The 56,453-nt window shown below is 68.5% G+C and carries 49 protein-coding genes and 3 pseudogenes (1 of these 52 only partly in view); 20 read left to right on the forward strand and 32 right to left on the reverse strand.

Annotated elements, in window-relative coordinates:
- Positions 1-554: the 5' portion of an MgtC/SapB family protein gene (locus tag WJ35_RS28725; protein WP_011881016.1), read on the reverse strand. 142 nt of this gene lie to the left of the window's left edge; the window shows 554 of its 696 coding nt (coding positions 1-554); it begins with the start codon at positions 552-554; the stop codon falls past the left edge of the window.
- A 115-nt stretch (positions 555-669) separates the two neighbouring features.
- Here WJ35_RS28725 and WJ35_RS28730 point away from each other — a divergent pair, with 115 nt between their 5' ends.
- Complete coding sequence (locus WJ35_RS28730; RefSeq protein ID WP_060237032.1) at positions 670-1,779, forward strand: AGE family epimerase/isomerase; 1,110 nt, start codon at positions 670-672, stop codon at positions 1,777-1,779.
- Here the strand turns inward: WJ35_RS28730 and WJ35_RS28735 are convergent.
- A complete protein-coding gene (locus WJ35_RS28735) occupies positions 1,752-3,368 on the reverse strand; it encodes a methyl-accepting chemotaxis protein (RefSeq protein WP_060237029.1) in 1,617 nt (538 codons plus the stop codon). The genes WJ35_RS28730 and WJ35_RS28735 overlap by 28 nt on opposite strands.
- A gap of 233 nt (positions 3,369-3,601) precedes the next feature.
- On the opposite strand from WJ35_RS28735, the gene WJ35_RS28740 reads away from it, so the two are divergent.
- Complete coding sequence (locus WJ35_RS28740; protein ID WP_069240547.1) at positions 3,602-4,045, forward strand: PaaI family thioesterase; 444 nt, start codon at positions 3,602-3,604, stop codon at positions 4,043-4,045.
- Complete coding sequence (locus WJ35_RS31700; RefSeq protein ID WP_124260150.1) at positions 4,042-4,338, forward strand: hypothetical protein; 297 nt, start codon at positions 4,042-4,044, stop codon at positions 4,336-4,338. The genes WJ35_RS28740 and WJ35_RS31700 overlap by 4 nt, the downstream gene beginning before the upstream one ends.
- On the opposite strand, the gene WJ35_RS28745 is transcribed toward WJ35_RS31700, so the two are convergent.
- The 5 genes from WJ35_RS28745 to prpB form a co-directional block, all read right to left on the reverse strand.
- Positions 4,317-5,387 (reverse strand): CaiB/BaiF CoA transferase family protein, encoded by a 1,071-nt coding sequence (locus WJ35_RS28745; protein ID WP_069240671.1) that lies wholly within the window; start codon positions 5,385-5,387, stop codon positions 4,317-4,319. The two genes, WJ35_RS31700 and WJ35_RS28745, sit on opposite strands and share 22 nt — an antisense overlap.
- A 125-nt stretch (positions 5,388-5,512) precedes the next feature.
- Positions 5,513-6,703 (reverse strand): 2-methylaconitate cis-trans isomerase PrpF, encoded by a 1,191-nt coding sequence (prpF, locus tag WJ35_RS28750; RefSeq protein WP_060237025.1) that lies wholly within the window; start codon positions 6,701-6,703, stop codon positions 5,513-5,515.
- Between the two features lie 25 nt (positions 6,704-6,728).
- On the reverse strand, positions 6,729-9,326 hold the full coding sequence (acnD, locus tag WJ35_RS28755; protein WP_060237022.1) for a Fe/S-dependent 2-methylisocitrate dehydratase AcnD: 2,598 nt from the start codon (positions 9,324-9,326) through the stop codon (positions 6,729-6,731).
- Positions 9,327-9,390: 64 nt separating this feature from the next.
- Positions 9,391-10,569, reverse strand: coding sequence for a bifunctional 2-methylcitrate synthase/citrate synthase (gene prpC / locus WJ35_RS28760; RefSeq protein ID WP_069240548.1), 1,179 nt, complete (start codon positions 10,567-10,569; stop codon positions 9,391-9,393).
- A 50-nt stretch (positions 10,570-10,619) separates the two neighbouring features.
- Positions 10,620-11,513 carry a methylisocitrate lyase gene (gene prpB / locus WJ35_RS28765; RefSeq protein WP_042584820.1) on the reverse strand — a complete coding sequence of 298 codons (894 nt, stop codon included), beginning with the start codon at positions 11,511-11,513 and terminating at the stop codon, positions 10,620-10,622.
- A 171-nt stretch (positions 11,514-11,684) separates the two neighbouring features.
- Between prpB and prpR the strand changes: the two genes are divergently transcribed.
- A complete protein-coding gene (prpR, locus tag WJ35_RS28770) occupies positions 11,685-13,670 on the forward strand; it encodes a propionate catabolism operon regulatory protein PrpR (RefSeq protein ID WP_060237017.1) in 1,986 nt (661 codons plus the stop codon).
- 180 nt (positions 13,671-13,850) lie between these two features.
- Here the strand turns inward: prpR and WJ35_RS28775 are convergent, their stop codons facing one another.
- Positions 13,851-14,699, reverse strand: coding sequence for an ureidoglycolate lyase (locus WJ35_RS28775; protein ID WP_060237016.1), 849 nt, complete (start codon positions 14,697-14,699; stop codon positions 13,851-13,853).
- Positions 14,700-15,137: 438 nt separating this feature from the next.
- Between WJ35_RS28775 and WJ35_RS28780 the strand changes: the two genes are divergently transcribed.
- Entirely contained in the window at positions 15,138-15,962 is an 825-nt protein-coding gene (locus tag WJ35_RS28780; protein WP_069240549.1) for an IclR family transcriptional regulator, read from the forward strand.
- 172 nt (positions 15,963-16,134) lie between these two features.
- Positions 16,135-16,686, forward strand: coding sequence for a hypothetical protein (locus tag WJ35_RS28785; RefSeq protein WP_069240550.1), 552 nt, complete (start codon positions 16,135-16,137; stop codon positions 16,684-16,686).
- Positions 16,687-17,401: 715 nt separating this feature from the next.
- Here the strand turns inward: WJ35_RS28785 and WJ35_RS28790 are convergent.
- The 5 genes and pseudogenes from WJ35_RS28790 to WJ35_RS28805 form a co-directional block, all read right to left on the reverse strand.
- On the reverse strand, positions 17,402-19,759 hold the full coding sequence (locus tag WJ35_RS28790) for a GNAT family N-acetyltransferase (protein ID WP_069240551.1): 2,358 nt from the start codon (positions 19,757-19,759) through the stop codon (positions 17,402-17,404).
- A gap of 571 nt (positions 19,760-20,330) precedes the next feature.
- Positions 20,331-20,619 (reverse strand): annotated as a pseudogene (locus tag WJ35_RS28795) (H-NS family nucleoid-associated regulatory protein).
- 102 nt (positions 20,620-20,721) lie between these two features.
- Positions 20,722-21,006 (reverse strand): hypothetical protein, encoded by a 285-nt coding sequence (locus tag WJ35_RS32695; protein ID WP_311732184.1) that lies wholly within the window; start codon positions 21,004-21,006, stop codon positions 20,722-20,724.
- Positions 21,007-21,067: 61 nt separating this feature from the next.
- Positions 21,068-21,604 (reverse strand): hypothetical protein, encoded by a 537-nt coding sequence (locus tag WJ35_RS28800; protein WP_069240552.1) that lies wholly within the window; start codon positions 21,602-21,604, stop codon positions 21,068-21,070.
- A 66-nt stretch (positions 21,605-21,670) separates the two neighbouring features.
- Complete coding sequence (locus WJ35_RS28805) at positions 21,671-23,155, reverse strand: sigma-54 interaction domain-containing protein (protein WP_069240553.1); 1,485 nt, start codon at positions 23,153-23,155, stop codon at positions 21,671-21,673.
- Positions 23,156-23,482: 327 nt separating this feature from the next.
- Between WJ35_RS28805 and WJ35_RS28810 the strand changes: the two genes are divergently transcribed.
- Complete coding sequence (locus tag WJ35_RS28810) at positions 23,483-24,886, forward strand: GntP family permease (protein ID WP_010090147.1); 1,404 nt, start codon at positions 23,483-23,485, stop codon at positions 24,884-24,886.
- 462 nt (positions 24,887-25,348) lie between these two features.
- Positions 25,349-25,630, forward strand: a complete 282-nt coding sequence (locus WJ35_RS28815) for a DUF4148 domain-containing protein (protein WP_059497564.1) — start codon at positions 25,349-25,351, stop codon at positions 25,628-25,630.
- 66 nt (positions 25,631-25,696) lie between these two features.
- Here WJ35_RS28815 and WJ35_RS28820 read toward each other — a convergent pair whose 3' ends face one another.
- Positions 25,697-27,298 carry a thioredoxin family protein gene (locus WJ35_RS28820; RefSeq protein WP_069240672.1) on the reverse strand — a complete coding sequence of 534 codons (1,602 nt, stop codon included), beginning with the start codon at positions 27,296-27,298 and terminating at the stop codon, positions 25,697-25,699.
- Positions 27,299-27,325: 27 nt separating this feature from the next.
- Here WJ35_RS28820 and WJ35_RS28825 point away from each other — a divergent pair, with 27 nt between their 5' ends.
- The 4 genes from WJ35_RS28825 to WJ35_RS28845 all read left to right on the forward strand — a co-directional run bounded on the left by WJ35_RS28825 (position 27,326) and on the right by WJ35_RS28845 (position 31,993).
- Positions 27,326-27,532, forward strand: coding sequence for a hypothetical protein (locus tag WJ35_RS28825; protein WP_069240554.1), 207 nt, complete (start codon positions 27,326-27,328; stop codon positions 27,530-27,532).
- Positions 27,533-28,022: 490 nt separating this feature from the next.
- Positions 28,023-30,332 (forward strand): phosphocholine-specific phospholipase C, encoded by a 2,310-nt coding sequence (locus tag WJ35_RS28835; RefSeq protein ID WP_069240555.1) that lies wholly within the window; start codon positions 28,023-28,025, stop codon positions 30,330-30,332.
- A gap of 236 nt (positions 30,333-30,568) precedes the next feature.
- Positions 30,569-30,838, forward strand: a complete 270-nt coding sequence (locus WJ35_RS28840) for a hypothetical protein (RefSeq protein ID WP_069240556.1) — start codon at positions 30,569-30,571, stop codon at positions 30,836-30,838.
- 162 nt (positions 30,839-31,000) lie between these two features.
- On the forward strand, positions 31,001-31,993 hold the full coding sequence (locus WJ35_RS28845) for a DedA family protein/thiosulfate sulfurtransferase GlpE (protein WP_060236994.1): 993 nt from the start codon (positions 31,001-31,003) through the stop codon (positions 31,991-31,993).
- 27 nt (positions 31,994-32,020) lie between these two features.
- Here WJ35_RS28845 and WJ35_RS28850 read toward each other — a convergent pair.
- The 9 genes and pseudogenes from WJ35_RS28850 to WJ35_RS31705 form a co-directional block, all read right to left on the reverse strand.
- Positions 32,021-33,477, reverse strand: a pseudogene (locus WJ35_RS28850) (OprD family porin).
- A gap of 152 nt (positions 33,478-33,629) precedes the next feature.
- Positions 33,630-34,649: an ABC transporter ATP-binding protein gene (locus tag WJ35_RS28855; protein WP_060236991.1), complete on the reverse strand. Its 1,020-nt coding sequence runs from the start codon at positions 34,647-34,649 to the stop codon at positions 33,630-33,632.
- Positions 34,646-35,638 (reverse strand): ABC transporter ATP-binding protein, encoded by a 993-nt coding sequence (locus WJ35_RS28860; protein WP_059657794.1) that lies wholly within the window; start codon positions 35,636-35,638, stop codon positions 34,646-34,648. Before WJ35_RS28860 ends, WJ35_RS28855 begins: the two co-directional genes overlap by 4 nt.
- A 1-nt stretch (position 35,639) precedes the next feature.
- On the reverse strand, positions 35,640-36,542 hold the full coding sequence (locus WJ35_RS28865; protein WP_060237258.1) for an ABC transporter permease: 903 nt from the start codon (positions 36,540-36,542) through the stop codon (positions 35,640-35,642).
- Between the two features lie 13 nt (positions 36,543-36,555).
- Complete coding sequence (locus WJ35_RS28870) at positions 36,556-37,494, reverse strand: ABC transporter permease subunit (RefSeq protein ID WP_060236990.1); 939 nt, start codon at positions 37,492-37,494, stop codon at positions 36,556-36,558.
- A gap of 11 nt (positions 37,495-37,505) precedes the next feature.
- Entirely contained in the window at positions 37,506-39,119 is a 1,614-nt protein-coding gene (locus WJ35_RS28875; RefSeq protein ID WP_060236988.1) for a peptide ABC transporter substrate-binding protein, read from the reverse strand.
- Positions 39,120-39,298: 179 nt separating this feature from the next.
- Complete coding sequence (locus WJ35_RS28880; RefSeq protein ID WP_029226270.1) at positions 39,299-39,880, reverse strand: cupin domain-containing protein; 582 nt, start codon at positions 39,878-39,880, stop codon at positions 39,299-39,301.
- Positions 39,864-40,078 (reverse strand): annotated as a pseudogene (locus tag WJ35_RS32780) (hypothetical protein). Before WJ35_RS32780 ends, WJ35_RS28880 begins: the two are co-directional and overlap by 17 nt.
- A gap of 158 nt (positions 40,079-40,236) precedes the next feature.
- Complete coding sequence (locus tag WJ35_RS31705) at positions 40,237-40,383, reverse strand: hypothetical protein (protein WP_155121982.1); 147 nt, start codon at positions 40,381-40,383, stop codon at positions 40,237-40,239.
- On the opposite strand from WJ35_RS31705, the gene WJ35_RS28885 reads away from it, so the two are divergent.
- The gene (locus WJ35_RS28885) at positions 40,382-41,905 is read left to right on the forward strand and encodes a peptide MFS transporter (protein ID WP_060236986.1); all 1,524 of its coding nucleotides are present in this window, start codon (positions 40,382-40,384) and stop codon (positions 41,903-41,905) included. The genes WJ35_RS31705 and WJ35_RS28885 overlap by 2 nt on opposite strands.
- Positions 41,906-42,018: 113 nt before the next feature.
- Complete coding sequence (locus WJ35_RS28890) at positions 42,019-42,222, forward strand: hypothetical protein (protein WP_042584799.1); 204 nt, start codon at positions 42,019-42,021, stop codon at positions 42,220-42,222.
- A 30-nt stretch (positions 42,223-42,252) separates the two neighbouring features.
- Here the strand turns inward: WJ35_RS28890 and WJ35_RS28895 are convergent, their stop codons facing one another.
- The 3 genes from WJ35_RS28895 to WJ35_RS28905 form a co-directional block, all read right to left on the reverse strand.
- Positions 42,253-43,368: an OpgC domain-containing protein gene (locus WJ35_RS28895; protein ID WP_069240557.1), complete on the reverse strand. Its 1,116-nt coding sequence runs from the start codon at positions 43,366-43,368 to the stop codon at positions 42,253-42,255.
- A 234-nt stretch (positions 43,369-43,602) separates the two neighbouring features.
- Complete coding sequence (rarD, locus tag WJ35_RS28900; RefSeq protein WP_060236971.1) at positions 43,603-44,499, reverse strand: EamA family transporter RarD; 897 nt, start codon at positions 44,497-44,499, stop codon at positions 43,603-43,605.
- Positions 44,500-44,506: 7 nt separating this feature from the next.
- Positions 44,507-44,803, reverse strand: a complete 297-nt coding sequence (locus tag WJ35_RS28905) for an acylphosphatase (protein WP_029226273.1) — start codon at positions 44,801-44,803, stop codon at positions 44,507-44,509.
- A gap of 152 nt (positions 44,804-44,955) precedes the next feature.
- Here WJ35_RS28905 and hpnA point away from each other — a divergent pair, with 152 nt between their 5' ends.
- Positions 44,956-45,963: a hopanoid-associated sugar epimerase gene (hpnA, locus tag WJ35_RS28910; protein WP_010090176.1), complete on the forward strand. Its 1,008-nt coding sequence runs from the start codon at positions 44,956-44,958 to the stop codon at positions 45,961-45,963.
- Positions 45,964-46,071: 108 nt separating this feature from the next.
- Positions 46,072-47,361 (forward strand): phage tail protein, encoded by a 1,290-nt coding sequence (locus tag WJ35_RS28915; protein WP_069240558.1) that lies wholly within the window; start codon positions 46,072-46,074, stop codon positions 47,359-47,361.
- A gap of 118 nt (positions 47,362-47,479) precedes the next feature.
- Here WJ35_RS28915 and WJ35_RS28920 read toward each other — a convergent pair whose 3' ends face one another.
- The gene (locus tag WJ35_RS28920) at positions 47,480-48,667 is read right to left on the reverse strand and encodes a glycosyltransferase (RefSeq protein WP_060236967.1); all 1,188 of its coding nucleotides are present in this window, start codon (positions 48,665-48,667) and stop codon (positions 47,480-47,482) included.
- Positions 48,664-48,798: a hypothetical protein gene (locus WJ35_RS32560; RefSeq protein WP_257785826.1), complete on the reverse strand. Its 135-nt coding sequence runs from the start codon at positions 48,796-48,798 to the stop codon at positions 48,664-48,666. The genes WJ35_RS28920 and WJ35_RS32560 overlap by 4 nt, the downstream gene beginning before the upstream one ends.
- 305 nt (positions 48,799-49,103) lie before the next feature.
- On the opposite strand from WJ35_RS32560, the gene ispH reads away from it, so the two are divergent.
- Together ispH and hpnH are read left to right on the forward strand one after the other, a co-directional pair.
- Positions 49,104-50,045 (forward strand): 4-hydroxy-3-methylbut-2-enyl diphosphate reductase, encoded by a 942-nt coding sequence (gene ispH / locus WJ35_RS28925; RefSeq protein WP_059610580.1) that lies wholly within the window; start codon positions 49,104-49,106, stop codon positions 50,043-50,045.
- Between the two features lie 12 nt (positions 50,046-50,057).
- Entirely contained in the window at positions 50,058-51,218 is a 1,161-nt protein-coding gene (gene hpnH, locus WJ35_RS28930; RefSeq protein ID WP_069240559.1) for an adenosyl-hopene transferase HpnH, read from the forward strand.
- Positions 51,219-51,439: 221 nt separating this feature from the next.
- Here hpnH and WJ35_RS28935 read toward each other — a convergent pair whose 3' ends face one another.
- Positions 51,440-51,817, reverse strand: a complete 378-nt coding sequence (locus WJ35_RS28935) for a hypothetical protein (RefSeq protein WP_011881063.1) — start codon at positions 51,815-51,817, stop codon at positions 51,440-51,442.
- A gap of 489 nt (positions 51,818-52,306) precedes the next feature.
- Between WJ35_RS28935 and WJ35_RS28940 the strand changes: the two genes are divergently transcribed.
- Positions 52,307-52,660 carry a DOPA 4,5-dioxygenase family protein gene (locus WJ35_RS28940; RefSeq protein ID WP_069240560.1) on the forward strand — a complete coding sequence of 118 codons (354 nt, stop codon included), beginning with the start codon at positions 52,307-52,309 and terminating at the stop codon, positions 52,658-52,660.
- Between the two features lie 93 nt (positions 52,661-52,753).
- On the forward strand, positions 52,754-53,185 hold the full coding sequence (locus WJ35_RS28945) for a nuclear transport factor 2 family protein (protein ID WP_011881065.1): 432 nt from the start codon (positions 52,754-52,756) through the stop codon (positions 53,183-53,185).
- A 21-nt stretch (positions 53,186-53,206) separates the two neighbouring features.
- Here WJ35_RS28945 and trhA read toward each other — a convergent pair whose 3' ends face one another.
- From trhA to WJ35_RS28960, 3 genes are all read right to left on the reverse strand, one after another.
- Positions 53,207-53,827, reverse strand: a complete 621-nt coding sequence (gene trhA / locus WJ35_RS28950) for a PAQR family membrane homeostasis protein TrhA (RefSeq protein ID WP_010095787.1) — start codon at positions 53,825-53,827, stop codon at positions 53,207-53,209.
- Between the two features lie 195 nt (positions 53,828-54,022).
- The gene (locus WJ35_RS28955) at positions 54,023-54,229 is read right to left on the reverse strand and encodes a YbdD/YjiX family protein (protein WP_006766647.1); all 207 of its coding nucleotides are present in this window, start codon (positions 54,227-54,229) and stop codon (positions 54,023-54,025) included.
- Positions 54,230-54,241: 12 nt separating this feature from the next.
- Positions 54,242-56,320 (reverse strand): carbon starvation CstA family protein, encoded by a 2,079-nt coding sequence (locus WJ35_RS28960; RefSeq protein WP_059998590.1) that lies wholly within the window; start codon positions 56,318-56,320, stop codon positions 54,242-54,244.
- Positions 56,321-56,453 lie beyond the last annotated feature (133 nt).

The following is a 56,453-nucleotide window of genomic DNA, read 5'->3' on the forward strand; positions in this document are numbered from 1 at the left end:
TCGGCGCGCTGCACGATGAACTGCTTCACGCGCGCGCTGTCGGGGCCGAGCGCCGCGTGCAGCGAATCGAACGTCAGCGCGCCGCTCACCACCGTCAGCGCGAGCTGCCGGCGCTGCCGCACCGTGAAGTAGCGCCGCTCCAGCGGCTTGATGCCGGCGAGGATGATCAGAATGATGATCGTCGCGGAAATCGACGCGACGTACAGGCCGCCGCCGACCGCGAGCCCGATCGCCGCGACCGACCACAGGCTCGCGGCCGTGGTCAGCCCGCGCACGATCTCGCCGCGCAGCAGGATCGAGCCGGCGCCGAGAAAGCCGATGCCCGACACGACCTGCGCGGCGATCCGCGACGGGTCGAGCACGACGTGCTCGCGGCCGAGCACATCCGCAAACCCGAACGCCGACACGATCATGATCAGCGTCGAGCCCACGCACACCAGCATGTGCGTGCGCAGGCCGGCCGCCCACGACAGCCGCTCGCGTTCGAAGCCGATCACACTGCCGAGCGCGGCCGCGAGCACCAGCCGCATCACGAGTTCCAGATTGCCGAGCATCGGATTTATCTCCTTTTTTTGCTGCCGGCGCCGCGGAATGTTTTATCCTTGGCCTCGGTCGCGCCGGTCCACCGGGCCGCGCCGACACGATTCGATTCACGCGCTCAACCCCGTCATGTCCGATTTCGACTCCGCTTCCGCCCAGGCCACTCAACTGCGCCGCCATTTCGCGCACGTCGTCTTGCCGATCTGGCGGGGGTCAGGGTTCGATCGCGCGCTGCAACTGCCGTTCGAAGCCGTCGATCCGGCCACCCACGCGCCGCTGCCGGTCGCGCGCTATCGCGCGATGGCCTGCGCGCGGCAGCTGTTCGTGTTCGCGCAGGCCGGCGAGGCCGATCACGCGGCGACGCTGTTCGACGCGCTGTGCCGCCATTTCCGCGACGCCCGCCACGGCGGCTGGCACTACAGCATCGACGCGGCCGGCGCGCCGCTCGACACGACCAAGGACCTGTACACGCACGCGTTCATCGTGTTCGCCTGCGCCGCCTATCACGCGGCCTCGGGCGAGCGCGCCGCGCGCACGGTTGCCGAAGACACGGCCGCGCTGATCCAGGATCGCTTCGCGCCGCAGCGCGGCGATGCGCTGCTCGACGCCGCGCGTCATGCCGATTTCTCGTCGTCGGGCAGCGGAGCGCTGCAGAATCCGCTGATGCACCTGACGGAAGCGTGGCTGGCGGCGTCCGGCGCGTTCGGCGACGCCGCGTTCGACGATGCGCTCGCGCGCACCGCGCAGGCGGTCGAGTGCGCGTTCGTCGACACGGCCACCGGCTGCGTCGCCGAGCTGCCGCTCGGCTCGGCGGACAACCGCTTCGAGCCGGGGCATCAATTCGAATGGTTCTATCTGGTCGACGCGGCCGGTGCGCGGGTCGCGCATACCGGCCTGCGCGACGCGCTCGCGCGGGCCTTCGCGTTCGCCGAACGGCACGGCGTCGATGCGCGGACGGGCGGCGTCAGCGCCGCGCTCGACGCGCAAGGCGCGTGCCTGGACGGCACGCAGCGGATCTGGGCGCAGACCGAGTATCTGCGCGCGCTCGCGACGCACGGCGGCACGGCGGCGTCCGCGCCGCTGGCGGCGCAGATCGAGCGCTTCGCCGCACGCTTCCTGCATCCGCGCGGCTGGTTCGAGTGCAAGACGGCCGATGGCCAGGTGTCGCGCGCCGACATGCCGTCGACGACGCCTTACCACCTCGCGACCGCTTACGCTGCGCTGCCCGCCGACGCATAAGCCGGCGCGCCGAACGACGGCGCGGCGCGCCCGCCGAGCGCCCGCACGTCGCCGAGCTCGAACACCGACACCGCCTGCATCAGGTGCGTGGTCTGGTCGTTCAGCGACGCGGCCGCCGCGGCAACCTGCTCCACCAGCGCCGCGTTCTGCTGGGTCAGCTGGTCCATCTGCGTGACGGCCTGATTGACCTGCTCGATCCCGACGGTCTGCTCGACCGACGCCGACGTGATCTCGGTCATCGTCTGCACGACGCGCGAGATCGACGTCGACACCGTGCGCATCGCTTCGCCCGCGCGCTCGACGAGCTCCGCGCCGCCGTTGATCTGCGCGACCGAATCCTCGATCAGCGTCTTGATTTCCTTCGCCGACTGCGCGCTGCGCTGCGCGAGCGAGCGCACCTCGCCCGCGACCACCGCGAAGCCGCGGCCCTGCTCGCCCGCGCGCGCCGCTTCCACCGCCGCGTTCAGCGCGAGGATGTTGGTCTGGAACGCGATCCCGTCGATCACCGAGATGATTTCCGCGATGCGCCCCGAGCTTTGCGCGATGCCGCGCATCTTGTCGATCACGCTGTCGACGACCCCGCCGCCGTGGCTCGTCGCCTTGAGCGCGTCGTCGGCCAGCACGCTCGCCGCGCGGGCGCTGTCGGTGTTCTGGCGCACGGTCGCGGTCAGCTCCTCCATGCTCGCGGCGGTTTCCTCGAGCGACGCGGCCTGCGTGCCGGTGCGCGCCGACAGGTCCGCATTGCCGCTCGCGATCTCGCCCGCGCCGAGGTGGATCGCGTCGGACGCGTGGCGCACGACGCGCACCGTCTCCGCGATGCTCGCCTGCATCGTGGCGAGCCCGCGCAGCATCCGGTCGATCTCGTACACGCCGCCCGCGCGCACATCCTCGTCGAGCCGGCCCTGCGCGATCCGCTCGAAATGCAGGCCCGCCTCGTCGAGCGGCGCGACCACCGCGCGCCGCGCGGCCGCGTAGATCGCCGCGCTGCTCGCCAGCATCGCTGCCAGCAGCACGATGCCGACCCACTTGAACCAGCTCATGCCCGCGTCGATCGTGCCGAGCGCGGTGCGGCTCGACGCGCTGCCGTACTCGACGAAGCGATGCAGCTCGGCCAGGTACGCATCCTGGATGCTCTGGGTCGGCTGGTCGAGAAACGCCTGGATGTTGTCGCCGTCGAGAAACTGCACGAGCTCCGCGAGCGCCGCGTGGATTTTCCGGTAGCGCTCGGTGAGCGCCGCGACGCGCGTGCGGTTTTCCTCGTCGACCGGCTGCGCCGCGGCGAGCGCGGCGAACGCCTTGTCCGCCTCGGCGAGCGAATCGCTCGCATGGCGGATGATGTCGTCCGGCTTCGGGCCGCCGCGCACCATCCGCGTGCCGGCACGCGACAGGTTGATGCGCGCGTCGAGCAGGCGTTCGGTCGCCTGGTTCGCCGCGCCGACCTGCGCGATCGCGACGTTCGACAGGTCGTCGACGCCGCTGCGCGTCGACGTGAACGACCAGAAGCCGAGCGCCTCGACCGCCAGCATGAAGAGACAGAACATGGTCAACACGCCGAGCAGACCCGACGCGAGCTTGATTTTGCTGAACATGGAGATTCCTGGAAGCGACGATGGAGCAATGCCCCGGCGTTAGCGGCATTTCCCGGGCGGACTTTAGGCATGCCCGAGAACCTCCTCCAATTTACGGAGGTCGCGCGCGAGCGACGCAATCATCGCATCGCGCGGCGCCGCCAATCGCAGGAAATGCGGACAGATTTCCTTGCTTATCCGCGCCCCGCTTCCTAGAGTTCAGCGCAAGCGGCCATTCATTGCGAGGCAAGTCGATGACGGACATCGTGGATCACGCCCGCGGCGCATTGCGGGCGCAACCGTTCAGCATGCTGCTCGGCACGGAGCTGATGCACATCGGCGAGCATGAAGTGTCGCTGTGCCTGCCCGTGCGCGACGAGTTGCGCCAGCAGCACGGCTACGTGCACGGCGGCGTCATCAGCTACCTCGCCGACAACGCGCTGACGTTCGCCGGCGCGCTCGCGCTCGGGCCGCGCGTGATCACGGCCGAATACAAGATCAACTATCTGCGGCCGGCGGTGAACGGCACGCTCGTCGCCCGCGCGAAGCTCGTCTATGCGGGGCGGCAACAGGCGACCTGCCAGTGTCACGTGTTCGTCATCGACGGCGATCACGAGCGGCTGGTCGCGATCGCGCAGGGCACGATCAACCGCGTCGGCGACGGGAAGATGCCCGAGGCGGTGGCGGAAACGGCTTGAATTGGTTCGGGGTGCGGTTGCTTGCGTGGTCGGCCGCCGGAGACGTGCGCAGTCAACGTTTATCGCTTCGTCGCGGCAAGGTCGACGGCATCGCGCATTTCGCAGATCAGTCGATCGCCCACGCTGCGCAACGTGATGTTGTAGCGGTGCGGATAGACATGCAGCGTAGCCGGAGGAATACGGCGAGGCTCGCCGAACCGCTCGACGAATCGAGTTCAAAGCTCAACCAGCTCGGCCTTGACGCCCCGCGTTGCCTGCCGCGCATCGGTGCTTATACGGGCCCGTTCGCTTGATCGTCCGTCAACGGCAGAAACCGCGGCGCGACGCGTGCGCGAATGTCGCCGTTCGAATCGGTGCGATAGATCCCGCGCGCGACATTGTGCGGATGCTCCGCCGCCTCCGCGACGCTCAGCACCGGCGCGAAGCACGCGTCGCTGCCCTCCAGCAGCGCGCGCCAGTGCGCGGACGGCTGCCGCGCGAACACCTCCGCGAAACGCGCCTTCAGCGCCGGCCAGCGCGCGCGGTCGTACTGCGTCGCCGGATCGACGTCCGTCAGCCCCAGCCGTTCGACCAGCAGCGCATAGAACGGCGGCTCGAGCGCGCCGATCGTCACGCATTCGCCGTCCGCGCAGCGGTAGACGTCGTAGAACGGCGCGTCGTGGAACAGGCTCGGCTGCGCGCCGTCGAGCTGGCCGTTCGCGCGCGCCCATAGCGCGAGCGTGCCGAGCATCGCGACGATGTCGACGATCGCGCCGTCGACCACCCGTCCCGGCCCGCCAGCCCGCACGTCGAACAGCGCGCAGACGATCCCGAACGCGAGCCCGAGCGCGCCGCCCGCGTCGCCGACGACGGTCGGCGGCAGGCCGGGCTTGGCGCTGTCCGCGCCGCGCGGCGCGGCGAGCGACAGCAGGCCCGTCAACGCGACGTAGTTCAGGTCGTGGCCGGCGGCAGCCGAGAGCGGGCCCGTCTGGCCCCAGCCGGTCATCCGGCCATAGACGAGCCGGGGGTTATGCGGTGCGCAATCCGCCGGCCCGAGCCCGAGGCGCTCCATCACGCCGGGCCGCAGCCCTTCGATCAGCGCGTCGGCGCGTGAAATCAGCGCGAGCGCTTCGTCACGCCCCGCCGGCGTTTTCAGGTCGAGCGGGACGATCGTCTTGCCTTCGCGCAGCAGGTCGCCGTCGCAGCCCTGCAGCGCGTCGGGCGCGCTCGTGCGGCCCGCCGGACGCGCGATCAGCGTGACCCGCGCGCCCATCCCGGCAAGGATCCGGCCCGCGAGCGGACCGGGGCCGAGACCTTCGAATTCGACGATATGAACGCCCGTCAGCGGCGATTCGAGCGGCATGCGGTTCTCCATGCTTTGCGGTCGGCGGGCGTTTGCGACGGACGCCCCCTCAAACGAAAAATCCCTGCTCGGCGGGGTCCGCTTCGCAGGGATCGGCAGGGCCTGTTCACGCTGATCGCGCCGCGTCAGAACGCATCCCCCGGCACGCGCACCCACCCTTCCATCAGCACGCGCGCGCTGCGGCTCATGATCGCCTTGGTGACGGTCCACTCGCCGTTTTCCAGCTTCGCCTGCGCGCCGACCCGCAGCGTGCCCGACGGATGCCCGAAGCGCACCGCCTGACGCTCGCCGCCGCCCGCCGCCAGATTGACGAGCGTGCCCGGAATCGCGGCGGCGGTGCCGATCGCGACCGCCGCCGTGCCCATCATCGCGTGATGCAGCTTGCCCATCGACATCGCGCGCACCAGCAGGTCGACGTCGGCGGCCGCGACGCGCTTGCCGCTCGACGCGACATAGTCGGCCGGCTTCGCGACGAACGCGATCTTCGGCGTGTGCTGCCGCGTCGCGATCTCGTCGAGCGTGTCGATCAGGCCCATGCGCAGCGCGCCGTGCGCGCGAATCGTCTCGAACTTCTCGAGCGCCTTCGCGTCGCCGTTGATCGCGTCCTGCAACTCGGTGCCCGTGTAGCCGATCGCCTCGGCCTCAACGAAGATCGTCGGAATCCCCGCGTTGATCATCGTCGCCTTCAGCGTGCCGATGCCCGGCACCGAAAGATCGTCGACGAGGTTGCCGGTCGGGAACATCGCGCCGCCCGCGCCTTCCTCGTCGGCGGCCGGGTCCATGAACTCGAGCTGCACCTCCGCCGCCGGGAACGTGACGCCGTCCAGTTCGAAGTCGCCGGTTTCCTGCACCGCGCCGTTCGTGATCGGCACATGGGCGACGATCGTCTTGCCAATGTTCGCCTGCCAGATCCGCACGGTCGCGATGCCGTCGCGCGGCACGCGCGACGGATCGACGAGGCCGCCGCCGATCGCGAACGGGCCGACCGCCGCCGACAGGTTGCCACAGTTGCCGGTCCAGTCGACGAACGCCTTGTCGATCGCGACCTGGCCGAACAGGTAGTCGACGTCGTGGCCGGGCCGCGTGCTCTTCGACACGATCACCGTCTTGCTGGTGGACGACGTCGCGCCGCCCATCCCGTCGATCTGCTTGCCGTACGGGTCGGGGCTGCCGATCACGCGCAGCAGCAGCGCGTCGCGCGCGGCGCCGGGCGCCTGCGCGGCCTCGGGCAGGTCCTGCAGGCGGAAGAACACGCCCTTGCTGGTGCCGCCGCGCAGGTAAGTCGCGGGAATCCTGATTTGAGGAATGTGAGCCATGTTTGTATGTCCTGATGTGCTCCGGTCAAGCCGCCGCCTGCGACGATTCGAGGAAGTCCTGCGCGAAGCGCTGCAGCACGCCGCCCGCGTCGTAGATCGACACTTCCTCGGCCGTATCGAGCCGGCACGTGACCGGCACCTCGACGCGCTCGCCGTTCTTCCGATGGATCACGAGCGTCAGGTCCGCGCGCGGCGTGCGGGCGCCGACCACGTCGAAGGTCTCGGTGCCGTCGATGCCGAGCGTCGTCCGGTTCGTGCCCGGCTTGAACTCCAGCGGCAGCACGCCCATCCCGATCAGGTTCGTGCGGTGGATCCGCTCGAAGCCTTCGGCGACGATCGCCTCGACGCCCGCGAGCCGCACGCCCTTCGCGGCCCAGTCGCGCGACGAGCCCTGGCCGTAGTCGGCGCCCGCGACGACGATCAGCGGCTGCTTGCGATTCATGTACGTCTCGATCGCTTCCCACATCCGCATCACGTTGCCGTCCGGCTCGACGCGCGCGAGCGAGCCCTTCTTCACCGCGCCGTCGACGACCGCCATCTCGTTGACGAGCGTCGGGTTCGCGAAGGTCGCGCGCTGCGCGGTCAGGTGATCGCCCCGGTGCGTCGCGTACGAGTTGAAGTCCTCTTCCGGCAGGCCCATCTTCGCGAGGTATTCGCCGGCGGCGCTGTTCGCGAGGATCGCGTTCGACGGCGACAGGTGGTCGGTCGTGATGTTGTCGCCGAGCACCGCGAGCGGGCGCATGCCCTTGAGCGTGCGCTCGCCGGCCAGCGCCCCTTCCCAGTACGGCGGGCGGCGGATGTAGGTGCTCTGCGGCCGCCAGTCGTACAGCGGCGCCGCGCGCTCGCCCGCATCGGCGCTGCGCGCGAACATCGGCTCGTAGACCTTGCGGAACTGCTCGGGCTTCACGCTCGACGCGACGATCGCATCGATCTCCTCGTCGGTCGGCCAGATGTCCTTCAGCGTGACCGGCTTGCCGTCCTGGTCGTGGCCGAGCACGTCCTTCTCGATGTCGAAGCGGATCGTGCCGGCGATCGCATATGCGACGACGAGCGGCGGCGACGCGAGGAACGCCTGCTTCGCATACGGATGGATGCGGCCGTCGAAGTTGCGGTTGCCGGACAGCACGGCGGTCGCGTACAGGTCGCGCTCGACGATCTCCTGCTGGATCTTCGGGTCGAGCGCGCCCGACATCCCGTTGCAGGTCGTGCACGCGAACGCGACGATGCCGAAGCCGAGCTTCTCGAGGTCGGGCAGCAGGTTCGCTTCCTTCAGGTACAGCTCGACCGCCTTCGAGCCCGGCGCGAGCGAGCTCTTCACCCACGGCTTGCGCGCGAGGCCACGCGCGTTCGCGTTGCGCGCGAGCAGCGCCGCGGCGATCACGTTGCGCGGGTTGCTGGTGTTCGTGCAGCTCGTGATCGCGGCGATGATCACCGCGCCGTCGGGCATCTCGCCCGCCTTCTCTTCCCACTGGCCGGCGATCCCGCGCGCGGCGAGGTCGGACGTCGGCAGCCGCTTGTGCGGATTCGACGGGCCGGCCATGTTGCGCACCACGCTCGACAGGTCGAACGTCAGCGTGCGCTCGTACTGTGCGTGCTGCAGCGTATCGGCCCACAGGCCCGCCGCCTTCGCGTAGGTCTCGACGAGCTTCACCTGCTCGTCGCTGCGGCCGGTCAGGCGCAGGTAGTCGGTCGTCTGGCCGTCGATGAAGAACATCGCGGCCGTCGCGCCATATTCGGGCGCCATGTTCGAGATCGTCGCGCGGTCGCCGAGCGTCAGGCTCGCCGCGCCTTCGCCGCGGAATTCGAGGTATGCGCCGACCACCTTCTCCTTGCGCAGGAACTCGGTCAGCGCGAGCACGACGTCGGTCGCGGTGATGCCCGGCTGGCGCTTGCCGGTCAGCTCGACGCCGACGATGTCGGGCAGACGCATCCACGACGCGCGGCCGAGCATCACGTTCTCGGCTTCGAGGCCGCCGACGCCGATCGCGATCACGCCGAGCGCGTCGACGTGCGGCGTGTGGCTGTCGGTGCCGACGCAGGTGTCCGGGAACGCTACGCCGTCCTGCGCCTGGATCACCGGCGACATCTTCTCCAGGTTGATCTGGTGCATGATGCCGTTGCCCGGCGGGATCACATCGACGTTCTCGAACGCCTTCTTCGTCCACTCGATGAAGTGGAAGCGGTCCTCGTTGCGGCGATCCTCGATCGCGCGGTTCTTCGCGAACGCGTCCGGGTCGAAGCCGCCGCACTCGACGGCGAGCGAGTGATCGACGATCAGCTGCACGGGCACGACCGGGTTCACCTTCGCCGGGTCGCCGCCGCGCTCGGCGATCGCGTCGCGCAGGCCCGCGAGATCGACGAGCGCCGTCTGGCCGAGGATGTCGTGGCACACGACGCGCGCCGGGAACCACGGGAAATCGCGCTCGCGCTTGCGCTCGACGATCTGCTGCAGCGAAGCGGCGAGGATCGCCGGATCGCAGCGGCGCACGAGGTTTTCGGCGAGCACGCGCGACGTGTACGGCAGCGTGTCGTAGGCGCCGGGCGCGATCGCTTCGACCGCGGCGCGCGCGTCGAAGTAGTCCAGCGACGTGCCGGGCAGGGGTTTGCGGTAGGCGGTATTCATGATGTGGGGGAAAGCTGGGAATTCATGAGCGGGGGAAGCCGGCCGGCCTCCCCCGGACGCCCGATCAGCGCTTCTCGATCGGCACGAACTGCAGGTCTTCCGGGCCTGTGTAGTTCGCGCTCGGGCGGATGATCTTGTTGTCGATGCGCTGCTCGATGACGTGCGCGCTCCAGCCGGACGTGCGCGAGATCACGAACAATGGCGTGAACATCGCGGTCGGCACGCCCATCATGTGATACGACACCGCGCTGAACCAGTCGAGGTTCGGGAACATCTTCTTCGCGTCCCACATCACCGATTCGAGGCGCTCGGCGATGTTGTACAGCTTCAGGTCGCCCGCTTCCTTCGACAGCTTGTGCGCGACGCCCTTGATCACCTTGTTGCGCGGATCGGAGATCGTATAGACCGGGTGGCCGAAGCCGATCACGACTTCCTTGTTCTCGACGCGGCGGCGGATGTCGGCTTCCGCCTCGTCCGGCGAGCGGTAGCGGCTCTGGACCTCGAATGCGACCTCGTTCGCGCCGCCGTGCTTCGGCCCGCGCAGCGCGCCGATCGCGCCGGTGATCGCCGAGTAGATGTCCGAGCCCGTGCCCGCGATCACGCGGCCGGTGAACGTCGACGCATTGAACTCGTGCTCCGCGTACAGGATCAGCGACGTGTGCATCGCGTCGACCCACGACTTCGATGGGGCCTTGCCGTGCAGCAGGTGCAGGAAGTGGCCGCCGATCGAGTCGTCGTCGGTTTCGGTCTCGATGCGCTTGCCGTTGTGCGAGAAGTGATACCAGTACAGCAGCATCGAGCCGAGCGACGCCATCAGGCGATCGGCGATGTCGCGCGCGCCCGGCAGGTTGTGATCGTCCTTCTCCGGCAGCACCGTGCCGAGCACCGACACGCCCGTGCGCATCACGTCCATCGGGTGCGCGGACGCCGGAATCTGCTCGAGCGCCGCCTTCAGCGCGTTCGGCAGGCCGCGCATCGAACGCAGCTTCGCCTTGTAGGCGGCCAGTTCGGTCAGGTTCGGCAGCGTCTCGTGCACGAGCAGGTGCGCGATTTCCTCGAACTCGCACGACTCGGCGACGTCGAGGATGTCGTAGCCGCGGTAATGCAGGTCGTTGCCGGTCTTGCCGACCGTGCAGAGCGCCGTGTTGCCGGCCGCCACGCCCGACAGCGCGACCGACTTCTTCGGCTTGAACGCGCCTGCGGCGGCGGCGGCCGGTGCTGCTGCGTCTTTCGTCTCGCTCATGTTTCCGTTCTCCAATTTTCGGATTCGTGTCTCGTGGGGTGCGGGCCGCGTTACTTCTTGCCCTGCGCGAACAGCTCGTCGAGCTTGCGCTCGTATTCGTGATAGCCGAGGAAGTCGTACAGCTCGGCGCGCGTCTGCATCGTCGGCACGGCCGCCTTCTGCGTGCCGTCGCGGCGCAGCGTCTCGTAGAAATTCAGCGCGGCCTTGTTCATCGCGCGATACGCGCCGCAGCAGTACAGCGCGATGTCGACGTTCGCCTCGCGCAGCTCGTCGAGCGTGAAGAGCGGCGTCGAGCCGAATTCGGTCAGGTTCGCGAGGATCGGCACCTTCACTGCGGCCTTGAAGCGGCGATAGTCGTCGAGCGTCTTCATCGCTTCCGGGAAGATCATGTCCGCGCCGGCCTCGACGTAGGCCACCGCGCGCTCGATCGCCGCGTCGATCCCTTCGGCGGCGGCCGCGTCGGTGCGGGCCATGATCACGAACTGGTCGTCGGTGCGCGCATCGACCGCGGCCTTGACGCGATCGACCATTTCCTCGGTCGGCACGACTTCCTTGCCCGGGCGGTGGCCGCAGCGCTTCTGGCCGACCTGGTCCTCGAGGTGCACGGCGGCGACGCCGGCCTTGATGAACGAGCGGACCGTGCGCGCGATGTTGAACGCGCCGCCCCAGCCCGTGTCGATGTCGACGAGCAGCGGCAGGTCGGTCGCGTTGGTGATCCGGTTCGCGTCGATCAGCACGTCTTCCATCGTGCTGATGCCGAGGTCGGGGATGCCGAGCGAATTCGCGGCGACGCCGCCGCCCGACAGGTAGACGGCCTTGAAGCCGACGGCCTGGGCCATCTTGGCCGCGTAGGCGGTGATCGCGCCGACCACCTGCAGCGGCTGCTCGGCCGCGACTGCCGCGCGGAATTTCGCGCCGGCGCTTTGAAGATGCGTGTTGCTCATGAACGGCCTCCTGATGGAATGCCTGCTACACAGCAAGTACCGGGCCAGCTCGCGTGCCGCCGCTAACCCACTGATTCTTAAGCAGCCGGCCGCGTGCCGCCGCGGCCGATTGATTTCAATTTGGAAATTTCGCGTTCCAAAAATGAAATCGCGCGCGCATAATCGTTCGTCATGGACCTCTCCTCGATCAAGCCCGTCGGCCCCGCCGACCGCGCGGTGCGGCCGCGCGTCTGGGCGATGGGCATCAGCCGCCTGCGGGATCTCTTTCGCGAGATCGCCGGCGAATTCGACGAACGCGCCGACGTGCGCATCGTGTCGCGCGCGTATGAAGAGGCGCTCAACGCGATCGCCGAGGCCGGCGCCGCGCGGCCCGACGTGATCGTCGCGGCCGGCTCGAACGGCAGCTTCCTGAAAACGCGCGCGCCGGTGCCGGTCGTGGTCGTCACGCCGACCGGCTTCGACGTGATGCAGGCGCTCGCGCGGGCCCGGCGCGACGCGTCGCGGATCGCGCTCGTCAGCGTCGGCGAGACGCCGCCCGAGGTGCGCCGCTTCGTCGCCGCGTACGGCCTCGACGTCGAGTTTGCGTCATATCAGTCCGCGCAGGAAGCGGAAACCTGCGTGCACGACCTGCGCGACCGCGGCATCGAAACGATCGTCGGCCCCGGCCTCGTCACCGACCTGGCCGCGAGCGCCGGCATGGGCGCCGTGTTCCTGTATTCGCATGCGTCGGTGCGCAAGGCCGTCGATACCGCGCTCGAGGTCGCCTATGCGACGCACGCGGAGGCGCTGCGCCGCCAGCGCCTCGACAACCTGCTCCAGCACCTGCGCGACGGCGTCGTCGCGCTCGATGCGCGCGGGCGCGTCGAGGCGATCAACGAGCGGCTCGCGCTGGCGCTCGGGGTCGAACCCGCGGCGGCCGTCGGGCGCGCACTCGTCGACCTGACGCCGGAGCTGCGCACGCTGCGCGGCGACGACGGCGACGCGCTCGCCACCGTGCGCGGCGTGCGCTACGTCGTGCACCGCGGCCCGCTCGTCGATCGCGGCGTCACGTCGGGCAGCGTGCTGACCTTCCAGGAATCGCGCGCGGTCGAGCGGCTCGACCGTGCGCTGCGCTCGCAGCCGGGCACGCAGCAGTTCGCGGCGCGCTACACGCTCGACGACGTGGTCGGCGCATCCGCGCCGATGACGCGCGTGCGCGACCTCGTGCGCCGCTACGCGAAATCCGACGCGACCGTGCTCGTGCTCGGCGAGAGCGGCACCGGCAAGGAGATGATCGCGCAGAGCCTGCATGCGCTGTCCGCGCGGCGCAGCTATCCGTTCGTCGCGATCAACTGCGGCGCGTTTCCGGAAGCGCTGCTCGAAAGCGAGCTGTTCGGCTACGAGGAAGGCGCGTTCACCGGCGCGCGGCGCGGCGGCAAGACGGGCCTGTTCGAGGCCGCGCATCGCGGCACGCTGTTCCTCGACGAGATCGGCGAGATGCCGCCGTCGCTGCAGAGCCGGCTGCTGCGCGTGCTGCAGGAGCGCGAGGTGATCCGGCTCGGGTCGACCGAGCCGATCCGCATCGACGTGCGCGTGATCGCCGCGACGCACCGGCCGCTGCTCGCGGCCGTCGAGGACGGCACGTTCCGCGCGGATCTCTACTACCGGCTCAACATCCTGAACGTCGGGCTGCCGCCGCTGCGCGAGCGCCCGGCCGACATCCCCGCGCTCGCGGCCGCGCTGCTGGTGCAGGCCGCGCGGCGCGAGCCGCGGCTCGCGGACAGCCTGCGCGATGCCGGCGACGCGGCGCGCGTGCTCGACGCGGCGCAGGCGATCCTGATGCGCTACCGGTGGCCCGGCAACGTGCGGGAATTGCAGAACGTGATCGAGCGGATCGCGGTGGAGCTGGCGGAGGAAGCGGGCGACGACGGGCAGGCTGCGCCGTGCGGCGTGCTCGATCCCGACGCATTGCAGGCCATCGCGCCGGAGCTGTTCGCGAGCCCGGCCGACGCGGGTGCCGATCCGGACGATGCGCCGACGCTGCAGGCGCGCCGCCGCCGCGCGGAAGCCGACGAGATCCGCGCGGCGCTCGACGCATGCGGCGGCGATCGCGACCGCGCGTGCGCGATGCTCGGCATCAGCAAGACGACGATGTGGCGAAAGCTGTCCGGCAGGTAGGCGCCGGCTGTTGCGATGCGGCCGTGCGCGCCGGTCCGCCGCCGGTCCCCGGCCAGTGCGCCTGAGCGGGCCTTTGCCTTTTGCGGTCTTCAACCGCATCGCCGCGGGCGGCCGGAGCGGATCGGCATGCCGGGCGGCAACCCCGGCGTTCCCGCCGCCCGGCAGGTGTCGCGCGAACGGCTACTGCGCGGCGCGCGTGCGCTGCAGCTGCTCGCCGAGCCCTTCGACGCCGAGCCGCACCGTCTGCCCGGGCTTCAGGTATACCGGCGCCGGCTTGATGCCCATGCCGACGCCCGGCGGCGTGCCGGTCGTGATCACGTCGCCCGGCTGCAGGCGCATGCAGCGCGACAAATACGCGACGAGCTGCGCGACCGTGAACACCATCGTGCGCGTGTTGCCTTGCTGGTAGCGATGGCCGTCGACCTCGAGCCACAGGTCGAGCCGCTGCGGATCGGGCACGTCGTCGCGCGTGACGAGCCACGGGCCGATCGGGCCGAACGTGTCGAAGCCCTTGCCCTTGTCCCACTGGCCGCCGCGCTCGAGCTGCCATTCGCGCTCGGACACGTCGTTGACCACGCAATAGCCGGCGACGCAGTCGAGCGCGCGCGCCTCGTCGACGTCCTTGCACGGCGCGCCGATCACGACGCCCAGCTCGACTTCCCAGTCGGTCTTCACCGAGCCTTTCGGAATGTCGATGCCGTCATTCGGGCCGCAGACCGAGCTCGTCCACTTGCCGAACACGACCGGCTCGGCCGGCACGGGCATCCCCGCTTCCGCCGCGTGATCGGCGTAGTTCAGCCCGATGCCGATGAACTTGCCGATCCGCCCGACGCACGGGCCGATGCGCGGCTCGCCGGGCACGCGCGGCAGCGTCGCCGGATCGAGCGCGCGCAGCCGCGCGAGTCCGGCGACGGACAGCACGTCGCCGGCGAGATCGTCGACATGCGCCGACAGATCGCGAATCCGGCCGTCCGCGTCGAGCAAGCCGGGTTTTTCCTGGCCGGGCGGGCCATAGCGAAGCAGTTTCATCGTGCTGAACCTCTTGTTGGCGAATGTGACAGGATACCGGCCGCCGACGACGCGCGTGCGCGCCGCCGATGACCCGCCGCTCTTTGTACCATCGGCGGCGCGCGGTGGAATGGCGCGCGACGGATACCGACTATTGGTGCGACCGCAGAGATTACGTTGCAGCGGCGGATACGCCGACGCGGTCGGCATGGCGGCCGCCTCTCGCGTCCTTCGACGCTGAAAGATGAATATCCAGTATTTCTTATGACCCTGTCATCGCGAACGGCACCTGAGCCGTTCATGCCCGATAACGATCGGTAAAAAACACGCTGCATCGCACACTGAATGTTGTCGGGCTCGCGCGGATGGCAGTCATATCCGCGCGCGGCTTCGCGACGCCGCGTGCACGTCCGCCAGCGTGCGTCGCCCACCGATCGGCAACTCCCTGACTTCCTACACATGACGCTAACTACTGACAACCCGCTCTCCAACAGCGACGCACTGGAGTCGACGGGCGCAGCCGACCGCTATCGCGCCCCCGCGCTCGACAAGGGGCTCGACATCCTCGAACTCCTGTCCGAGCAGAAGGAAGGGCTCACTCGCACCGAAATCACGAAGGAACTCGGCCGCAACGCGAGCGAAATCTACCGGATGCTCGAACGCCTGGTCGCGCGCCGCTACGTGATGCGTTCGACGGGCGGCGACCGCTACACGCTGAGCCTCAAGCTGTTCGCGCTCGCCCACCGCCATCCGCCGATGAGCCGCCTGATCGCCGAAGCGCTGCCGCCGATGCAGCGCTTCGCCGATGCGGCGGAACAGTCCTGCCACCTGGCCGTCTACGACCACGGCAACCTGCTCGTGATCGCGCAGGTGGACGGCCCCGGCCCGTGGGGCGTGTCGGTGCGGCTCGGCTCGCGCATCGGGCTCGCCGATACCGCGTCGGGACGCGTGACGCTGGCGTTCCAGGCGTCCGAGCAACGCGCGCACATGCTGGCCGAGCACCGCAAGGTCAAGGGCGAAGCGCCGCTCGACGAGCAGGAACTCGCGCAGGCGTGCCAGGCGATCCGCGGCGACGGTTTCCTGTGCCGGGACAGCCGTCAGGCCTATGGCGTCGTCGACATCAGCGTCCCGATCGTGGGCCCGTCCGGCCACGCGATCGCCGCGCTGACCTGCCCGTACATGCGCCGTATCGACGCGCACGCGGCGCCTTCCGTCGACGCGGCAGCCGAGTGCCTGCGCGCCACCGCCGCGACGCTGTCGATGAGCCGCATCGAGCGGAACTGACCGGCGCACGCGAGCGCGTCGGACCGATGCGGGTGCGGCGGCAACGCGCGACGCCGCCGCGTGTCGCGCGTGGTCGCGATGCTTCCCACGGCCGCGCCATGCAGGGTCGCTACGCTAGAATAGCGGCCCTCTCCAAAACTACGACGGCCGGCGGCGCCGGCTGTCGTGTCTGATGAATGTCATGGCCAAACTTCTGAACGATCTCGAATTCCAGCGTTTCTCCGAACTTCAGCAGAAGCAGGCAAGCTTCACGATCACGCCCGAAGAGGCGGACGAACTGCGCGACATCGTCGCGCGTGCGCAGAAGAAGCGCGACGACCGCGCAGCCGCGATGCAGGCGATCGAAAACTACATCGAGCAATTCGACATCACGCCCGACGAGCTCTTCTCGCCCGACCAGATCGGCGACGCCGCCCGCACCTACGGGCTCATCACGGCGACCAAGAAGGAACGCACGCTGCCGCCGTCGATCACGTTCAACGGCAAGCCGTATCAATGGACCAAGACGCTGCCGGACGATGTTCGCGGCGCGCTGTTCGAAGCGTTCAAGGCCGGCGAGTCCGTCAAGCGCTTCATCGCGATGCCGAAGGACGTGGCCCGCTGCGCACTGACGATCGCCCGCCTCGAGCGCGAAACGGGCGCCGTATACGCGGACGCGCACCTGACCGAACTCGCCATCTCGCGCGAGCAGGTGAACGACGCGGCGACGAAACTCGCCGTGTAAGGGCAGTCGCCCGCCCGCTGCGTGCAATCGCGAAAGCGCGCAGCGCATTGGCACGCTTCGCGGCGCATGCGACGCACACATCGCACGCGGCCGCATCGGCGCGGCACCGGTACCTGCCGGCGCCGCGTCAGCCCGAGCGCTGTTCGCTCGAGGTCCCGAAAAGACTCACTTCAGCCTCCCGAAAACGCTCACCTCAAGCCGCTGGCGGCATCAATCCGGCGGTCCGAACGTCCTCTCCGGCACCTCACACAGACGCTCTCCATTCACTCCCGAAAAGCCTCACCAGGCCTTCCTGAAAGGGCTCACCGCCAGTTCCCGGGAAGGCTCACCGACAGCTCCCGTATCGACTCACCAAGCGTCTCCCGGAAAAGCTCACGTGAAGGCTCCCGTAAAGCCTCACCTTTGAGTTTTTTCAGGCTGGCGATGCATGCGACATACAGCACGTGCACACCGATACGCCGCGAAATTGACCGGGATACGGCACGCGCCTATAGATTCGGCACACACCATCGTGGAAACGAAAACCCCGCTGCGTTCTGCCTTGTTTTGGAGGCGAGCCGCCGAAACGGCTCCCATGCTCGTTCCGATCGCCACAGCCGAGAACATTCGCCCAGACGAACCGCCGCACCGACGACGCACGCATGGCCGACATCGCACGCGCCGGTGCCAACTGCACGCGATACCCACATACTTTTCGACACTCGACGCCTCGCGACTACGGTTGCAGCTTCATCTTGAATCCGACCACGCCAGGCTCCTCCGTCGGCGACACCGCGAACCCGCACGACTTCGCGAGCGAGATCATCGCGGTGTTCTCGCGCAGCGCCTCGCCGATCATCCATGCGGTGCCGCGCGAGCGCGCGTACTCGATGATGCGCGCCATCAACAGCCGCCCAAGCCCCTTGCCCTTCTGGTCCGGCCGAATGCCGATCGCGAACTCGGTCGTCTCGTTGTCCGGGTCGGTCACCGCGCGTACCGCGCCGAGCGTGTGCGACCGGCCTGCCCCGTCGTCAACCGACGCGATGAACGCCATCTCGCGGTCGTAATCGATCTGCGTCATGCGCGCCAGCTGCGAGTGATCGAAGCTGCGTACCGCGCCGAAGAAGCGCATCCGCAGATCCTCCGGCGTCATCGCGCCGAGCAGTTCGTTGTGCGCGGCCTCATCTTCCGGACGGATCGGACGGATCGTCATCGTGTCGCCCTGCCATGCAAGCGTCTGCTCGAGATGGCGCGGATACGGCATGATCGCGAGCCGGCTGCGGCCCTCCGCCAGCGTGATGCGCGGCGCGATCACCAGCACGCGGTCGGGCAGCACGCGCAGCGTGACCGACAGCGCGACCACCTCGCGCACGTCGCACACCACCTGCGACAGCGCCGTGAATGCGCCGAGCGCGGGTTCGACCGGCGCGCGGCGCGCATACGGCGAGCGCTCCATCACCGCGCGCGCGAGCACCGTGTTCAGCGGCGGCAGCCCGTAGACGACGAACGGCGCGGACACGCCGTCCGCCGGAGGCACCAGGTAGCGGAATACCGGACCGAAATTCGGGTCGTCGTGCATGTCGACCGTCACGTCGACGACCTTCGCGCCGGCCGACGGCTCGTCCGGCTCGCCATGCAAGCCGAAGCGTGACAGCCAGTGCAGCGCCGCTTCGCCGGCCAGCTCGTGTTCGCCGGCTTCGACCATGCGGCGTGCGTCAGCCTGCGCGGACGCGACACGCTCGGCCGGTTGCAGTGGCGTGCCTTCGGGCGTCTGCATCAGCAGTTCGCGGCCGAGGTTGTAATCGACGAGGCGCGCATACGCGCGCGCCAGCCGCTGCGGCGTCGTATGCACGGGAATGCCGTTCGCATGCAGCGCGTCGCGCGTCGACGCATCGACCGCGCCGAAGAAGCACGCGAGGATGCCGCGATGCGCCTGCTGGCGCGTTTCGATCAGCATGCGCGCCACTGCGTCGGCCGGCGCGCTGTGCGACGTCGAATGCACGACGAACAGCGTGCCGGTCTGCGGAAACGGCGCGAGCGCGCGGATCACCGCGCCGAAATGCTCGGGGCGCGCGTCGTCGCCGAGCGTCAGCGGATTGCCGGGCACCGCAACGTGCGGCAGCGCGGCCGACACCTCCGACGTCACCGCTTCCGGCCAGTTGGCCAGCACGTCGCGCACCTCCGCAACCGCATCGACCGCGAGCTTCGCGACGCCCGCGTCGCTCGTGACGAGCGTCGCCGCGCCGCGCGCGGCGACGCGGCCGACGCCTAGCGTCTCGATCTCGTCGAGCAGATCGTCGAGCGCGTCGACCCGCACCATCCCCGCGCGCTGGAACGCCGCCGTATACAGCGCGTCGCCCGGGTCCGCGCGGCCGGTGCGCAACGCGAGCACCGGCTTGTTGCGCGCGGCCGCGCGCGCCGCCGACATGAACTTGCGCGCGGCGCGCACGCTGTCGAGCTCGAGCAGGATCGCGCGCGTGCCGGGATCGCTCGCGAGATAGTCGAGCACGTCGCCCGCATCGACGTCGGCCTCGCCGCCGAGCGCGACGACGTGCGAAAAGCCGAGCCCGCGCGCATCCGCCCAGCCGAGGACCGCATTCGTCAGCGCGTTCGACTGCGATACCCACGCGACGCCGCCCGAGCGCACCGTATACGCCGGCGCGCCGAAATGCGCATGCCGCGCCGGCGACAGCACGCCGAGACTGCCCGGCCCGACGATACGGAGGACGAACGGCTTCGCCGCCTTGAGCGCGCGATCGAGCGCCGCACGATGCGCACTGGTGCGCGCCTCGCCGACGATCACCGCAACGCGCGCGCCGAGGGCGCCGAGCTTGTGCACGATGCCGGGCCACGTCGCGGGCGGCGTGCAGATCACCGCGACCGACGGCGGCGCGGGCAACCGGTCGACATCGCCGATCACAGTGTGCCCGCCGAGCTCTCGGTACTTCGGATTGACGGGCCACACGGCCCCCTGGAACGCGCCGTCGAGCACGCGCGCCCACACCATCGCGCCGATACTGCCTGCGCGCGGCGACGCGCCGACGACCGCAACGGATTTGGGCTGAAACAGCGCATCGAGATGGCGAACGGTCACATCGGCTCCATACGGTAACGAAAGACGGCCCGGCCGGTGCACGGCCCGAATGGCCACGCGCCGGGCGACGCGAATTCAAAGCATAGGCGAACCGTTCGCGGCTGCCTATATGCCGAACGGCCGACTGTGCGATGCGCATCAAGGCCGGCAACATGCGCTTGCACTCGACGCATTCACACATTGCAACGAGCGCAGTGGGCGACACGCGACGGCGCGGCGCATCCGTCAGAGGTGAGGATTTACAGGAGCCAAGGTGAGCAGATTCGGGAGCCCTATCGCGAGGCGGCGCAATGCGCGAGCGGTGATGCGTGCGCGCTGCACGTCAGCACCGCGAAGATCGCAAATGGCCGTGCGCCTTGCGATGCGAATTACGCGCTCGTTTACCGCAATTCGCCGCCAAATCCGCGGCAATCGCGACGAATGTGTGAAACGCGCTCTTTTAATCGCGGGGAGTTGCCGTTCGATACGCGATGTCGAATCGCGCGTCGGCGGCCCAAAAACAAAACGGTGCGAGGGCCGTGGGGCCGCTCGCACCGTCAGTGACCGCACGAAAGGTGAGACTTTTCGGGAATCAGTCCTTGATCAGGAAACGTGCGCGGTTCTTGCCGAGCCATGCCGGCGCGCGGCCGCGACCGCTCCACGTTTCGCCGGTCTTCGGATGGCGATATTTCGGCGGCAGCGGACGCTTGGCCTTGACAGGGGCGCCCGTGGAGGAAACCGAGCTCCTCCGGCGTAATGTCGAATTCCTCGATTTTCGCCCGGATCGCAGCGATCGCGTCGGCGATCGCCTTTTCGCGTTCCTTATCGATCTTCTGCTGAAGTTTTTCGAGTTGCGCTGTCAGTTGCCGGTAGGTCGCCATATGGATGGGATTCCCTGAGTGTTATTTATGAAAAATAGGTGACTCGAAGCAAATAGAAAAGCGCTTTACCCGATTACGTCCCATCGTGCGGTCGTATCGGGCTCAATAATCGCCTTTCTTCTTGCATGCGAAGAGAAGATTTCGCACAGCGTCATCGGTCGATTGCTGGAGAACGTCGAATTCCCCGGTGCAGATGGCTCGGGCATTGTCCGTGCAATTGCTCCAGTCGCTGCCGGTGCATTGCACCTGCGTAGTCGGACGTCCGTCCGCCGTAAACAACGGCGCCCCGCCTCCGCATCCGCCGAGCCCCGTAACCAGGACCAACAATCCGGCCCGACGCCAATGCGTTCCAGGCCACCGACAGACCGACGCAAGCATGTGTTTCATTGTTCTTCCCGTCAACCTTTTTTTAAATGTCGCGAGTATGCCATGCGTCGTTACCCCGCGTTCAGTCGGGCGTCCGGTCCGGCGCCCGGTCGGGACGCGCGCGCGTCCTGTACGGCAAAGCCCGGTGGGGATCGTCGGCGATGCGAACGAACACCTGCTCGACGTCCGGAAGCGCGCCAAGTTCGCGTGCCAGCGCTTGCCGGTCGAAGGCGGCTTCGGCACATCCTTCGACATATATGAAGCGCCGCTGCACGGTGATCCACAGGCTCGTGCCGCTCAGCCGCGTCGAGCCGGCAAAGTGCGCCTTCGCCGCAGCCGCGATCGGCGCGTCGTACATATACGAATTCGGCTTCGTGCAACGATGCGCGAGCCAGCAGGTCGTGCCGCGCTCGGCACGGTAATGTGCGTCGTCCTCCATCTCCGCGCGGGTCATCCACGGCCCGAGCGGCAACGGACATTCCGCGTAGTCCTGCGACAGTGCAATGAACGGATCGTTGTACCAGTTGCGCCGCGCGGCCGGTATTTCCGCATCGGACTGCGCGAAGGAAGACGCCGTCACCAATGCGGCGAGCCATGCTGCGATACGGATTCGCTTCATCGTTGCCTCCTGCCCGGCGCGTCACGGGCGCCGCGCTGCCAGCCCGTTCGCTTCAGGCTTACGTCGTCACCGGTCGATTCCGAGCGCCGTCATCTTCTTGTACAGCGTCGCGCGGCCGATGCCGATTCGTGCAGCGGCTTCGGTTACCTTCCCGTCGCACGCCGCAAGGGCGTCGGTCAGGAACTGGCGCTCCCAGGCGGCCAATGCGTCGGCATACGAAGCCACCGGCGCAGCGTCGGCGCCCGCGGCATCGGTGGTGCTCCGGCCCGCCAGCGGCGCAACCCGCGTGCCCGCCGGCACGCCGTCCGCCGTCATGCGCACCGGACCGAGGAACGACGCGAGCGCGGCCGCATCGATCACCGAGCGGTCGGACAGCATCAGCGCGCGCTCGAGCGTATTGCGCAGCTCGCGCACGTTGCCGGGCCACGGATACGCGCACAGCATCCGCAGCGCATCGTCGGTGAGCTCGCAATGCGCGGCGCGGCCGTGCTGGGCAGCGAGCTCCTCGAGCGTCGCGTAGACGAGCGCCGCGATGTCGGACGCGCGCTCGCGCAGCGGCGGCGCGTGAATCGTCAGCACGTTGAGCCGGTAATAGAGATCGGCGCGAAAGCGGCCGGCCGCCACGAGCGCGGGCAGGTCGGCCGAGGTCGCCGCGATGATCCGCACGTCGGCGCGCACGATGCGGTTCGAGCCGACGGGCTCGAATTCCTTGTCCTGCAGCACGCGCAGCAGCTTGCCCTGCAGCGGCAGCGGCATGTCGCCGATCTCGTCGAGAAACAGCGTGCCGCGATCGGCCAGCTCGAACTTGCCGACCCGCCCCTTGCGGTCGGCGCCCGTATAGGCGCCGGGCGCCGCTCCGAAGAACTCGGTCTCGAGCAGCGCATCGGGGATCGCGGCGACGTTGACCGTCACGAGCGGCTGGAGCGCGCGCGCCGACGCCGCATGGATCGCGTGCGCGAGCAGCTCCTTGCCGGTGCCGGTTTCGCCGAGCAGCAGCACCGGCGAATCGACCTGCGCGGCGCGGCGCGCCTGGCGCTTCGTCTCGAGGCTCGCCGGGCTCGTGCCGACGAAGCTCGTGAACGTGTATTTCGCGCGACGCGCCTGTGCAAGCGAGCGCTGCGTCGCGAGCAGTTGCTGCTGCAGCTGCACGTAACGGGAAAAGATCGGCGTGAGCGTCTTCAACTGGTCGAACAGCGCGAAGCCGATCGCGCCGACCGTCTCGCCCGCCTCGTTCTTCAACGGCAGGCGGGTCACGACGAGCGGCTCGCGGCCCGTCTCCATGATGTCGAGCAGGATCGGCTGCCCAGTCGACACGACCTCGCGCATCAGGCTGTGCGGGATCACCGCCTCGCAATCGAGGCCGACCGCCTGCTGCGGATCGGCGAAACCGAAACGCGCCGCATAGCGCTCGTTCATCCACACGATGCGCGCATCACGGTCGACGATCAGCGTGCCGGCGCTCGAATCCTCGAACGTCCTGAACAGCGATTCGGCGGCGCGCAGCAGCACGTCGCCGTAATCGACGGGCAAGCGGGGCCAGTCGTTCATCATCGTGTCGTCGTCTCCGTGTATTGCTTTTGGATATCGTCCGGCCTGTCTCCAGAACGAGACGGATTATCTCATTCCGGAGACAGCCCGCAACGCCTTGCCCGTTCACGTTCGGCAAGCATGTCCGGGGCGTCCGCGCGGGCAATCCGTCTCCATGCGGAGACGATTTATGTAGAATCGCCTGAAGATTGGCCGGCGTGGGCCCGCCGGCCACCGGCGGACCCGCGTCCGGCGGCGCATCGCGGCCGGTGGCACGAAACCTGCACGAACCTGAGCCGGTCCGCGGCGCGCCGCGCGACCGAACAAAACCAAAGCCATTAGGAGACTCTCTTGTCCTTCGTGATCGTCCTCGCCGCGCTGGCGTTCCTGATGTTCGCCGCATACCGCGGCTACAGCGTGATCCTGTTCGCGCCGATCGCCGCGCTCGGCGCGGTCCTGATGACCGAGCCGGCTGCCGTCGCGCCGGTCTTCTCCGGCATCTTCATGGAGAAGATGGTCGGCTTCGTCAAACTGTATTTCCCGGTGTTCATGCTCGGCGCCGTGTTCGGCAAGGTGATCGAGCTGTCCGGCTTCTCCGAGTCGATCGTCCACGCGGCAATCCGCTACATCGGGCGCTCGCGCGCGAATGCGGTGATCGTCGCGGTGTGCGCGCTGCTCACCTATGGCGGCGTGTCGCTGTTCGTCGTCGTGTTCGCGGTCTACCCGTTCGCGGCCGAGCTGTACCGCCAGAGCAACATTCCGAAGCGGCTGATGCCCGGCGCGATCGCGCTCGGCGCGTTCTCGTTCACGATGGATTCGCTGCCCGGCACGCCGCAGATCCAGAACATCATCCCGACCACGTTCTTCAAGACGACCGCGTGGGCCGCTCCGGCGCTCGGCACGATCGGCTCGCTGTTCATCATCGTCGTCGGCCTCTCGTATCTCGAATGGCGCCGCCGCACCGCGATGGCGAAGGGCGAAGGCTACGGCACGTCGCTCGTCAACGAGCCGGAGCGCGTCGCGACCGAATCGCTGCCGAGCCCGTTCCTCGCGATCCTGCCGCTGATCCTCGTCGGCGTGTCGAACTTCGCGCTCACCAAGCTGATCCCGACGTGGTACGGCGCCGCGTCGTACACGGTCGCGCCCGACGTGCTGCCGGGCGTGCATACGCCGGTGACGACGTCGATCAAGACGGTCGTCGCGATCTGGTCGGTCGAGGCCGCGCTGCTGCTCGGCATCCTGCTCGTCGTCGCCACCGCGTTCAAGCGCGTCAGCGAACGTTTCGCGGCCGGGTCGAAGGCAGCGGTGGGCGGCGCGCTGCTCGCCGCGATGAACACCGCGTCCGAATACGGCTTCGGCGGCGTGATCGCCGCGCTGCCGGGCTTCCTCGTCGTCGGCGATGCGCTGAAGAGCATTCCGAACCCGCTCGTCAACGCGGCCGTGTCGGTCAGCTCGCTTGCCGGCATCACCGGCTCGGCGTCGGGCGGCATGAGCATCGCGCTCGCCGCGATGTCGGACCTGTTCATCAAGGGCGCGCAGGCAGCGAACATCCCGATGGACGTGCTGCACCGGATCGTCGCGATGGCCAGCGGCGGCATGGACACGCTGCCGCACAACGGCGCGGTGATCACGCTGCTCGCGGTGACGGGCCTCACGCACCGCGAGTCGTATCGCGACATCTTCGCGGTGACGATCATCAAGACGCTCGCGGTGTTCTTCGTGATCGCCGTGTATTACACGACGGGGCTCGTGTAAGCGTCAGCATCGGGCGGCGGCGTTCAGACGCGCGCCGCCCGGCTCGTGTCGGCCGTGGCGACGCGGCCGGCAAGCTCGGCGTCGCGCATGATCGGGGGCTTGATGGCGCCGCCGATGCCGGCCGTGCGGACTGCGCTGCCCCCCCGCTTTCCTACGTTTCCGCCTTACGTTCCCGCCTTCCGCCGTCTTCGCGGCCATTGCCCGGTGTGCCGGGCACCGCTGTCATCATCAGCACGACGCAAACGATCATCCCGCCCGTCCCGCATGCCCACCAAGCACACCACCACCCGCTTTCGTCCGAACTAACCCGCCCATTGTTGTCGCCAGCAAAAAACTGCATTGGGAGCAATCGCATTTTTCCCACGAGCAGCGCGGCCTACACTGGGTTCACCCGCTGCCGCCATATCAGACGAAATCGTTTGCAGGCTTGGCAGCCAGCCGCACACATCGAGGTTCACGATCATGAAGCGCCTGTTTCCCGCAATCCTCATCGCGGTAGCCGCATCCGCGCCGCTCGCCGCACAAGCGCAGGCCGAAGTCCAAGCCCAGGCGCAAGCCCAATCGAACCCGCCGCTGACGCGCGCGCAGGTCCGGGCCGAAGTGAAAGCGCTGAAGCAAGCCGGCTTCCAGCCGAGCGACTGGTTCTATCCGGCCAGCATCGTTTCAGCAGAAGCGAAGATCGCGCGCGAGCAGCATGCCGGGTACGGCAGCGACGGCAGCCCGTCGTCCGAAACCAGCCACTAAGCAATCGCGGCGACCACGCGGCCGGCACGCCCAGCCACGCGTCATCGCGGCCTCAGGCCCGCAGCCTCAGGCCTTCACCGGCTGAAGCAGTTTCGCGCACGCCGCTGCCTGCGGATCGCCCGCCGGCAGCTTCCCGCACACGCCGTCGAATTGCTTCACCACCGACCGGACCGACGTATCGTGCGCGCCGCCGTTACGCCAGCGCGTCAGCTGCGCGACCACCTTCGTCAGCGCACGCAGGTTCGCGCCATAGAACGCGTCCCGGGTCTGCCCGGCCTGCGCGAGCACGCTGCTCGCGATGCCTTCGATCCGCGCCGCGTCGTCCGGCGCAAGCTCGACCGCGTTCGCGAAATAGGTGGCGCCCCAGCGCAGCCGCGTCGCGGTCCCCGTCGCGCTGTCGTAGGCGTTGCGGTACCAGTCGAGCGCCGCGGCCTTGTCGCCGCGCGCCTTCGCATTGGCGGCAAGCCCGGACATGAAGTAATAGGGCGTCGCCGAGCGCGGCAATTCGGCCTTCAGCAGCGTATCGGATTCGTCGAGCAACCCGGCGTCGGTGAGCGTGTCGGCCGCCTCGCTGACGAGCGCCTGACGTTCATAGACGTTCGCCGCGCCCTGCACCGACGCCGCGATCTGCTTGCGCGCAGCGGCGAGCAGCGCGGGCGCGGGCGCGTCGAGCCGCGTGCCGTCGCGTGCGTCGCCGCGCGCGAGCAGCACGCGCCCGTGCAGCGCCATCAGGCGATCGATCGACGACAGCGTGCGCTCGACCGACAGCCGCGCGAGCGCCGCGTCGTATGCGCCGCGCAGGTTCGCGCGTTGCGCGGGCTCGCCGCCGAGGTACGCGACCACGCGGGCCGGCGCCGCGACGAGTACGTCGGAATCTGCACGCGCGAGCGGCGGATCGCGCAGCACGTCGCGCAGCGCATCGGCGAGCGCAGCCTTGTCGAGCGCGCCGGCCTGCGCCGGAGCGCCCGACGCCGCGACCACCGCCGCCTTCAGCGCGAAACGCGCGGCGTCCGCCGTCGCGCCGGCCGCGCGCGCACGCTGCGACAGCGTCTGCAGCGTCACGGCCACACGGTCGGGCGGCACCGGCAGCGCACCGTCGGTATCCCACGAATAATCGGCGAGCAGATGCCATTCGGACGGCGTCAGCGCCGCGCCCTCGTTCAGCGCGTTCGCGAGCGTCTGCCGCACCGGGTGCGCGGCGTTCATGCCGAGCGACAGCGCCCGCATGTAGCGGTCGAGATCGGCCTCGCCCGGCAGCCGCGTAACCTCGGTGCCGTCCGGGCGGAACAGGATCATCGTCGGATAGCCGTGCACCTTGAAGCGTTCGCCGACCTTCTGCGCGCTTTCGGTGTCGCCGTCGAGATAGACCGGCACGAAGAACGACGAGCGCGCCCGGAACGCCTGCTGGCTGAAGACCGTCGACTTCACCTGATTGCACGACGGGCACCATACCGCGCCCCAGTACAGCAGCAGCGGCTTGCCGGTCCGCTTCGCGAGCGCGAACGCGGCGTCGACGTCGCCCTGCTGCCACGCGATGCCGGGCGGCAGATGCGCATCGCCGCTCGGCGCACCCGCGACGGCCACGCGCTGCGGCGTGTCGACGGCAAGCGCTGCGCCGGTCACAACGATCAGGCAGGCGGCGGTCAGGTTCCGGAGTACGGTTTTCATCGAGTCGGCTTCCATGGAAAGAGACGGTTGCGCAAAGCCACGCAGCAAAAACAAGCACGGCGAAACGACCGAACGCATCGGGCGGCGCCGCACGTGCCGGAACCGGCGGCACATATCGCTACGCCGTCGCTTCACGAAGCGCCGCGGACGATCGCATCCATCGTTCATCGCACGACGATGCCCGTCGCGACGGTCGGCAAATTTGTCGACGATACGATTGCCGCGATCGGTTGAAAACCAACGAATCGTCGAATGCATATGACACGCGCGATCGTCAAAGAAGTGTCACCGAGCAGCAGCCACCACCACGCGCAGCACATCGTCGTTCACGACAGTGAAACATCGACCAAAGGCCATCGCATACGTTGCATGCGCAACGACATCGCGTCAAGAAGCCCGCATCGAATCGGAAATTTCTGCCGTCTCGCGACCGCAGGATCGGTAACTTCCTTCCATCGAGACACCGTAACGCACGTCCGCCATCTCGTTGCACCCGCAACTTCCATCACACGGAGCGTCATGTCATTTCCGCATCATGGCGACGTCATCTGCGCTCCCTAGACTGCTCTCCGCACCGCGCATCACGAGCGCGCGGCAAGCGGAATCGCGGCATGGCCCGATGCGCGCCATCGCACCCGCATCGCGACCCGTCCGCGCCCGGACGACGCCCGCGCGCACCCCACCGACGTCACTCTCGCTCCCGCCATCACAGGACCAGAACGCCATGACCTCACGCCGTAAATTCCTTCAGCAGACGGCCACTGCCGGCCTCGCCGGCGCCGCGCTGACCGCGTTTCCGCCGAGCATTCGCCGCGCGCTCGCGATTCCCGCCTTCCATGAATCGGGGACGATCAACGACGTGAAGCACGTCGTGCTGCTGATGATGGAGAACCGCGGGTTCGACGGTTACTTCGGCACGTTCAAGGGCGTGCGCGGTTACGGCGATCGCTTCGCGGTGCCGTCGCCGAACGGCCGCGACGTGTTCCACCAGACCTACACGAAGGCGACGCCCGCGGCGACCATCACGCCGTACCACCTCGATGCGAGCCAGGGCAACGCGCAGCGCGCGGGCGGCACGCCGCACACGTGGGCCGACGCGCAGGCCGCCTGGGATCACGGCCGCATGAACCGTTGGCCCGACGCGAAGACGCCGCTGTCGATGGGCTATTACGATGCGGCCGAAGTGCCGTTCCAGCGCGCGCTCGCCGATGCGTTCACGCTGTGCGACCACTACCACTGCGGGATGCACACCGGCACGATCGCGAACCGGCTGTTCTACTGGAGCGGCACCAACGGCCCGAACGGCGTCAGCCCGGCCGACGGCAGCCGCGTGAAGGTCGCCGCACTGAACAACCAGTTCAACGGCGGCAACGACATCGGCCCGTCGAGCCAGGGCTGGACGTGGACGACCTACGCGGACCGGCTGCAGCACGCCGGCGTGAGCTGGAAGGTCTACCAGAGCCTGATCGACAACTTCGGCTGCAACGAGATGATGAGCTTTCGCCACTGGCGCGCGGCCATCGAGCAGATGCCGGCCGCACGCCGGCCGGCGTACGTTGCGTCGACGGACATCACGCAGCCGGTGACGGCGGCCGGCGCGTTCTACGATCCGACGATCGACGACGCGTTGAGCCCGCTCGCGAAAGGCTTCGGCAACACGATGCCGTACGGTTTTCTCGAAACGCTGCGCGACGACATCCGCACCGGCAAGCTGCCCGAAGTGTCGTGGATCATTCCGCCGTCGGCGTACAGCGAGCATCCGGGGCCGTCGAGCCCCGCGCAGGGCGCGTGGTACGTGCAGGCCGTGCTCGACGCGCTGACCGCGAACCCGGAGGTGTGGAGCAAGACGGTGCTGCTCGTCAACTACGACGAGAACGACGGCTTCTTCGACCACATGCCGTCGCCGGCCGTGCCGTCGCGCAACGCCGACGGCTCGCTCGCCGGCGGCCATACGCTCGCGGCAGCCGACGTCGCGGTCGAATACCACGACTTCGCACCGGCCACCTCGAGCCAGCCCGCGGCCGACGGCCGCCCGTACGGCCCCGGCCCGCGCGTGCCGATGTGGGTCGTGTCGCCGTGGAGTCGCGGCGGCTGGGTCAACTCGCAGGTGTTCGACCATACGTCGACGCTGCTTTTCCTCGAAAAACGCTTCGGCGTGGTCGAGCCGCAGATCAGCGCCTATCGCCGCGCGGTGTGCGGCGACCTGACCAGCGCGTTCAACTTCCGCACGCCGAACGACGAACCGCTGCCGACGCTCGCGGGCCGCACGACGAAAAGCGCCGCCGATGCGCTGAGCGCAGCCCAACAGGCCGCGCCGAAGATCACGCCGCCCGCCACGCCGTCGCTGCCGGCGCAGGCCGTGGGCGTGCGTCCGTCGCGCGCGTTGCCGTACGAACTGCATGCGAGCGCGCACGTCGATGGCGGCAACGGCACCGTCACGCTGAAGTTCGCGAATACCGGCCGGGCGGCGGCGGTGTTCCATGTCTACGACAAGCTGCATCTCGACCGCGTGCCACGCCGCTACGTCGTCGAGCCGGGCAAGGCGCTGCGCGGCGACTGGGCCGCACGCGCCGACGACGCCGGTAAATATGACCTCTGGGTGCTCGGCCCGACCGGCTATCACCGCGGCTTCACCGGCGATCTCGCGCGGCTTGCCGGCGCACGCGCGCCGCACCCGGAGATCCGGGTCGGCTACGCGGGCGCGAGCGGCAACCTGCATCTGCGGCTGCGCAACGGCGGCGGCGACACGGTGCGCTTCACGGTGAAATCGAACCGGGCGTACGGCCCGCTGTCCGGCCACGGCGCCAGCGACGACCACGACCGCGGCGCCGACACGGGGACGACGTGGACGGTGGCGGTGCATGGCGGCACGCAGCACGAACTGCACTGGAAGCTCGACTCGACCGGCCACTGGTACGACTTCGTCGTCACCGCCGACAGCGACCCGAGCTTCGCGCGCCGCGTGGCCGGCCGCGTCGAGACGGGCCGTCACTCGGTCAGCGATCCGGCGATGGGGCTGCCCGAGCGCTTCTGACGGCAGCGGTGCGCCCGGCCGCGTAGACCGGCCGGGCGCCGCGCACGGCGGGCCCGGAGCCGGCCGGAACGCCCGCCCCACGCGGCTCAAACATCAGAGGGATCGGTGGTGCAGCCCTCATTTCACGCCCACGAAAATGCTCCTTGTTCGCCGCCGGTTCGCGTTAAACTCCATCAAGCTGTTTGCAGAAACGACATCTTCGCCTTAACGGCACACACGACACGAGGATACGTTCGATGCGCACATCCGGCTCATCCGGGGCAATGACCCTGCTCACCGAACACGACCCGGCCGACGGCCGCGAACTGCGTTCGTTGCGACTCGAAGCGACCAGCGACGGCAAGAGCGTGCTGCTGATCGAGATCGACGAGCGCAAGCCCGGCATTCACCGCGAGGTCCGTTACGAAATCACGCCCGCCGAGCTGGTCGCGGCGATCCGTTCTCACGGCGCCGAGTTGCCGGGCGAGAATCACGGCGCCGTCTCTCTCGCCCGCACGTCGTCCTGATCTCCACGGTGAGCCGCGTGCCACGCGCCGGCTCACCGCGTCCGTTCCGTCTGTCCGTAGCGCCGTTCGGCGCGCTTCGTCGTTCTCCCGCCGTCGGCTTGAAAATGGCCGATAATCGGCCCATCCGCGCGTCGTCCGCGCGCTCCTTTTCGGACAGCCGTGATGCTCCGTGACCTCGTCGCCCAGTACGGGCCGCTCCTCGTATTCGCCAACGTGCTGGCCGCCGCGGTCGGGCTGCCGGTGCCGGCGATGCCGACGCTCGTGCTGTTCGGCGCGATGTCCGCGCTGCACCCGGAGATGATCGGTTCGCAGCTCGTGACGGTGCTGGCGCTGTCGGTGCTGGGCGCGCTGATCGGCGATACCGTGTGGTACGCCGCCGGGCGCCGCTACGGCGGCGTCACGCTGAAGACGATCTGCCGGCTGTCGCTGTCGCGCGACAGTTGCGTGAGGAAAACCGAGCGCTTCTTCGGCCGCTACGGCGTGCGCGTGCTGGCCGTCGCCCGCTTCATTCCGGGGCTGTCGCTCGTGTCCGTGCCGATGGCGGGCGCGCTGCGCACGCGCTATCGCACGTTCGCCGGCTACGACGCGCTCGGCGCGGCGCTGTGGACGATCGTCGGCCTCGCGGCCGGGCTCGTGTTCTACCGGCAGATCGACTGGCTGTTCGCCGGCGCGAGCCGGCTCGGCCGCGCGGTGCTGCTGGTCATCGTCGCGCTGCTGGCCGCCTATGCGGCGGTGCGCTGGATGCGCCGCCGCGCGCTGATCCGCCAGCTCGCGAACGCGCGCATCGGCGTCGACGAGCTCGACGCGCTGCTGCAGGACGCCGCCGCGCCGGTGATCCTCGACGTGCGCTCCGACGAGCACCGCAAGCTCGACCCGTTCGCGATTCCGGGCGCGCAGTTCGCCGACGAGCGCCATATCGGCGACATCGTCGCGCGCTATCCGCTTACCCAGAAGTTCGTCGTCTACTGCTCGTGCCCGAACGAGGTGTCCGCCGCGCTGATGGCGAAGCGCCTGACCGACGCCGGCTTCACCGACGCGCTCGCGCTGCGCGGCGGCCTCGACGCGTGGCGCGACACCGGCCGCCAGCTCGCGTCGCTTGCGGAGGATACGCCGGCGGCGAACGATCCCGTCGCCGGCTTTCACAAGCCGGCCTGACGCCGGCTCGAACCCGCGTGCCGTCGATCAGAACGCCTTCACCGGCACGTTCACGACGAGACGGTACTCGCGGTTGGTCGCGTCCGAGTAGTGCGTCGAGCCGACGTGCCACATCGCGATGAAGGTGACCTTCGTGTCCTTCAGCTTGCCGCTCTGGAACGTATACGACGGGATGAAGCCGAACTCGTGGTGACGGCCCTGCACCGGCGCGCCGTTGACCCAGTAGATGCTCGACTTCGTCGGATCCTGCGACGCCATCTTGCCGCCGTCCGCGCCCCAGCCCGTCACGCCCCACACCATCGCCTTGAAGCCCGGCAGGCCCGCGTCCTTGCCGTAGAACGTATAGCGCAGCTGCAGCGACTTCTCGTGCGGCGCGTTGTAGTCGACGTCCATCGAGTTCGCCAGGAAGATGCCGTTCGTCTCGTTCAGGTAGTCGAAGAACTGGTCGCCGAGCACCTCCTGGTAGCCGAGCAGCAGTTCGTGCGGGCCGTGCTGCGCGGCCAGCGACAGGCTGTACGCGTTGCTGTTGATCTCGCCCTGGCGCTTTTGTCGCCCGTGTCGTGCGTCGAGTAGATGTTCGCGAAGCCCGTCCACTTGACCGTCTTCGGGCTGCCGATGCTGTGCTTGATCGACGCGTAGTACTGGCGCCACACGTCGTCCGCCTGGTTCGCGTACAGCGCGACCTCGCCGTCCGGCGAGTAGTCCCACGTGCCGCCGGCGTAGGTCAGCCGGTCGATGCGCGTGCCGCCGTACTGGCTCGTCAGGTTGGTCAGCGTCGTGTGGCCGCGCGCGTCGGTCTTCGTGAAGCTGCCCGCCTCGAGCATCACGTTCTTGAATTCGTTGCTGACGAGCGTCGCGCCGAGGAACGTCGGCGGCAGCGCACGGTTGTCGTGCTGTTCCATGAACGGGTTGTCGACGGCCTGCAGACCGTACTTGACCACCGTGTTCGAGATCCGCGCCTTCACGTCGTAGATGCCCGGATACGCCCATGCGAGCTGGTTCGAGCCGCCGCCGCCCTTCGCGATGTGCACCATGTTGCCGCCGCCCTTGCCGCCGTCGAGCTTCAGCGCCGCGTACACCGACGCGTCGACGCCGAAGCCGATCAGGCCCTGCGTGAAGCCCGACTCGTAGTTCGCCATCGCGCCCTGGACCCACGCATGGCGGTGCGGCCCGCCCTTGTTGTCGAGCACGTCCGCATAGTTGCGGAACAGGAAGTTCAGATGGCTGTCGGCGATGAAGCCGTTCGACTTCGACTGCGCGGACGGCTCGTCCGGCGGCGTGACGGCCTGCGTGGCCTCGGCGTTGATGATCGCGTTCGGCGTGGACGCCTGCGCGACGGCGGCGCCCGGCGCGGCCTGCGCCACCGTCAGCGGCGCTGCGTCGTCCGCGTAGGCCGCGCCCGTCAGCGAGACGCCGGCCAGCGCCGGCAGCCCCCACGCGAGCAGCATCTTCGATGTCGTTCCGATCTTCCTGTGTTTTGTCATCGTGGTTCTCTTCTTGTGTTGATGTCGTCTGCGCCGGTCGCGATACGCTTCCGGTCCCACCCGGCGCGCCCGGTCAAGGACGCACCTGTCCCGCGGCGCGAAGGTGGTTCGCGCCGCACCTACCCCTGTCGACCTGCCTGCTTATTTGCGTTTCAGCCCGCACCCGCGCGGATGCAGGCGACCTTCGCCGCAGAACCGTGCCGTACTTCCGGCCGCGGGATGTCCTGTGCGCACGCTTCGATCGCGTCCGGGCAGCGCGTGCGGAACGCGCAGCCGGACGGCGGATTGAGCGGCGACGGCATCTCGCCCGCCAGCAGCATCGGCCGCCGCGCGCGTTCCTGCGCGGGCTCCGGCGTGGGCGCCGCGTCGAGCAGCGCCCGCGTGTACGGATGCTGCGGCACCCCGTACACGTCGTGCCGCGCGCCGAACTCCATCACGCGGCCGAGATACATCACCAGCACGCGCTGGCTGATCGCCTTCACCACCGCGAGATCGTGCGCGACGAACAGATAGGACAACGACAGTTCGCGCTGCAGATCGCGCAGCAGGTTGACGATTTGCGCCTGGATCGACACGTCGAGCGCCGACACGGGTTCGTCGCAGATCACGAGCTTGGGCTCGCCGATCAGCGCGCGTGCGATTCCGACGCGCTGGCACTGCCCGCCGGAGAATTCATGGGGATAGCGCAGCAGGTGATGCGCGTTGAGGCCGACCCGCTCGAGCATCGACACCACGCGGCGCCGCACCTCGGCGCGGCCGAGGCCCGGCTGGTGCGTGACGAGCGGCTCGGCGACGATCTGCTCGATCGTCATGCGCGGATCGAGCGACGCGAGCGGGTCCTGGAAGATCATCTGCACTTCGCGCCGCATCGCGGTGCCGCGCAGATGGTCGGGCGCGACCGCGTCGCCGCGCCAGCGCACCGTGCCGGCCGTCATCGGCACGAGGCCGATCAGCGCGCGCGCGAGCGTCGACTTCCCGCAGCCGGACTCGCCGACGAGCCCGACGGTCTCGCCGCGCTTCACGTCGAACGACACGCCGTCGACCGCGCGCAGCGTCCCCTTCGGCGACCACGGATAGCCGCCGAGCGGCACGCGGAAATGCACTTTCAGATCCTCGACGGACAACAGCGTGTCGTCCGTCGCGCCGGCATTGCGGCGTTCATCGACGCTCATCGCAGTCCTCCCGTCAGATCGGCCACCGGCCGGTGGCACGCGCGCACCGCGTCCGCGGCGCCGTAGGTTTCGAGCGCCGGGCGCGCAGTGCCGCACTGGCTCTGCGCATACTGGCAGCGCTTCGCGAACGCGCAGCCGGCGCTCGCCATGCCCGGCATCGGCGGGTTGCCCGGAATCGCGACGAGCGGCGCGTCGTCGGCATCGGTCAGGCGCGGCAGCGCGTTGAGCAGGCCGATCGTGTACGGATGCGACGGCGCGGCGAAGATCGACTCGGCCGGCGCGTATTCGACGGTGCGGCCCGCGTACATCACCATCACGTCGTCCGCGAGGCCGGCAACCACGCCCATGTCGTGCGTGATCAGCACGATCGCGGTGCCGCGCTCGCGGTTCAGCTCGCGCAGCAGGTCGATGATCTGCGCCTGCACGGTCACGTCGAGCGCAGTGGTCGGCTCGTCGGCGATCAGGATTTCCGGCTCGGACAAGAGCGCCATCGCGATCATCACGCGCTGCCGCATGCCGCCCGAGAACTCGTGCGGATACATGCGGATGCGGCGCGCCGCGTCGGGAATGCGCACCGCTTCGAGCGCCTCGATCGCGCGCTTCGTCGCTTCCTTGCGCGACAGCCTGCGATGCAGCTGCAGCGTTTCGGTCATCTGCCGCTCGATCGTCAGGAACGGATTGAGCGACGTCATCGGGTCCTGGAAGATCATCGCGATCCGGTCGCCGCGGATCGCGTTCAGCGCGCGCGTGTCCATCGCCAGCAGGTCCTGCCCGCGATAGCGGGCCGCGCCGCTCGTCGTGCCGTTGCCGGCGAGCAGGCCGAGCAGCGCCATCACGGTCTGGCTCTTGCCCGAGCCCGATTCGCCGACGATGCCGAGCGTCTTGCCCGCGTCGAGGGTGAACGACACGCCGCTCACGGCGTCGATCGGCGCCGCGTCCTTGCGCGTGAAGCGCACGCCGAGGTTGTCGACTTCGAGTAGTGCAGCCATTTCAGCGATCCTTCGGGTCGAGCGCGTCACGCAGGCCGTCGCCGACGAAGTTCACGCAGTAGAGCGTCACGCACAGCATGACGGCCGGGGCCAGCAGCAGCCACGGCATCGATTCGAGTTTCTGCGCGCCGTCCTGGATCAGCACGCCCCAGCTCGTCATCGGCTCCTGCACGCCGAGGCCGAGGAACGACAGCACCGATTCGGTCAGCACGATGTTCGGCACCGAGACCGTCGCGTACACGACGACCACGCCGAGCAGGTTCGGCACGACGTGGCGCCGCACGATCGATGCCGGCGACACGCCGATCGCGCGCGCCGCATCGACGAATTCGCGGTTGCGCAGCGACAGCGTCTGGCCGCGCACGACGCGCGCCATGTCGATCCACGAGAACGCGCTGATCGTCAGCACGACGAGGATGAACGAGCGGCCGAACAGCGTCATCATCAGGATCGCGATCAGCAGGTACGGGATCGCGTACATCATGTCGACGATGCGCATCATCACGGCGTCGACGCGGCCGCCCGCGAAGCCCGCGGTCGCGCCCCATGCGACGCCGAACAGGCCCGACACGAGCGTGCCGAGCAGGCCGACCTCGATCGACACGCGCCCGCCGATCAGCGTGCGCACGAGCAGGTCGCGGCCGAGCTCGTCGGTGCCGAACCAGTGCTGGTTCGCCCAGGTCGGCGGCAGGCTGATCGACGCCCAGTCGCTCGCGGCCGGATCGGCCGGCAGCAGCCACGGGCCGACGAAGCACGCGAGCGTGACCAGCACGAGCAGCGCGAGGCTCAGCACCGCCGCGCGGTTGTGCAGGAAACGGGAGAGGGCCAGCGCGAGCGGCGAGCGCGAGCGCGGCGGCGTATCGGTCTGCGCGGGCAGGCCGACGACGGGAGTAGTCGGGGTCATCGCCATGCCTCGCTCAATAACGGATACGCGGATCGAGCCACGCATACGCGAGGTCGACCAGCAGGTTGAACAGCACCGCGCAGACGGTCGTCAGCACGACGAGGCCGAGCACCAGCGTGTAGTCGCGGTTGATCGCGCCGTTCACGACGAGCTGCCCGAGCCCCGGCAGCGCGAACACCGATTCGGTGACGACGGCCGCCGTGATCGACGAGATGCAGACCGTGCCGAACAGCGACACGACCGGCATCAGCGCGGGCTTGAGCGCATGGCGCAGCACGATCGTCGAGCCGGGCAGCCCCTTCGCGCGCGCGGTGCGGATGTAGTTGCTCGACAGCGTCTCGATCATCGAGCCGCGCATCACGCGCGCGAGCAGCGACACGTTGATGAACGTCAGCAGCACGATCGGCAGCAGCCGGTACTGCCAGCCGCCGTCGCCCCAGCCGCCCGCGGGCAGCCAGCCGTTGCCGGCCGACGTCTTCAGCAGGATCGCGAAGATCCACACGAGCACCGGGCCGAGCACGAACGGCGGCACGACGTTGCCGAAGTTGCCGATCAGCATCACGAAGCGGTCGATGATGCTGTCGCGGCGCACCGCCGCGACGGTGCCCAGCAGCACGCCGAACCCGATCGAGAGCGGGATCGAGATGCCGCCTACGCCGAGACTCACCGGCAGCGCCTTCTTCACGAGATCGTTGACCGACCAGTCGACGTAGCGGAACGACGGGCCGAGATCGCCGTGCAGCAGCGCGTCCAGGTACAGCAGGTACTGCTTCCACAGCGGCTCGTCGAGGTGGTACTTGGCGTTCAGGTTCGCGAGCGTCGCGGCGGACAGCTGCTTTTCCGTATCGAACGGGCCGCCGGGCGTGAAATGCAGCAGCAGGTAGCAGACGGTGATGACCGCGAGGATCGTCGGCACCGCCCACAACGTGCGTCTCAAAGCGTAGGCCAGCATGATCGCTCCGCTCAGTGCTTGATCAGGTACATGTCCTGCGAAGCACGCATGTCGATCACGTTCTTCAGCGAGTAGCCGCCGACGTACGGCTTCACGAGACGGTCGGCCGAGTACTGGAACAGCGGCACCATCGGCGTGTCGTTCATCGCCGCGTCGTGCGCCTGCGTGAGCAGCGCGGCGCGCGCCTTGTCGTCGAGCTTCTGGTTGCCTTCGTCGACGAGCGCGTCGGCCTGCTTGTTGCAATAGCCGACGGTGTTCTGCGAGCTGCCGCAGCGGATCAGGTCGAAGAACGTCATCGCGTCGTTGTAGTCGGCGAACCAGCCGTCGCGCGCGATCTGCACCTTGCCGTCATGCCGCTGCTTCATCAGCACCTTGAACTCGACGTTCTCGAGCTTCGTGTTGACGCCGAGCTTCGTGCGCCATTCCGACGCGGTGAACAGCGCGACCTTCTTGTGCAGGTCGTTGGTGTTGTACGTCAGCGTGAACGACAGCGGCTTCGCGTCCGAGTAGCCGGCCTGCTTCAGCAGGTTCTTCGCGGTTTCGACGCGCTTGGCCATCGGCCACGACGCCCATTCCGGCGTGAACGGCTGCACGCCCTTCGTGCCGTTCGGCATCAGCCCGTACATCGGCTTCTCGCCGGCCTGCGTGAGCTTCGACGTCAGCACGTCGCGATCGATCACCATCGACAGCGCCTGGCGCACGCGCTTGTCCTTCAGCACCGCATCGCTGTTGTTCAGGTAGTAGTAGTACGTCGCGAGCTGCAGGCCCGGGCGCAGCTCGCCGCCGAACTGCTTGCTGACCTGCTGGAAGATGCCCGACGGAATCGAATAGCTGTAGTCGATCTGGCCGGCCTGGTACATGCGCATCGCGGTCTCGTCGCTCTCGATCGGCAGGTACGTGACCTTGTTGATCACGACCTTGGGCGCATTCCAGTACTTCGCGGCCTTCGTGATCACGATGCGGTTGTTCGGCTGCCAGTCGACGAGCTGGAACGGGCCGTTGCTAACGATGTTGCCCGGGCGCGTCCATGCGTCGCCGAGCTTCGTCACCGTGTCCTTGTTCACCGGCGCGAGCGGCACCATCGCGGTCAGCTCGGGGAAGAACGCGACCGGCACGTCGGTCGTCACCTCGAGCGTATACGGGTCGACCGCGCGCACGCCGAGCGTCGACGGCGCGGCCTTGCCGGCGATGATCTCCTTCGAGTTCTTCACGAACTCGACGAGGATCGTGTACTTCGAGCCCGTCTTCGGATCGACGAGTCGCTGCCACGCATAGACGAAATCGGCCGCGGTGACGGGCTGGCCGTTGCTCCACTTCGCATCGCGGCGCAGCTTGAAGACCCACGTTTCCGGCGTCTTGCGCTCCCACGACAGCGCGACGCCCGGCACGACCTGGCCGGCCGCATCGATGCGGGCAAGCCCTTCGAACAGGTCGAGGCCGATCGTGTTGCCGGTCCACGACTCGATGTGCGCGGGGTCGAGGGATTCGACTTCGGCCGGCACCTGACGCGTCAGGTCCTGTTGCGCGGCGAGCGCGACGTTCGACGGAACGGTAACGGCGGACGCGGACTGCGTCGTCAGGGCGAGCGCGGCCAGCACGGCCGACATGGCATGCAAGGATTTCATCGTGTCAGTACTTGGTGGGTTTTCGGTGCGTGTGTCGCGGCGGGGACGCCGCGGGTTACACGTAGGACGCTGGCGTGTGCAGCGATTGAGGAGGCCCGTGAATCTCGTATGGCATCTTAGTATTCCTTACGTTTCTTTCGACAGGTAATCCGTCGCTGGAACGAAGGAATACCTGTGCGTTAGAACAGCCTCGGCGTTCCGACCCAGACCACCACCGACTCGATCTTCGCGGTGTTGGCCCAGCTGTGCGGGACCGTCGACTGATAGTGCGCGCTGTCGCCGGCCTGCAGCACGAACGTCCTGCCTTCCAGCGTCAACGACACTTCCCCTTCGATCACATACAGGAACTCCTCTCCTGCATGCGTCGTTACTTCCGACCGCGTCTGTCCGGGCGGCAGCCGCACGAGAATCGCTTCGAGCTGACGCCCTTCCGTCACGTTCGTGAGCCGCGCGAACAGGTTGGCCGAATCGGCAAACCCGAAGAAGCGCAGCTGCTCGCCGCGGCACACCGACCGTTCCTCGCTCGGCGTTTCGACGAAATACTGCACCGTCACGCCGAGTGCCTGCGCGATGCCGGCCAGCGACGTCAGCGACGGCGACGCGAGCCCGCGTTCGACCTGCGACAGAAACGGTTTCGAAATACCCGCGGCTGTTGCCGTTTCATCGAGCGTGCGTTTCAGTCGCTGGCGCAACGCGCGAATCTTGCTGCCCAGAGCGGCGCCAGCTTCGGCTGGCCGCGTGTTTTCAGTTGGGGGAACCATAACAGGCCGAAAAGGGGTCGTCAAAAAATGTTTGATGGAAAATAACTAAGTTAGATCGATATGGCTTAGTCTTCGGGTTTACGTGCGTCTCAAGCGTTGCGCGCGGTGCGCTAAACACCGTTCGGCCCAGGCCGCAAAACGCGCTATCTTGCCAGACTCGACGCCTTCACAGGCAAGCTGCAAGCGGCTCTCCGGGATATTTCCGAGGCCCTTGACGCAAGCTTACAAAGACATGATGAGACGAATCTTCCTGAAAACTCCTGACACGTCAGGGATTTCCCGGTGTGGCGCGGACCTGACGCGGCGCACCTGTCAACCTTACCAGTCGCGCGCCGGCCGAGGCCTCGCGCCGCCTGTCACGGGAGGCGACTGACCGCGATGCGGGCCAGCCCGCCCGATTTTGCCGCCGCCTTCGCGCTGCCTACCCGGCCGATACGCGCAGGCACCAGATCGACCCTTGGCAGCGCGCGATCCGCGCCGCCCGCTTGAACCGAGATCGACATGCATTCACCTTCACCTGTTTCGCAAACCCGATCGTTTACGACGGTCTTCCTCATCGAGATGTGGGAGCGCTTCGGCTATTACGGCATGGCGGCGCTTCTCGTCCTCTTCATGGTCGACAAGCTCGGCTTCACCGACAGCCATGCGAACCTGACCTGGGGCGCGTTCACCGCGCTCGTCTACGCGTCGCCGTCGATCGGCGGCTGGATCGGCGACAAGGTGCTGGGCGCTCGCCGCACGATGATCATCGGCGCCGCCGTGCTGTGCGCCGGCTATCTGATGCTCGCGGTGCCGAACGACCGGCTCGCCTACATGTACGCGTCGCTCGGCGTGATCGTGGTCGGCAACGGCCTGTTCAAGGCGAACGCCGCGAACCTCGTGCGCCGGATCTATGAAGGCGACGACGCGCGCATCGACAGCGCATTCACGATCTACTACATGGCCGTCAACATCGGCTCGACCGTGTCGATGCTCGCGACGCCGTGGATCAAGGACCACTGGGGCTGGCATACCGCGTTCGCGGTCTGCTGCGGCGGCATGCTGCTCGCGATCCTCAACTTCGTGCTGATGCACCGCACGCTCGCGCACATCGGCTCGCAGCCCGACGACGAGCCGATCCGCTGGAAGCGCCTCGGCGCGGTGGCGGCCGGCGGCGCCGCGCTCGCGCTCGTCACGCTGTACGTGCTGCAGCACAAGCAGCTCGCGGTCGCGAGCGTGTGGGCCGCGGCGTTCGCGATCCTCGCGATCTTCGCGTACATGATCGCGAAGTCGGAGCGCTCGGAGCGCGCAGGCCTGATCGCGGCGCTCGTGCTGATCGGCCAGGTGATCCTGTTCTTCATCTTCTACGTGCAGATGTCGACGTCGCTCACGCTGTTCGCGCTGCGCAACGTCGATCCGCGCTTCATCCTGTTCGGCACGACGCTGTTCACGTGGAGCGCCGCGCAGTTCCAGGCGCTCAACCCGATCTGGATCATGGTGCTGAGCCCGGTGCTCGTGCTCGTCTACAACCAGTTCTCGAAGCACGGCCGCGACTTCCCGGTCGCCGCGAAATACGCGCTCGGCTTCGCCGTGGTCGCGCTGGGCTACCTCGTGTTCACGATCAGCGGCCGCTACGCGGTCGACGGCCGCGTGTCGTCGTGGTTCATGGTGTGGGGCTACGGCCTCTACTCGCTCGGCGAGCTGCTGGTGAGCGGCCTCGGCCTCGCGATGATCGCCCGCTACGTGCCGGCGCGCATGAGCGGCTTCATGATGGGCGCGTACTTCGTCGCGACCGGCGTGTCGCAGTACCTGGGCAGCGTGGTCGCGAACTTCGCGCAGATGCCGTCGCACGACCTGCCGGCCACCGAATCGCTGCCGCTCTACCTGTCGCTGTTCGAGAAGCTCGGCTGGCTCGCCGCGATCGGCATGCTGCTCGCGCTGCTGCTGCTGCCGATGATGAACCGCCTGTCGCGCCAGCATCAGCGCTGCGTCGAAGAGCGCCGCGAAGAGGCCACGTCGGCAACGGCAGCCGTCGCGGCTCAGTGAAATCCCTTGGCGCGCCGCGTGCGCGCCACATTCTCCCGCCGATTCCCCGCGCCCGTCCTACACTGGTTGCAGGGAGCGCTTCCGACGAGACGCGCGACAGGCAGGAGAACATCATGAAAAGCAAGACGACACGGCTCTTGAGGATGCTGTCGGATATCCGGCGCGCACAACGCTGCACCGCGTTGCGCGCCGCGAAGGCGGCCGCCGAAGCCGACGCGGTGCTCGCCGAACGGAACGACGCCGACGACGATCGCGGCGAAGCGGACACCGACGACGCACCGCCCACACCCCGCTCCCGCATCGGCTCACCTCACTAGCGGCCGCTCACGCCCGCCCGCTCCCGCCGTTTACGCGGCCGCCCCGCGCCGCCGCGCCAGCCACGTCCCCGAACTCGCGAGCGCCATCATCAGGCCCAGCGCGCACGCATCCGCGGCCAGTCCGACGCCGATCACATGCGCCGCCGGATGCAGCAGCGAATCGAGCGTCAGCGAGATCGCGGCACCCGCGACGAAGCACATCAGCCCGCGCTGGCCGACCGCGACGACCGGGCGCACCGCCTGCGCGATCCGCGCGACCCAGCCGTAGCGCACGCAATCCGCCATCAGCCACGCGATCGCCGCGAAGTTCACGACGCGCGCGAACGCCAGGTCGCGCTTCATCGTCCCCTCCGGCAGCGGCAGGCCCGAGAACAGCTTGACGCTCGCGCAGGCCAGCACGACCGCGCACGCGACGCCGGTCGCCGCGGCGGCCCACCGCCCGAGCGCGACGCGCCGGTAGACGGGCTGGCAGCGCGCGAGCAAGCCGGCCACGAACACCAGCTGCCACGCGAACGGGTTGAAGCTCCAGTGGAACGTGTCGCTATCCAGCATCTCGGGGCCGAGCCAGCCCGCGGCGAGCCACGACGACACGCTCGCGGCGGCGAGCAGCCACGGTCGCCGCCGCGCCCACGGCACGAGCGCCGGCGCCGCCAGCGCGAACAGCACGTACATCGGCAGCACCGCCGCGAGATACGGCTGGCGCTGGAACGTGAGCAGCTCGGCGAGCCCCGTCAACGGCGTCGCGAGCATCACGCTGACGTCGTCGAGCGCGAGGTTCGGCGCATCGATGCCGTAATGGTCGAGCACCGCGGACACGACGAGCATCAGCGTCGACGTTGCGAGGAACGCGCGATAGATCTGCATCGCCCGGCCCACGAACCGCCGCTGCGCGGCGCGTGCGCCGTGCCGTGCCGCGATCGCGCCATACGCGCTCGCGGTCGCGAAGCCGCCGAGAAACACGAACACCTCGGACACCTCGGACACCTCGGACACCTCGGCGGCGTCGCACAGCGCGAACGCGTGCAGCGTCACGCGCGACAGCACGCTCGCGTCGATGTGATCGACGACGATCATCAGCAGCACGACGCCCCGGAAGAAGTCGACTTCGATCAGGCGGCCGGCGGCGATACGCGGTGGACCGTTCATCGGGCATACGAAGGCATGACGGTCAGGTCAGTCTAGTGGCCGCCCAGGGGAGACCCTAAGTAACAAAGTGCAACCGAATCTTCTATTCGATTACAGGCACGAGACCTGCGGCGCGCCGCGCGGGAGAAGCGGGCGGCGCGGTCAGCGCAACGTCAGCGGGTGGTCAGTTGGCGGTCAGTCCGCAGACAGCGTGCGATCGCCTCGCGCGTCGACGCTGCGGCAGTCACGCCACGTTCAGCGAGCGGGCAAGCGCCGCATCAGCATCGCGCTGTGCCACGCGGTCAGCGCGACCGCGACCCAGATCGGCCCGTAGGTCGCGAGCTTCGCGACCGTGAGCGTCTCGCCGAGCAACAGCAGCGACACCACGACGAGCAGCACCGGCTCGACGTAGCCGAGGATGCCGAACAGCGCCATCGGCAGCATCCGGCTCGCCTTCAGATAGCTCGCCAGCGCGAGCGTGCTGAGCGCGCCGAGCCCCGGCAGCAGCGCCGCCCACAGTGCGGGATGGCCGGCGAGCGACGTCGCGCTCGTCGCGGCCATCACGGCGGCGACCGGGCACAGCAGCGCCACCTCGGCGGCGAACGCGGCCAGCGAATCGGCGTTGATCCGCCGGCGCAGCACGAAATACGGCGGATAGCCGAGCGCGACGACGAGCGTCGGCCACGCGAACGCGCGTGTCGCCCACACCTCGTGCGCGACGCCGAGCGCCGCGCACGCGATCGCCGCCCATTGCAGCGGATCGAGCCGCTCGTGATAGTAGAAGCGGCCGACCAGCACCATCGTCAGCGGCAGCAGGAAGTAGCCGAGCGACACTTCGAGCATCCGCCCGTGCAGCGGCGCCCACAGGAACAGCCACAGCTGCACGCCGAGCAGCGCGGCGCTCGCGGGCAGCGCAACCAGCAGGCGCCGGTCGCGCGCGGCCCGCCCGGCCAGCGCGACCAGCGCCGGCCAGCGGCCGCGCAGCGCGATCAGCGCGAGCGCGCCCGGCGCGGTCCACAGGATCCGCCACGCGAAGATGTCGAGCCCCGTCAGCGGCGCGAGCAGCTTCGCATACGCGGACAACAGCGCGAACATCATCGACGCCGTCACCGACAGCACGAGCCCGCGCCCGGCCTCCGGATACCCCGTCATCGGCCGCTCACTGCTGCTGGAAGCGTTCGTAGCGCTTGTCGGTCTGCCGTTCCTCGAACGTCACCTCGGTCACGCGCGCCGCCGGCGGCCCGTGCCGCAGCCATGCGAGCATCCGGTCGATCTGCGCGCCGGGGCCCTGGAGCATCGCCTCGACGCTGCCGTCTTCAAGGTTCGCGACCCAGCCGCGCAGCTTCAGCGCGTGCGCCTCGCGCACCGTCGCATGACGGAAGCCGACGCCCTGCACGACGCCGCGCACCCGCACGTAGTAGGTTTCAATCCGTTCGTCATGGTCGTCGCGGCTCATCGTCGTCACCTTGCTGTTGCATCCAAGCCCGGCATTGTAGTCGCGCGCGCCGCACCATGTCAGTGCCCGTCTCCCCCGCGCCGAACACGTACAATCTCGCACGATGCACAACCGCCGCGCCGCCCGCGCGCGGCCATGAGGACTCGACTTGCATGACTGATACATCCCGCGATCTCGTTCTGGTCACCGGCGCGTCCGGTTTCGTCGGCTCGGCCGTCGCGCGCATCGCGCAGCAGAAGGGCTACGCGGTGCGCGTGCTCGTGCGCCCGACCAGCCCGCGCACGAACGTCGCGGATCTCGACGCCGAGATCGTCACCGGCGACATGCGCGACGAAGCGTCGATGCGCACCGCGCTGCGCGGCGTGCGCTACCTGCTGCACGTCGCCGCCGACTACCGCCTGTGGGCGCCCGATCCGCTCGAGATCGAGCGCGCGAACCTCGAAGGCGCGGTCGCGACGATGCGCGCGGCGCGCGCCGAGGGCGTCGAGCGGATCGTCTACACGAGCAGCGTCGCGACGCTGAAGGTGACGAGCGCGGGCGACCCGGCCGACGAGAACCGGCCGCTCACGCCCGAGCAGGCGATCGGCGTGTACAAGCGCAGCAAGGTGCTCGCCGAGCGCGCGGTCGAGCGGATGATCGCCGACGAAGGGCTGCCCGCGGTGATCGTCAATCCGTCGACGCCGATCGGCCCGCGCGACGTGAAGCCGACGCCGACCGGCCGCATCATCGTCGAAGCGGCGCTCGGCAAGATTCCCGCGTTCGTCGACACGGGGCTGAACCTCGTGCACGTCGACGACGTCGCGAACGGCCACTTCCTCGCGCTGGAGCACGGCCGCATCGGCGAGCGCTACATCCTCGGCGGCGAGAACCTGCCGCTGCAGCAGATGCTCGCCGACATCGCGCAGATGACCGGCCGCAAGGCGCCGACGCTCGCGCTGCCGCGCTGGCCGCTGTACCCGCTCGCGGTGGGCGCGGAGGCGGTCGCGAAGTTCACGAAGAAGGAGCCGTTCGTCACCGTCGACGGGCTGCGGATGTCGAAGAACAAGATGTATTTCACGTCGGCGAAGGCGGAGCGGGAGCTCGGCTATCGCGCCCGGCCGTACCGCGACGGGCTGCGCGACGCGCTCGACTGGTTCCGCTCGGCGGGCTACCTGAAATAACACAAAGCGGCGCGCATCGTGCCGCTTTGCGCACTTTGTTACACGCCGCACGCGGACCGGCATCGGCGCAGCAGGTAAAATCGCGGGTCTTACGTAGAGAAAGCACGCATGAACCTGAACGATCAGATCGATGCGCTCAATGCCGGCGTCGATCAGCTCCTCCACGATCAACACGCCGCCCAGCAGGCGGCACGCAGCGCCGAAGCATTCGCGCGCGCCGCGGCGGCCGAGGCGCAGGCCGCGGCCGCACGTCACGCCGCCGCGGAAGCGGAAGCCCAGGCCGCCGCGCAGCGCCACACGACGGCCGCCGCCGATGCGCAGGCCGCACAGCAGCGCCACGCGGCCGCCACCGAAGCGGCGGAAGCCGCCGCCGTGCGTCACACCGAGGCCGCCGCGCAGGCCGAGGCCGCCGTGCAGCGCCACGCGGAAGCAACCGCGCTGACCGAAGCGCTCGCGCAACGCCACGCGGATGCCGAAGCCGCTTCGCAGCGCCATGCGGCTGCGATCGCCGAAGCCGAGGCCGCCGCGCAGCGTCACGACGCCGCCGCGACCGAAGCGGAAGCCGCCGCGCAGCGCCATGCCGCCGCCGCCGCGGAGGCCGAAGCCGCCGCGCAGCGCCATGCCGAGGCGACCGCCGAAGCCGAAGCAGCGACGCAGCGTCACGCGGCCGCGATCGCCGAGGCCGAGGCGCTCGCGCGACGTCATACCGAGGCGATCGCGCAAGCCGAAGCCGCCGCGCAACGCCATGCCGAGGCGACCGCGCAGGCCGAAGCCGTCGCGCAGCGCCACACCGAAGCGATCGCGCAGGCCGAAGCCGCCGCCGAGCGGCACGCGAAGGCGGTGGCCGACGCCGAAGCGCTCGTCGAAGCCGTCGTGAAGGACGCCGCGACGGCGGCAGCGACGACAGCGGCAACCGAGCCGGCCGCGCAGCCCGATGCCGGCGAAGCGGTCGGCGAGCCGGCCGCGGCGCCGCGCGCCGATGAAGCGCCGGCTGCCGAGGCCGATGCGGGCACGGCCGTCGTCGCGGCGCCCGCCGCCGAGCCGGCCGCCGATGCAGCAAACCCTCCTGCGGACAAGGCGACGCTGCATGTCGCCCGCCCGTCGCAGAACGAGATCACGCTGACCGTCAACGGCGAATCGATCACGCTGCAGCCGGAACAGCTGAGCCAGTTGATCGAGGAACTCGCGCACGCACGCGCGTCGATGCAGCCGGAACAGCCGGCGGGCATCCCGGCCGGCTGGCGATTCGTGTCGACGAAGAACCCGATGATGGCAGTGCAGAAGCAAGCGAACGGCGACCGCCTGCTGGTCGCGCGCCACACCGGCTTCGGCTGGGTGCCGTTCACGTTCTCGCCGGACGTGGTGATTCAGATGTACATGATGCTCACCCAGCGGTAAGCGGGCGCGGCCGCGCCGAATCACGGCGCGCCAAACGACAAAGCCCGATCGGCTGCACGCCGATCGGGCTTTTTGCTGTGCGACGAACCGGCGACCGGCCGGCGTGCGCGAGCGCCGTTCAGCGCTCCACCGGCGCCTGCACGCGCGCCTTCCACTGCCCGCCCTTGCCGCGCCAGTAGCGCCATGCGGACGCGAACGTCGCGCCGACGTAGAACGCCGCGACGAGCGGCAGCGCGGGCGCCCACCACGGCGAGCGCCGGTAGTAGCGCAGCATCGGCGCATAGGCGGTGCACATCGACGCCCACGCGAGCCAGGCCGGCCATGCGCGCGCGCCGTAGGCCAACGCCGCGACGGGCGGCACGAGGTAGATGATCGTCATGCCGAGCAGCGTGCCGGCCAGCAGCCACGGCGAATAGTGGAGCTGCGTGAACGCGGTGCGCGCGATCATGTTCCAGATGTCGCGCCAGCTGTCGTACGGACGCAGCGACACGCTGCGCTCGGCGAGATCGAGCCGGATCGGATGGCGGCCGCCGCCGCGATGCTTGATCTGCGCGGCGAGGCTGCAGTCGTCGATCAGCGCGTTGCGGATCGACTCGATGCCGCCCGCCTCCTCGAGCGCCGTGCGCTTCACCAGCATGCAGCCGCCGGCGGCGCCGGCCGTCTTGTTGCGCGGATCGTTGATCCACGAGAACGGGTAGAGCTTCGCGAAGAAGAACACGAACGCCGGGATCAGCGCCTTTTCCCAGAACGAATCGCAGCGCAGCCGCACCATCAGCGACACCAGGTCGCGATGCTCGGCCTGCGCACGCGTGACGAGCTGCGCGACGGCGTCCGGCGGATGGCCGATGTCGGCGTCGGTCAGCAGCAGGTAGTCGGCCGGCAGGCCGAGCGCGCCGACCGCCGCGATCCCCTGCGACTGCGCCCACACCTTGCCCGACCAGCCGGCCGGCAGCGGCTTCGCGGCGAGCACGGTCAGGCGGTCGGCGCGGTTGATCGCGAGCGCCGCCGCGCGGGCCGCGTCGGCGGTGCCGTCGTCGCTGTGGTCGTCGACGATGATCAGGTGGAACGCGCCGGGATAGTCCTGCTCGAGCAGCGAGGTCGCCGCGCGGGCGATCACGTCGGCTTCGTTGCGCGCCGGCACGACCGCGACGACGGCCGGCCAGCCGGCCTCGGCCGCCGCGCCGCGCGCGGCGGGCGGCAGCGGCCGCGCCGGCTGCGCGCGCCAGAAGCCGCCGCGCGCGGCGAGCAGGACGATCCAGATCAGCAGCGACAGGCAGGACAGCAGGAACACGATCGCCAGCATCATCGGCGCGCCTCCCGGTGGGCGCCGCCTGCGGCGGAGCCGGACGCGGCAATCAGGGTCGGATTTAAAACGCCGAAGGCGGCGCGTGCGGCCTGCGGCGCCGCAGGGCAATACTCGTAGGAATCGACGGTCATCGAGGGGGGCCTTGAAATGTGCTCGACGTCAGGCAACCGAAAGGAAGCCTGCGAAACCGCCTAGTTTACTGGGTTCCGCGCCGGCGGGCGCCGACACGGCCGTCCCACGCCTGCAACGCGATTGCAACACGTTCGAAACAGCACCAGAGCAAGGACCTGCCGATAGAGTTAAAATGCGCGATTAATTCGGGGTGCCGGGCCCTGGCCTGCCGGGTCGTTCCTGCATTCATAACATCAAGTCGGGACGATCGAGCTGGCATGCCGGCTCCCTCGAACCCCGCGTCTGTCGTCGGAGTTCGCTCAATATGCGAGTCATCCTTGCCCAGCCCCGCGGCTTTTGTGCGGGGGTTGTCCGCGCGATCGAGATCGTCGATCGCGCGCTGCAACAGCACGGCGCGCCGGTTTATGTGCGTCATGAAATCGTCCATAACCGGCACGTTGTCGAAAATCTGCGTAATAAAGGGGCGCGATTCGTTGAGGAACTCGACGAGGTGCCTCATGGCGCTGTCGCGATCTTCAGCGCGCACGGTGTCGCCCAGACGGTCGAGCGCGACGCGGAAACGCGCGGGCTCGACGTGCTCGACGCGACCTGCCCGCTCGTCACGAAAGTGCACGTGCAGGGCCGCCAGTACGTCGCGGCGGGCCGCCGGCTGATCCTGATCGGCCACGCGGGCCATCCGGAAGTCGAAGGCACGATCGGCCAGATCCCGGGCGAGGTCACGCTCGTCCAGAGCGAGGCCGAGGTCGACACGCTGACGCTGCCGGTCGACACGCCGGTCGCGTACGTCACGCAGACGACGCTGTCGGTCGACGACACGCGCGGCATCATCGAGGCGCTGCAACGCCGCTTCACCGACATCGTCGGGCCGGACACGCGCGACATCTGCTACGCGACGCAGAACCGCCAGGCGGCGGTGCGCGAGCTGAGCGCGCAGGTCGACGTGCTGCTCGTCGTCGGCGCGACGAACAGCTCGAACTCGAACCGGCTGCGCGAGATCGGCACCGAAAGCGGCGTGCCGAGCTATCTCGTCGCCGACGGCTCGGAAGTGAAGGCCGAATGGTTCGCCGGCGCGCAGACGGTGGGGCTCACCGCCGGCGCGTCGGCGCCCGAAGAGATGGTCGAGGATGTAATCGGCGCGCTGCGCGCGCTGGGGCCCGTCGAGGTCACGACGATGGCGGGCCGTGAAGAAAAAGTCGAATTCAAGTTGCCGGCGAAGCTCACGCAAGCTGTCGCCCGCGAAGTTTAAGGAGGACAACTCTTGTCTATTCCGCTGCTCCAGCAAGTCCGCGTCGGCGCATACATCATGCGCCAACACCTGTCCGGCAACAAACGCTATCCGCTCGCGCTGATGCTCGAGCCGCTGTTCCGTTGCAACCTCGCCTGTAACGGCTGCGGCAAGATCGACTATCCGGACCCGATCCTGAACCAGCGCCTGTCGGTCGAGGAATGCCTGCAGGCCGTCGACGAGTGTGGCGCGCCCATCGTGTCGATCGCCGGCGGCGAGCCGCTGCTCCACAAGGAGATGCCGGAGATCGTCAAGGGCATCATGAAGCGCAAGAAGTTCGTGTACCTGTGCACGAACGCACTGCTGATGGAAAAGAAGATGGACGACTACCAGCCGAATCCGTACTTCGTCTGGTCGGTCCACCTCGACGGCGACAAGGCCATGCACGATCATTCCGTGTCGCAGGAAGGCGTGTACGACAAGGCGGTCGCGGCGATCAAGGAAGCGAAGCGCCGCGGCTTCCGCGTGAACATCAACTGCACGCTGTTCAACGATGCGGTCCCCGAGCGCGTCGCGAAGTTCTTCGATACGCTGAAGCCGATCGGCGTCGACGGCATCACCGTGTCGCCGGGCTATGCGTACGAGCGCGCGCCGGACCAGCAGCACTTCCTGAACCGCGACAAGACGAAGAACCTGTTCCGCGAAATCCTGAAGCGCGGCGAAGGCGGCAAGCGCTGGTCGTTCAGCCAGTCGTCGCTGTTCCTCGACTTCCTGGCCGGCAACCAGACCTACAAGTGCACGCCGTGGGGCAACCCGGCGCGCACCGTGTTCGGCTGGCAGAAGCCGTGCTATCTGGTCGGCGAAGGTTACGTGAAGACCTTCAAGGAGCTGATGGAAGACACGAACTGGGACAACTACGGCGTCGGCAACTACGAGAAGTGCGCGGACTGCATGGTCCACTGCGGCTTCGAGGCGACCGCCGTGATGGACACGATCGCGCATCCGCTGAAGGCGTTCGCCGTGAGCCGGAAGGGCATCAAGACCGAAGGCGCGTTCGCACCGGACATTCCGATCGACAAGCAGCGTCCGGCCGAGTACGTGTTCTCGCGCCACGTCGAGATCAAGCTCGAGGAAATCCAGCGCGCCGGCAAGGGCAAGCTGCAGAAGCCGGCGAAGCCGGCAACGGCGGCCTGACGAGCGGCTCGCAACGACGCGGGCCCGGCCCGCATCGCCCGCACGACGAGGGCGCCCCGGATTGCTCCGGGGCGCCCTCGTTTTTTGCATGCTCGCGGCGGCGACGCGCCGCTGCGGCACATCACGCTGGCGGCAGCGCCGGCCCGTGCGCCGCGGCGCACGGCGGGCCACTGAATGGCGGTGGGTGCTGAGCGCTCGCCGCACACCGCGCACCGCGCGCGTCAGAACGTGTTCTCGCCCTTCAGGTAGTACGCGGTCTTCACGAAGAACGCCTGCACCGGATGGCCGCTGCGCGCGGCGCTGGCGGCGCGCGCTTCCATCGCCATCTTCTCTTCGCGCGAGCGGTCGGGCACCGGGTTCTTCACGCGTTCGAGCGCGCGCTGCATCGCCTGCGGATAGTTCTGGTTGCCGGCCATCGTTGCCGAAAAGCCAGCGCGCGCCATCTGCTGCAATTGCACGTCGGTCTCGGCACGCGCCGCAGACCACGTCAGCGGCACGACGTTCGGCTGCCACGCGGTGTTGACGGATTGAGCAAAGCTCGCGGCCGGCACCGCGGCAAGCGTGACGGACAGAGCAGCAAGGGAAACGAGGGATCGCATATTGGCCTCCAGATGGTTGCGTACGCATCGATCATCGGTGTCGATGCGGCCCGATAATCGTATTGCGCACGGCCGTGCGCTTGAATAGCCGATTTCGCAATGGACATTTTCGGCGGCGAAATCGAAGCGCGCGCCACGCCGCTTACCGCTGCCGCCCGGCCCTCATTTCCTTAATGCGTTCAATGACATGATCGCGTCTTCGCGGAACTGCGAACCGGCGCGCAGAGCGCTCTTGCAGTTTCCGAAACGATCTATTGCGGTGGAGATTGCCTCCGCCGGTGGGCCGGTGCGGTATGCGGCGGCGCGATGCCGGATGCACCGGCACGCCCGCGCAACGCCTCAGCGAGCGAACGCGCCGCGTCTGATGCGCGACAATCTTCCGGGCCGAATCGGCGCGCGGTGACGATACCCGCGCGTCGAGGTCGCGCGATAATTGCGCACCGGTCGCATCCCGCAACCTCTGCGCGCATTCATTTCCCGAGCACTACCATGGCCATCATCGACCCCGCCGCCATCGACAGCTGGCACGCGCACGTCTACTTCGACGCCGCGAACCGCGACGCCGCGTGGGCGCTGCGCGCCGTCATCGACGAGCGGTTCGGCGCGAGCGTCGAGCTCGGCCGCTTTCATGAACGTCTCGTCGGGCCGCATCCGGCCTGGTCGTACCAGATCGCGTTCGCCGCCGCGCACTTCACCGACATCGTGCCGTGGCTCGTGCTGAATCACGGCAAGCTCGACATCCTGCTACACCCGAACACCGACGACGAACTGCGCGACCATCGCGACAGCGCGGTGTGGATCGGCCACTCGCATTCGCTGAACCTCGAAGCGCTGGCCGGCTGAGCGCGGCGCATCGACGTTTCGGCTCGCGGTGAAACATCCGGCGGCGGCGGATCGGTACAGTCGCGTCGTTATCCACACCTGAAGCAGCCCGCGATGACCGATACCGATACCCACGCGCAGCGCATCCATCACGACTGGCACGCCGCCGTCGTCGCGCGCGACCTCGACGCGCTGATGGCGCTGTATGCGCCCGACGCGATACTCGAAACGCCGCTGATCGTCGTCACGCTGCCCGAGCACGGGTCAGGCGTGCTCCACGGCAAGACGGCGATCGCCGCATTCTTCGCGGCCGGCCTGCGCGATCCGCGAAGCCGGCTTGGACGCTGGTACCGCACGGGCCAGTTCTTTTCGAACGGACGCCAACTGATCTGGGAATATCCGCGCGCCACGCCGGACGGCGATCAGGTCGATCTCGTCGAAGTGATGGACCTGCGCGACGAGCTGATCGCGCATCATCGCGTCTACTGGGGCTGGGCCGGGTTCAACGCGCTGCGCAGCGCGGCGCCGGCGGACGGGCGCGCGTGACGCACGCCGTCCCGGTCGCGCTCACGCGACGTACAACGCAATGCTGACGAACTGGCACAGGCTGCCGGCCAGAACGAACAGGTGCCAGATGCCATGCCCGTGGCGGATGCGCTCGTCGTTGATGAAAAAGTAGATGCCGGCGCTGTAGATGACGCCGCCCGCCACGAGCCACGCGGTGCCCACCGGCGGCAGAGCATGAATCAACGGGCGGATGGCGACGAGCGCAAGCCAGCCCATCAGCACGTACAGCACCATCGACACGGCGCGGGTGCGTCGCCCGAGAGTAAGCTCCTGCACGATGCCGAACGCGGCCAGCCCCCAGCTCACGCCGAACAGCGACCAGCCCCACGGCCCGCGCAACGTGACGAGGGTGAACGGCGTATAGCTGCCGGCAATCAGCAGGTAGATCGCCGAATGGTCGCATTTCTGCAGAATGGCTTTCAGGCGCGGCTTGCGCACGCTGTGGTAAAGCGTCGAGATCGCATAGAGCACGCAGAGCATCGCGCCGTAGACGCTGAAACTCACCACCTTGTAAGCGTCGCCCTGGAGCGCGCCCATCGTCACCAGTGTTGCCAGCCCCGCCATCGATAGCACCGCGCCGACGAGATGGGTAATGCTGTTGAAACGCTCACCGGCATGCACGACGGATTCTCCTGCGCGGATTCATCGGAAAAGGCGGAGCCCTATGATACCGGCCGGCCGCGCGCGCGGCGCCGAACGCGGTCAAACGACGCGGTACGCGCGCGCCGTCCGCACAAAGAAAAAGCGCCGCGAATCGCTTCGCGGCGCTTTCGGATCCGTCCACGGACCGCTACCGGCCGGCTGCGCCGGCCCGGTTCAGCAACACTTCCCTGCCCCGGACCCGTATCGCGCGTTCTGACGTTCGCGGAAAAATTCCTCGTACGTCATCGGCTCGCGGTCCGGATGGGTGTCGCGCATGTGCGCGACGTAGGTGTCGTAGTCGGGCAGGCCGACCATCAGCCGCAACGCCTGCCCCAGGTAGCGGCCCGCGCTGCGCAGATCACTGCCGAGATCGGAGAACATCGCGGCTGCTCCTCAGCGTCCGCTGCCGAGCGCCTGCGCCGCCGGCATCGCCTCGTACGGCGTCTCGCGCACGGTCGGCTTCGCTTCGCTGCGCGCGCGCCGGATCGCGAGCACGCCGTACACCGCGATGCTCACCACGACGAGAATGAACAGCCCCGCGAGCGCGGCGTCGATGTAGTCGTTGACGATGATCCGCTTCATCTGCGCGATCGACTTCGCCGGCGCCAGCACCTTGCCTTCGTCCACGGCCGCCTGCAGCTTCGCGGCATGCGCGAGGAAGCTCACCTTCGGGTTCGCATCGAACACCTTCTGCCAGCCGGCCGTCAGCGTGCAGATCAGCAGCCATACGGTCGGCACGAGCGTGACCCACGCGAAGCGCTCGCGCTTCATCTTGAACAGCACGACGGTGCCGAGCACCAGCGCGATCGCCGCGAGCATCTGGTTCGAGATGCCGAACAGCGGCCACAGCGTGTTGATGCCGCCGAGCGGATCGACCACGCCCTGATACAGGAAGTAGCCCCATGCGGCGACACACAGCGCGGTCGCGATCAGGTTCGCCGGCAGCGATTCGGTGCGCTTGAGCGCCGGGTGGAACGTGCCGAGCAGGTCCTGCAGCATGAAGCGGCCCGCGCGCGTGCCCGCGTCGACGGCCGTCAGGATGAACAGCGCTTCGAACAGGATCGCGAAGTGATACCAGAACGCCATCATCGCCTCGCCGCCGATCACCTGGTGCAGGATGTGCGCCATGCCGACCGCCAGCGTCGGCGCGCCGCCCGCGCGCGCGATGATCGTCGTCTCGCCGACGGCCTTCGCGGTTTGCGTGAGCATGTCCGGCGTCAGCATGAAGCCCCATTGCGTGACGGTGTTCGCGACCGCTTCCGGCGTCGTGCCGAGCACGGCGGCCGGCGCGTTCATCGCGAAGTAGATGCCCGGCTCGATCACGCACGCGGCGACGAGCGCCATGATCGCGACGAACGATTCCATCAGCATCGCGCCGTAGCCGATGAAGCGCGCGTTGGTTTCGTTGTCGAGCAGCTTCGGCGTCGTGCCCGACGAGATCAGCGCGTGGAAGCCCGACACCGCGCCGCACGCGATCGTGATGAACAGGAACGGGAACAGGTTGCCCGACCACACCGGGCCGGTGCCGTCGACGAACTTCGTCAGCGCGGGCATCTTCAGTTCCGGTGCGACGATCAGGATGCCGATTGCGAGACCGACGATCGTGCCGATCTTCAGGAACGTCGACAGGTAGTCGCGCGGGGCAAGCAGCAGCCACACCGGCAGCACCGACGCGACGAAGCCGTAGCCGATCAGGATCCACGTGAGCTGCGTGCCGCTGAACGTGAACCATGCGGCGAGCGTCGGCGAAGCGCTCACGTTCTGGCCGAACGAAATCGCCGCCATCAGCCCGACGAAGCCGATGATCGACACTTCGCCGATGCGGCCCGGACGGATGTAGCGCGTGTAGACGCCCATGAACAGCGCGATCGGAATCGTCGCGGCGACGGTGAACGTGCCCCACGGCGAGTTGGTCAGCGCCTTCACGACGATCAGCGCGAGCACCGCGAGGATGATCACCATGATCAGGAACGCGCCGAACAGCGCGATCACGCCCGGCACGGTGCCGAGCTCCATCTTGACGAGATCGCCGAGCGAGCGGCCGTCGCGGCGCGTCGAGATGAACAGCACGATGAAGTCCTGCACCGCGCCCGCGAACACGACGCCCGCCAGAATCCACAGCATGCCGGGCGTGTAGCCCATCTGCGCGGCGAGCACCGGCCCGACGAGCGGCCCGGCGCCGGCGATCGCGGCGAAGTGATGGCCGAACAGCACGTACTTGTTGGTCGGCACGTAGTCGAGGCCGTCGTTGTGCCGGACGGCCGGCGTCATCCGCAGCCCGTCGAGCTGCATGACCTTGCTGGCGATGAAGCGGCTGTAGAAGCGATACGCGATCAGATACACGCAGACTGCGGCGATCACGATCCAGAGGGCGCTGACCCGCTCGCCGTGCGCGAGCGCGATGGTGCCGAACGCGAACGCGCCCAATAGCGCGACCGCAATCCAGATCAGGGTGCTGGAAGCCCGATTCATGGCGGTTCCTCGTCTCCTATGTGGTTTTAAGTGGATTCGGCGAGAGGTGTGACCGAACCCGCGTGACGTCGATGCGTCGCCGCGCACTGTTGTGCGGCGGTGGTCGGTAGTATTCCGTGCAAGGGGAAGGCGT

The organism is Burkholderia ubonensis, from assembly GCF_001718695.1.
GTDB classification, from domain to species: Bacteria; Pseudomonadota; Gammaproteobacteria; order Burkholderiales; family Burkholderiaceae; genus Burkholderia; species Burkholderia ubonensis_B.

What these genes read in the sequence shown, in the direction of transcription:
- WJ35_RS28835 (WP_069240555.1), top strand. Translation starts at nt 28,023, where the DNA reads ATGACCTCACGCCGTAAATTCCTTCAGCAGACGGCCACTGCCGGCCTC.
- WJ35_RS28840 (WP_069240556.1), top strand. Translation starts at nt 30,569, where the DNA reads ATGCGCACATCCGGCTCATCCGGGGCAATGACCCTGCTCACCGAACAC.
- WJ35_RS28860 (WP_059657794.1), bottom strand. Translation starts at nt 35,638, where the DNA reads ATGGCTGCACTACTCGAAGTCGACAACCTCGGCGTGCGCTTCACGCGC.
- WJ35_RS28745 (WP_069240671.1), bottom strand. Translation starts at nt 5,387, where the DNA reads ATGCCGCTCGAATCGCCGCTGACGGGCGTTCATATCGTCGAATTCGAA.
- WJ35_RS28730 (WP_060237032.1), top strand. Translation starts at nt 670, where the DNA reads ATGTCCGATTTCGACTCCGCTTCCGCCCAGGCCACTCAACTGCGCCGC.
- WJ35_RS28880 (WP_029226270.1), bottom strand. Translation starts at nt 39,880, where the DNA reads ATGGTTCCCCCAACTGAAAACACGCGGCCAGCCGAAGCTGGCGCCGCT.
- WJ35_RS28845 (WP_060236994.1), top strand. Translation starts at nt 31,001, where the DNA reads ATGCTCCGTGACCTCGTCGCCCAGTACGGGCCGCTCCTCGTATTCGCC.
- WJ35_RS28865 (WP_060237258.1), bottom strand. Translation starts at nt 36,542, where the DNA reads ATGACCCCGACTACTCCCGTCGTCGGCCTGCCCGCGCAGACCGATACG.
- acnD (WP_060237022.1), bottom strand. Translation starts at nt 9,326, where the DNA reads ATGAATACCGCCTACCGCAAACCCCTGCCCGGCACGTCGCTGGACTAC.
- WJ35_RS28960 (WP_059998590.1), bottom strand. Translation starts at nt 56,320, where the DNA reads ATGAATCGGGCTTCCAGCACCCTGATCTGGATTGCGGTCGCGCTATTG.
- prpR (WP_060237017.1), top strand. Translation starts at nt 11,685, where the DNA reads ATGGACCTCTCCTCGATCAAGCCCGTCGGCCCCGCCGACCGCGCGGTG.
- ispH (WP_059610580.1), top strand. Translation starts at nt 49,104, where the DNA reads ATGCGAGTCATCCTTGCCCAGCCCCGCGGCTTTTGTGCGGGGGTTGTC.
- prpB (WP_042584820.1), bottom strand. Translation starts at nt 11,513, where the DNA reads ATGAGCAACACGCATCTTCAAAGCGCCGGCGCGAAATTCCGCGCGGCA.
- WJ35_RS32560 (WP_257785826.1), bottom strand. Translation starts at nt 48,798, where the DNA reads ATGACCGTCGATTCCTACGAGTATTGCCCTGCGGCGCCGCAGGCCGCA.
- WJ35_RS28920 (WP_060236967.1), bottom strand. Translation starts at nt 48,667, where the DNA reads ATGATGCTGGCGATCGTGTTCCTGCTGTCCTGCCTGTCGCTGCTGATC.
- rarD (WP_060236971.1), bottom strand. Translation starts at nt 44,499, where the DNA reads ATGACGGGGTATCCGGAGGCCGGGCGCGGGCTCGTGCTGTCGGTGACG.
- WJ35_RS28815 (WP_059497564.1), top strand. Translation starts at nt 25,349, where the DNA reads ATGAAGCGCCTGTTTCCCGCAATCCTCATCGCGGTAGCCGCATCCGCG.
- WJ35_RS31705 (WP_155121982.1), bottom strand. Translation starts at nt 40,383, where the DNA reads ATGTCGATCTCGGTTCAAGCGGGCGGCGCGGATCGCGCGCTGCCAAGG.
- WJ35_RS28895 (WP_069240557.1), bottom strand. Translation starts at nt 43,368, where the DNA reads ATGAACGGTCCACCGCGTATCGCCGCCGGCCGCCTGATCGAAGTCGAC.
- WJ35_RS28740 (WP_069240547.1), top strand. Translation starts at nt 3,602, where the DNA reads ATGACGGACATCGTGGATCACGCCCGCGGCGCATTGCGGGCGCAACCG.
- prpF (WP_060237025.1), bottom strand. Translation starts at nt 6,703, where the DNA reads ATGGCTCACATTCCTCAAATCAGGATTCCCGCGACTTACCTGCGCGGC.
- WJ35_RS28855 (WP_060236991.1), bottom strand. Translation starts at nt 34,649, where the DNA reads ATGAGCGTCGATGAACGCCGCAATGCCGGCGCGACGGACGACACGCTG.
- WJ35_RS28955 (WP_006766647.1), bottom strand. Translation starts at nt 54,229, where the DNA reads ATGTTCTCCGATCTCGGCAGTGATCTGCGCAGCGCGGGCCGCTACCTG.
- WJ35_RS28780 (WP_069240549.1), top strand. Translation starts at nt 15,138, where the DNA reads ATGACGCTAACTACTGACAACCCGCTCTCCAACAGCGACGCACTGGAG.
- hpnA (WP_010090176.1), top strand. Translation starts at nt 44,956, where the DNA reads ATGACTGATACATCCCGCGATCTCGTTCTGGTCACCGGCGCGTCCGGT.
- WJ35_RS28735 (WP_060237029.1), bottom strand. Translation starts at nt 3,368, where the DNA reads ATGTTCAGCAAAATCAAGCTCGCGTCGGGTCTGCTCGGCGTGTTGACC.
- WJ35_RS28870 (WP_060236990.1), bottom strand. Translation starts at nt 37,494, where the DNA reads ATGCTGGCCTACGCTTTGAGACGCACGTTGTGGGCGGTGCCGACGATC.
- WJ35_RS28805 (WP_069240553.1), bottom strand. Translation starts at nt 23,155, where the DNA reads ATGATGAACGACTGGCCCCGCTTGCCCGTCGATTACGGCGACGTGCTG.
- WJ35_RS28915 (WP_069240558.1), top strand. Translation starts at nt 46,072, where the DNA reads ATGAACCTGAACGATCAGATCGATGCGCTCAATGCCGGCGTCGATCAG.
- WJ35_RS28940 (WP_069240560.1), top strand. Translation starts at nt 52,307, where the DNA reads ATGGCCATCATCGACCCCGCCGCCATCGACAGCTGGCACGCGCACGTC.
- WJ35_RS28785 (WP_069240550.1), top strand. Translation starts at nt 16,135, where the DNA reads ATGAATGTCATGGCCAAACTTCTGAACGATCTCGAATTCCAGCGTTTC.
- WJ35_RS28890 (WP_042584799.1), top strand. Translation starts at nt 42,019, where the DNA reads ATGAAAAGCAAGACGACACGGCTCTTGAGGATGCTGTCGGATATCCGG.
- WJ35_RS28935 (WP_011881063.1), bottom strand. Translation starts at nt 51,817, where the DNA reads ATGCGATCCCTCGTTTCCCTTGCTGCTCTGTCCGTCACGCTTGCCGCG.
- WJ35_RS28945 (WP_011881065.1), top strand. Translation starts at nt 52,754, where the DNA reads ATGACCGATACCGATACCCACGCGCAGCGCATCCATCACGACTGGCAC.
- WJ35_RS28820 (WP_069240672.1), bottom strand. Translation starts at nt 27,298, where the DNA reads ATGAAAACCGTACTCCGGAACCTGACCGCCGCCTGCCTGATCGTTGTG.
- WJ35_RS28775 (WP_060237016.1), bottom strand. Translation starts at nt 14,699, where the DNA reads ATGAAACTGCTTCGCTATGGCCCGCCCGGCCAGGAAAAACCCGGCTTG.
- WJ35_RS28875 (WP_060236988.1), bottom strand. Translation starts at nt 39,119, where the DNA reads ATGAAATCCTTGCATGCCATGTCGGCCGTGCTGGCCGCGCTCGCCCTG.
- WJ35_RS32695 (WP_311732184.1), bottom strand. Translation starts at nt 21,006, where the DNA reads ATGAAACACATGCTTGCGTCGGTCTGTCGGTGGCCTGGAACGCATTGG.
- WJ35_RS28905 (WP_029226273.1), bottom strand. Translation starts at nt 44,803, where the DNA reads ATGAGCCGCGACGACCATGACGAACGGATTGAAACCTACTACGTGCGG.
- prpC (WP_069240548.1), bottom strand. Translation starts at nt 10,569, where the DNA reads ATGAGCGAGACGAAAGACGCAGCAGCACCGGCCGCCGCCGCCGCAGGC.
- WJ35_RS28885 (WP_060236986.1), top strand. Translation starts at nt 40,382, where the DNA reads ATGCATTCACCTTCACCTGTTTCGCAAACCCGATCGTTTACGACGGTC.
- WJ35_RS28800 (WP_069240552.1), bottom strand. Translation starts at nt 21,604, where the DNA reads ATGAAGCGAATCCGTATCGCAGCATGGCTCGCCGCATTGGTGACGGCG.